The 46,640-nt window shown below is 28.0% G+C and carries 45 protein-coding genes; 3 read left to right on the forward strand and 42 right to left on the reverse strand.

Translation table 11 applies throughout. The features are described 5' to 3' along the window. Positions 1-41: 41 nt before the first annotated feature. The 13 genes from CSGHG_RS11000 to cdaA all read right to left on the reverse strand — a co-directional run bounded on the left by CSGHG_RS11000 (position 42) and on the right by cdaA (position 13,310). Positions 42-833 carry a polymer-forming cytoskeletal protein gene (locus tag CSGHG_RS11000; RefSeq protein WP_010295042.1) on the reverse strand — a complete coding sequence of 264 codons (792 nt, stop codon included), beginning with the start codon at positions 831-833 and terminating at the stop codon, positions 42-44. Between the two features lie 101 nt (positions 834-934). Further along, complete coding sequence (locus CSGHG_RS20600; protein ID WP_010295044.1) at positions 935-1,783, reverse strand: polymer-forming cytoskeletal protein; 849 nt, start codon at positions 1,781-1,783, stop codon at positions 935-937. 668 nt (positions 1,784-2,451) lie between these two features. Further along, entirely contained in the window at positions 2,452-2,982 is a 531-nt protein-coding gene (locus tag CSGHG_RS11010; protein ID WP_010295046.1) for a 2-oxoacid:acceptor oxidoreductase family protein, read from the reverse strand. Position 2,983: 1 nt separating this feature from the next. Further along, a complete protein-coding gene (locus CSGHG_RS11015; protein WP_010295049.1) occupies positions 2,984-3,733 on the reverse strand; it encodes a thiamine pyrophosphate-dependent enzyme in 750 nt (249 codons plus the stop codon). After that, positions 3,733-4,803, reverse strand: coding sequence for a 3-methyl-2-oxobutanoate dehydrogenase subunit VorB (locus tag CSGHG_RS11020; protein WP_010295050.1), 1,071 nt, complete (start codon positions 4,801-4,803; stop codon positions 3,733-3,735). Before CSGHG_RS11020 ends, CSGHG_RS11015 begins: the two co-directional genes overlap by 1 nt. Positions 4,804-4,816: 13 nt before the next feature. Beyond that, on the reverse strand, positions 4,817-5,026 hold the full coding sequence (locus CSGHG_RS11025) for a 4Fe-4S binding protein (protein ID WP_010295052.1): 210 nt from the start codon (positions 5,024-5,026) through the stop codon (positions 4,817-4,819). A gap of 398 nt (positions 5,027-5,424) precedes the next feature. Next, positions 5,425-6,093, reverse strand: a complete 669-nt coding sequence (locus CSGHG_RS11030; protein ID WP_010295056.1) for a nucleotide-binding protein — start codon at positions 6,091-6,093, stop codon at positions 5,425-5,427. Positions 6,094-6,141: 48 nt separating this feature from the next. Next, positions 6,142-7,212, reverse strand: a complete 1,071-nt coding sequence (gene buk / locus CSGHG_RS11035) for a butyrate kinase (RefSeq protein ID WP_010295059.1) — start codon at positions 7,210-7,212, stop codon at positions 6,142-6,144. A 38-nt stretch (positions 7,213-7,250) separates the two neighbouring features. Then, the gene (gene ptb / locus CSGHG_RS11040) at positions 7,251-8,156 is read right to left on the reverse strand and encodes a phosphate butyryltransferase (RefSeq protein ID WP_010295062.1); all 906 of its coding nucleotides are present in this window, start codon (positions 8,154-8,156) and stop codon (positions 7,251-7,253) included. A gap of 105 nt (positions 8,157-8,261) precedes the next feature. Continuing rightward, complete coding sequence (gene buk, locus CSGHG_RS11045; RefSeq protein WP_010295065.1) at positions 8,262-9,356, reverse strand: butyrate kinase; 1,095 nt, start codon at positions 9,354-9,356, stop codon at positions 8,262-8,264. A gap of 303 nt (positions 9,357-9,659) precedes the next feature. Next, a complete protein-coding gene (locus CSGHG_RS11050) occupies positions 9,660-11,264 on the reverse strand; it encodes an NAD(P)/FAD-dependent oxidoreductase (RefSeq protein ID WP_010295067.1) in 1,605 nt (534 codons plus the stop codon). Further along, on the reverse strand, positions 11,245-12,492 hold the full coding sequence (locus tag CSGHG_RS11055; RefSeq protein WP_010295069.1) for a CdaR family protein: 1,248 nt from the start codon (positions 12,490-12,492) through the stop codon (positions 11,245-11,247). Before CSGHG_RS11055 ends, CSGHG_RS11050 begins: the two co-directional genes overlap by 20 nt. Next, complete coding sequence (gene cdaA / locus CSGHG_RS11060; protein WP_010295070.1) at positions 12,462-13,310, reverse strand: diadenylate cyclase CdaA; 849 nt, start codon at positions 13,308-13,310, stop codon at positions 12,462-12,464. Before cdaA ends, CSGHG_RS11055 begins: the two co-directional genes overlap by 31 nt. Positions 13,311-13,793: 483 nt before the next feature. On the opposite strand from cdaA, the gene CSGHG_RS11065 reads away from it, so the two are divergent. Then, a complete protein-coding gene (locus CSGHG_RS11065; protein WP_026022323.1) occupies positions 13,794-14,780 on the forward strand; it encodes a hypothetical protein in 987 nt (328 codons plus the stop codon). A gap of 84 nt (positions 14,781-14,864) precedes the next feature. Beyond that, positions 14,865-15,029 (forward strand): hypothetical protein, encoded by a 165-nt coding sequence (locus tag CSGHG_RS23245; RefSeq protein WP_155844759.1) that lies wholly within the window; start codon positions 14,865-14,867, stop codon positions 15,027-15,029. A 128-nt stretch (positions 15,030-15,157) separates the two neighbouring features. Here the strand turns inward: CSGHG_RS23245 and trxA are convergent, their stop codons facing one another. From trxA to CSGHG_RS11200, 25 genes are all read right to left on the reverse strand, one after another. Then, on the reverse strand, positions 15,158-15,469 hold the full coding sequence (gene trxA / locus CSGHG_RS11075; protein ID WP_010295073.1) for a thioredoxin: 312 nt from the start codon (positions 15,467-15,469) through the stop codon (positions 15,158-15,160). Positions 15,470-15,584: 115 nt separating this feature from the next. Next, a complete protein-coding gene (locus tag CSGHG_RS11080; protein ID WP_010295077.1) occupies positions 15,585-16,874 on the reverse strand; it encodes a tol-pal system YbgF family protein in 1,290 nt (429 codons plus the stop codon). Positions 16,875-16,907: 33 nt separating this feature from the next. Continuing rightward, a complete protein-coding gene (locus CSGHG_RS11085) occupies positions 16,908-17,489 on the reverse strand; it encodes a hypothetical protein (protein ID WP_010295079.1) in 582 nt (193 codons plus the stop codon). 11 nt (positions 17,490-17,500) lie between these two features. Continuing rightward, the gene (locus tag CSGHG_RS21985) at positions 17,501-18,316 is read right to left on the reverse strand and encodes a sigma-70 family RNA polymerase sigma factor (protein ID WP_010295081.1); all 816 of its coding nucleotides are present in this window, start codon (positions 18,314-18,316) and stop codon (positions 17,501-17,503) included. Positions 18,317-18,440: 124 nt separating this feature from the next. Further along, positions 18,441-19,322, reverse strand: a complete 882-nt coding sequence (gene citG, locus CSGHG_RS11095; RefSeq protein ID WP_010295082.1) for a triphosphoribosyl-dephospho-CoA synthase CitG — start codon at positions 19,320-19,322, stop codon at positions 18,441-18,443. 1 nt (position 19,323) lies between these two features. Continuing rightward, positions 19,324-19,839 (reverse strand): citrate lyase holo-[acyl-carrier protein] synthase, encoded by a 516-nt coding sequence (gene citX / locus CSGHG_RS11100; RefSeq protein WP_010295084.1) that lies wholly within the window; start codon positions 19,837-19,839, stop codon positions 19,324-19,326. A 245-nt stretch (positions 19,840-20,084) separates the two neighbouring features. Continuing rightward, positions 20,085-20,534 (reverse strand): MOSC domain-containing protein, encoded by a 450-nt coding sequence (locus CSGHG_RS11105; protein WP_010295087.1) that lies wholly within the window; start codon positions 20,532-20,534, stop codon positions 20,085-20,087. 33 nt (positions 20,535-20,567) lie between these two features. After that, positions 20,568-21,041, reverse strand: a complete 474-nt coding sequence (gene moaC / locus CSGHG_RS11110; RefSeq protein ID WP_275934978.1) for a cyclic pyranopterin monophosphate synthase MoaC — start codon at positions 21,039-21,041, stop codon at positions 20,568-20,570. Then, complete coding sequence (moaA, locus tag CSGHG_RS11115; protein WP_010295093.1) at positions 21,038-21,994, reverse strand: GTP 3',8-cyclase MoaA; 957 nt, start codon at positions 21,992-21,994, stop codon at positions 21,038-21,040. The genes moaC and moaA overlap by 4 nt, the downstream gene beginning before the upstream one ends. Next, a complete protein-coding gene (locus tag CSGHG_RS11120) occupies positions 21,987-22,649 on the reverse strand; it encodes a molybdenum cofactor guanylyltransferase (RefSeq protein WP_010295095.1) in 663 nt (220 codons plus the stop codon). The genes moaA and CSGHG_RS11120 overlap by 8 nt, the downstream gene beginning before the upstream one ends. A gap of 19 nt (positions 22,650-22,668) precedes the next feature. Further along, complete coding sequence (locus CSGHG_RS11125; protein ID WP_010295097.1) at positions 22,669-23,157, reverse strand: MogA/MoaB family molybdenum cofactor biosynthesis protein; 489 nt, start codon at positions 23,155-23,157, stop codon at positions 22,669-22,671. A gap of 142 nt (positions 23,158-23,299) precedes the next feature. Then, on the reverse strand, positions 23,300-23,872 hold the full coding sequence (locus tag CSGHG_RS11130) for a 4Fe-4S dicluster domain-containing protein (protein ID WP_010295098.1): 573 nt from the start codon (positions 23,870-23,872) through the stop codon (positions 23,300-23,302). Next, on the reverse strand, positions 23,872-25,254 hold the full coding sequence (locus CSGHG_RS11135; protein WP_010295100.1) for a [FeFe] hydrogenase, group A: 1,383 nt from the start codon (positions 25,252-25,254) through the stop codon (positions 23,872-23,874). Before CSGHG_RS11135 ends, CSGHG_RS11130 begins: the two co-directional genes overlap by 1 nt. A gap of 65 nt (positions 25,255-25,319) precedes the next feature. Then, positions 25,320-25,907, reverse strand: coding sequence for a 4Fe-4S dicluster domain-containing protein (locus CSGHG_RS11140; protein ID WP_010295102.1), 588 nt, complete (start codon positions 25,905-25,907; stop codon positions 25,320-25,322). 31 nt (positions 25,908-25,938) lie between these two features. Beyond that, positions 25,939-26,745 (reverse strand): formate dehydrogenase accessory sulfurtransferase FdhD, encoded by an 807-nt coding sequence (gene fdhD, locus CSGHG_RS11145; RefSeq protein WP_010295105.1) that lies wholly within the window; start codon positions 26,743-26,745, stop codon positions 25,939-25,941. A 21-nt stretch (positions 26,746-26,766) separates the two neighbouring features. Further along, positions 26,767-27,306 (reverse strand): molybdopterin-guanine dinucleotide biosynthesis protein B, encoded by a 540-nt coding sequence (gene mobB / locus CSGHG_RS11150; protein WP_010295109.1) that lies wholly within the window; start codon positions 27,304-27,306, stop codon positions 26,767-26,769. After that, on the reverse strand, positions 27,284-28,495 hold the full coding sequence (locus CSGHG_RS11155; protein ID WP_010295113.1) for a molybdopterin molybdotransferase MoeA: 1,212 nt from the start codon (positions 28,493-28,495) through the stop codon (positions 27,284-27,286). Before CSGHG_RS11155 ends, mobB begins: the two co-directional genes overlap by 23 nt. A 437-nt stretch (positions 28,496-28,932) precedes the next feature. Continuing rightward, the gene (fdhF, locus tag CSGHG_RS11160) at positions 28,933-31,074 is read right to left on the reverse strand and encodes a formate dehydrogenase subunit alpha (RefSeq protein WP_081496306.1); all 2,142 of its coding nucleotides are present in this window, start codon (positions 31,072-31,074) and stop codon (positions 28,933-28,935) included. A gap of 235 nt (positions 31,075-31,309) precedes the next feature. Next, positions 31,310-31,948, reverse strand: a complete 639-nt coding sequence (locus tag CSGHG_RS11170) for an ATP-binding cassette domain-containing protein (protein ID WP_010295114.1) — start codon at positions 31,946-31,948, stop codon at positions 31,310-31,312. 29 nt (positions 31,949-31,977) lie between these two features. Then, a complete protein-coding gene (gene modB / locus CSGHG_RS11175) occupies positions 31,978-32,637 on the reverse strand; it encodes a molybdate ABC transporter permease subunit (RefSeq protein ID WP_010295116.1) in 660 nt (219 codons plus the stop codon). 8 nt (positions 32,638-32,645) lie between these two features. Next, on the reverse strand, positions 32,646-33,407 hold the full coding sequence (gene modA / locus CSGHG_RS11180) for a molybdate ABC transporter substrate-binding protein (protein ID WP_042316384.1): 762 nt from the start codon (positions 33,405-33,407) through the stop codon (positions 32,646-32,648). Between the two features lie 266 nt (positions 33,408-33,673). After that, positions 33,674-34,717, reverse strand: coding sequence for a [citrate (pro-3S)-lyase] ligase (gene citC / locus CSGHG_RS11185; protein ID WP_010295120.1), 1,044 nt, complete (start codon positions 34,715-34,717; stop codon positions 33,674-33,676). 242 nt (positions 34,718-34,959) lie between these two features. Next, entirely contained in the window at positions 34,960-36,246 is a 1,287-nt protein-coding gene (locus CSGHG_RS11190) for an APC family permease (protein WP_010295122.1), read from the reverse strand. A gap of 35 nt (positions 36,247-36,281) precedes the next feature. After that, positions 36,282-37,007, reverse strand: coding sequence for a gamma-glutamyl-gamma-aminobutyrate hydrolase family protein (locus tag CSGHG_RS11195; RefSeq protein ID WP_010295124.1), 726 nt, complete (start codon positions 37,005-37,007; stop codon positions 36,282-36,284). A gap of 210 nt (positions 37,008-37,217) precedes the next feature. After that, positions 37,218-39,251 carry a sigma-54 interaction domain-containing protein gene (locus CSGHG_RS11200; protein ID WP_010295127.1) on the reverse strand — a complete coding sequence of 678 codons (2,034 nt, stop codon included), beginning with the start codon at positions 39,249-39,251 and terminating at the stop codon, positions 37,218-37,220. A 530-nt stretch (positions 39,252-39,781) separates the two neighbouring features. On the opposite strand from CSGHG_RS11200, the gene CSGHG_RS11205 reads away from it, so the two are divergent. Then, positions 39,782-40,366, forward strand: a complete 585-nt coding sequence (locus CSGHG_RS11205; RefSeq protein ID WP_010295130.1) for a hypothetical protein — start codon at positions 39,782-39,784, stop codon at positions 40,364-40,366. 76 nt (positions 40,367-40,442) lie between these two features. Here CSGHG_RS11205 and CSGHG_RS11210 read toward each other — a convergent pair whose 3' ends face one another. From CSGHG_RS11210 to CSGHG_RS24895, 4 genes are all read right to left on the reverse strand, one after another. Further along, positions 40,443-41,141: a DUF5714 domain-containing protein gene (locus tag CSGHG_RS11210; RefSeq protein WP_010295132.1), complete on the reverse strand. Its 699-nt coding sequence runs from the start codon at positions 41,139-41,141 to the stop codon at positions 40,443-40,445. A 114-nt stretch (positions 41,142-41,255) separates the two neighbouring features. Beyond that, the gene (locus CSGHG_RS11215; protein ID WP_010295135.1) at positions 41,256-41,948 is read right to left on the reverse strand and encodes an anthrax toxin lethal factor-related metalloendopeptidase; all 693 of its coding nucleotides are present in this window, start codon (positions 41,946-41,948) and stop codon (positions 41,256-41,258) included. 746 nt (positions 41,949-42,694) lie between these two features. Next, the gene (locus tag CSGHG_RS24255; RefSeq protein ID WP_010295138.1) at positions 42,695-43,357 is read right to left on the reverse strand and encodes an immunoglobulin-like domain-containing protein; all 663 of its coding nucleotides are present in this window, start codon (positions 43,355-43,357) and stop codon (positions 42,695-42,697) included. Continuing rightward, on the reverse strand, positions 43,354-46,389 hold the full coding sequence (locus CSGHG_RS24895) for a glycosyl hydrolase family 18 protein (protein ID WP_010295140.1): 3,036 nt from the start codon (positions 46,387-46,389) through the stop codon (positions 43,354-43,356). Before CSGHG_RS24895 ends, CSGHG_RS24255 begins: the two co-directional genes overlap by 4 nt. Positions 46,390-46,640 lie beyond the last annotated feature (251 nt).

The raw sequence follows: 46,640 nt of genomic DNA on the forward strand, positions 1-46,640 counted from the left end.
ATAAAACTGATGCAAAACGCATCAGTTTTATTTAAAATTAATCATATTTTTATGTTATTTACTACTTTTCCATTTTGAATAACTTTAAATTCTTCCTCATACTCAACCTTTTTAATATTGCACCCTTCACCTATAACCACAACTTTTCCTCTAACTAAATCAGCTTTAGTATTTTCCAAATATATTTTCTTACCTTCAATTTTCTTACATTCAATAGAAACTTCATTTTTTACTAACTTCTTAAGTAATCGTGAAAATAGTTTAGAAGTATTTTCTGGCTTTTTTATATTTATTTTTTCACACTTTATATTATTTATCTTAGATTTACTTCCTAGTGTTATACTCACATCTTGAGCATTTAACATGCCTTCGTGAACTATTCCTCCACTTAAAACAAATATATCTGTATTTATATCTTTTTTCACATGACTAGCACCTGAAATATAAACACACTCAGAATTTATGTTGCCTTCTATACTACCTACTCCAGGAAGATTAAAATTTTTACAGATTAAATCCTTTTCTATAGAAACCTTTCCTCCTATAATTAAATCCTCTACGTCTACATTCCCCTTAGTAGCTATAATACCTTGCAATTTTGCAGTTTTACCTTTTATATTACCATCTATAGAAGCTTTTCCATTTATAACAATGTTTTTTCCTTCTATATTGCCCTTAGAATTACAACTACCTTTAGATAAAAAATTTTTACATGAAATATCCCCTTCAAAATATGCATTTCCAGTTATTATAACTTTATTAAAATCTCCACCTTTAATATTAGTTGTGCTTTGTACTTTTAAATTTTCTAATTTTTTAAAATCTAATGCCATAACATACCTACCCCTTAATCTTTTGATTTTATATAAAACCCCTTGACTTTTTATTGATAAATCCTTATAAAATCATACACAAATTTCCTATTAAGTTGTCTTTAGCAATTAACTTTTTCTACTTTGTTAACAACACTTTGTTCGTCGCATTTGTACTCATTCTTATATTCTATTAAATCTATTTCACAATTTCTACCTATTATTACATTTTCGCCTCTAACAACTTTGGCTTTTGTATTTTCTAGATAAATATAATCAGCTTCTATAGTTTCAACTTCTAGTTCCATATCTAAACTCTTTGAAAAAATGCTAATAAACTCTCTTATTATAGATTTACCAAAACCTTTATTAACTTCTATTTTACTACAACCTATTTCCTTAACTCTACAAAAACCACCAAGTTTAATAAAAACCTCATCTGCATTTAACATTTGTCCTATTTCAAATGATCCTGAAGCTTTAAAAATTTCACTTTCTACATTATTAGAAACTTTAATTCCTCCATTTACTACTATTTCTTTACTAGTAACATTTTCATGAAAATTGCATCCACCTGAAACTCTCAATTTTTCAATTGATGCATCTTTTAAAACAGTACATCCCCCGCTTATTTCGAAAACATTTGCCTTTATTTCACCTTCAATATTACAACTTCCACCAACAGTTCCTTCATTGCAACTTACATTACCAATAAATTTAGAACTTCCACTAGTCTTTAAAGTATCACACTTAGCATTACCTTTTATTTTTCCACTCCCGTTCATTTTTAATTGTCCATTACTTTCAACAGAGCCATTAACAACAGTAGAACCACTTATTTTAAATTCATTACAATATATATCTCCATTTATCTTTCCTGAACCATTTGAAATAACTTTATTATAACTTCCTCCACTAGCAGTACAACTTCCAGATATAATTAAATCACTTATTGTATTTTTATTATCCACAATCTATTCCCACCTTTTCAACAAAGTTATCAACACCCACTGTTGATAACTTTTTATTTTGTTTATCGTTACCTTTATTATACACTAAATAGCGTAACATTGTTACGCTATTCTTTATTTTTTATTGTTATTTATTTAACAAATGGTAAAAAGTAAAGATTTTTGCTGGTTTTATTATAAAAAACTTAATTTTGGTTAAAAATTATAATAAATTCTACTATTTTCAGTTATAGCCATTTTCCTCTTTTAATAAAATATATAAAGGCTATACACAAAAACATATGTAATGATTTCTAAATATATATATAAGGAGTTTTTATATGACTTTATTTATTAAATATATCCTACCAATATTTTTCTCTTTAACCTGTTTTTTATTTATTGGTATAACTATAAAAATAATATTTAAGAAGTTTTTCTTTATTTGTCCTAATTGTGGTCACATCATTTCATACAATTTTAAATCTTTTACTCTATCAACAAAGCGTTTTAAATATAAAATAATTTCTTGTCCTAAATGTAACTTTAAAGACTATGTTAAAGAAACCAACAAAAAAGCTTCCTCTTTTTAATTACTTAAAACAAAAGACTATCTAAATATAGAATTAAAATTCTATATTTAGATAGTCCCTTTTATATATACTTATTAACTTTAGCTATTTTTAAAATTACTTAACGTAATTTGCACCTAGTTCTAAAGCTTTTTTATTAACCTCAAAGAACTTCTCTTTTCCGTGAGATTTTAATGCAGCTAATAGTTCATCCATTGTAACTATTTTAGTTTTTGCAACTAATGCACCTAAAAGTATCATGTTTGCTATTTTACTACTTCCTAATTTAGTTGCTTCTGTTTGTGCTGGTATTTTTAATATTTCAATATCGCTTCTTTCTGGCTCTCTATCCACTAAATCGCTATCTATTATTAATAATCCACCTTTTACTAAATCATTCTCAAATTTATCTAAAGAAGGTCTATTCATTACTACTACTGTAGACGGATTAGTAACTACTGGTGATCCTACTTCATCATCAGTAACTATTACCGAACAGTTTGCAGTTCCCCCTCTCATTTCTGGTCCATATGATGGCAACCATGAAACATTTTTATCTGCATCCATACCTGCATAAGCTAAAAACTTACCCATTGAAAGTATTCCTTGTCCACCAAAACCTGCAAAAATTATATCTTGTGATGCCATATTATTTCACCTCCTCTGTATTATCTTTTTTTACTCCTAAAGTATAGTGTGGCATCATATTGTTTCTTAACCACTCCATAGATTCATTAGGAGATAGACCCCAGTTAGTTGGGCAAATTGATAATACTTCTACTAGTGAAAATCCCTTTCCTGCTATAGCATTTTCAAATGCTTTCTTTATAGCTTTTTTAGCTTTATTAACATTTGGAACACTGTCAACAGAAACTCTTTCTACATAACAAGCTCCATCTAAAGTTGCTATCATCTCGGATACTCTTATAGGATGTCCTTGAATATTTACATCTCTTCCATAAGGAGATGTTTCTGTAACTTGTCCTGGTAATGTAGTTGGTGCCATTTGTCCACCAGTCATACCATATATACAGTTATTTACAAATATAGTTACTATATTTTCGCCTCTTGTTGCAGCATGAACTATCTCAGCTGTACCTATAGCTGCTAAATCTCCATCTCCTTGATATGTGAATACTACAGCATCTGGATTAGATCTCTTTATTCCTGTTGCTACAGCAGGTGCTCTACCGTGAGCTGCCTCAAACATATCACATGCAAAATAATCATAAGCTAAAACAGAACATCCAACAGGAGCAACTCCTATTGTTTTATCTATAACATTTAATTCATCTAAAACTTCTCCTACTAATCTATGAATAACTCCATGAGTACATCCTGGACAATAGTGAGTAGGAACATCTAATAATGCTTTTGTTGGTTCAAATACTATAGCCATTATTTAGCACCTCCTACTAGTTCTTTAACTTTTAAAAGTATTTCTTCTGGTGTTGGAACCATTCCACCACTTCTACCAAAGAAATTTACCGGTTTCTTGCCTTCAACTGCTAATCTAACATCTTCAACCATTTGTCCACAACTTAACTCAACTGATAAATATCCGTGTTTTGTTGAATTTACAGTTTTATCAAAGGCTTCTGTTGGGAATGGCCATAATGTTATAGGTCTAATTAAACCTAGTTTTATACCTTCTTTTTCAGCCATTTTAACAACATTTTTACAAATTCTTGATGTTGTTCCATAAGCAACTAACACTAAATCATTTTCTCTATCACAGTTAAATAATTCATATTTAACTTCATTTTCTTTTATAGTTTTATATTTTTCTTGTAAATGCTTATTATGTTCTTCTAATACTTCTGCTTTTAAGTACAGAGAATTTATTACATTGTGTTTTTTTCTTCCATGCATTCCATTGGCAGCCCAAGTTTTTTCAGGTAATTGTTTTTCTTCTCTTTCTTTAAATTGGACTGGCTCCATCATTTGACCAATCATTCCATCTCCCATTATCATTACAGGAGTTCTATACATTTCTGCAACATCAAATGCTTCTTGTACCATATCAACCATTTCTTGTATAGAAGCTGGTGCAAATACTGGCATGTTAAAATCTCCATGTCCGCCACCTTTAGTAGCTTGGAAATAATCTGATTGTGCTGGTTGTATACTACCAAGTCCAGGGCCTCCTCTTACTATGTTTATAATTACACATGGTAATTCAGCTCCTGCTATATATGAAATTCCTTCTGCTTTTAAGCTTATTCCTGGAGAACTTGAAGATGTCATACATCTAACTCCGGTTCCTGCTGCTCCATAAACCATGTTAACAGCTGCAATTTCACTTTCAGCTTGAAGGAATACTCTTCCTATTTTTGGCATCTTTCTTGAAAGATATGCTGATATTTCAGTTTGTGGTGTTATTGGGTATCCAAAGAAGCATTTACAACCTGCTTTTATAGCAGCTTCACCAATAGCTTCATTACCCTTCATTAAAATTTTATCCGCCATGAAATAACCCTCCTTATTTTTCAACTGTAATTACAAGATCTGGACACATTTTTGCACATGATGCACACCCTATGCATTCAGCTTGTTTTTCTTCTATTACTGTTGCTGGATGATATCCTTTTACATTTAACCCTTGAGAAAAACTTATTATATTTTTAGGACATACAACGATGCAATTTCCACAACCTTTGCATCTTTCTTCTCTGAAGCTAACCTTTGCCATAACTTTCCCTCCTTATAATGTTGCAACTTCAATATAAAATATATATAAAGATAATTTTATATATCTAAGCTACCCATATTTTTAACTCTTCAAATAACACTTAATCCCAAATCATGCTTGTACTTTTATTGTAACTCTATTTTGAATACGTTGTCAATTCAGTTTATTAATAATATTCTAACAATTCGTTAAATTCTATTTTATAATTTTTTTGTATTTAGAACTTTCATTATATTTTTACTCTAAGCACCCTAGAAATACTAATAATATTTTAGTTGACTAGGTCTATATTAACCTTATGCATGGAAACTTTATATAATTACTTATATAAAAAATTAATCATATTTCCTATAATAAATTAAATATTATAGGAAATATGATTTTACTTTACTTTTCTTTTATTTTCTCCAAGGTGGTAGCATGTATATCTTTATAGGAAATAATTCAGCACTAACGCTATTTTTCACTTCATCAGCCATATCAGCTGTGCAAACTGTATATTGATGTGGTATGTTAATTTCCTTTGATAAATTTGCAACATACTTATCACCCTTTAAAATATGCTCTTTAGTTGTTTCATAAGATAAGTTTGTATTAGACACTAAATGTGTAATATTTAATCTTGATGCTTTTTGTATAGAATCTATATATTCTTTAACACCTTTATCATCACATGTAAGTGGTCTGTTATTATTTATGACAAAGTACATATCATAAGGTTCTTCTTTGAAAAATTTATTATATTGGCCAAGCCCTACAGCTCCTGCATCATCTCCACCAACATCAAAAACAACCTCATAACTCTTATCATTAAAAACAGCCATGACTTCAGCTGGAACAACCATTAACTCAGCATTTACATACTCAGGATTAGATGATATTACTCTTATGTTATAATTTTCTTCTAAATCCTTTTTTAAGTCTCTTACACAGAAATAAGGATTTACAATATCTAAATCAACTATAGCAACTTTTTTACCCTTTTTAGCTAAATCAATTGCATAATTTATTGCTATCTCAGTTTTTCCACTACCAAAATGACCTGTAAAAACCCTAATTCTACTCATATTATCACCTTTTCTCTTTAGATACTAACTATCTAAAAATTATTTAGCTTATTTATATTCCTTAGCTGTTTCTTCGCCATTTAATACTCTTAGTCCACCTTCTGCTAATGCTAATAATTCATCTTCTCCTGGGTAAACAACTACTTGAGAAATAAATTCTACTCTCTCTTTAATATAACTTACCATAGCTTTTGAATAAGCTATACCACCTGTAAGTATAATAGCATCAACTTTTCCTTTTAATACTGCAGCACATACGCCTATTTCTTTAGCTGTTTGATATCCCATAGCATTAAATATTAATTTAGATTTTTCATCTCCAGCAGCAGCATCATCATCTACTTTTTTAGCATCATTAGTATTTAAATATGCTACTATTCCACCTTTACCTGTTATTTTCTTATTTATTTCATCTTTAGTGTATTTACCACTAAAACACATGTTTACTAAATCTCCTATTGGTACTCCACCACTTCTTTCTGGTGAAAATGGTCCATCGCCATGTAATGCATTATTTACATCGATAACTCTTCCATGGTTGTGTGCTCCAACAGAAACTCCACCACCCATATGTGCTATTATTAAATTTAGATCTTCATAGTTTTTGCCAGTTTCTTTAGCAAATCTTCTTGCTACTGCCTTTTGATTTAGTGCATGAAATATACTTTTTCTTTCTATTTCTGGGATTCCTGATATTCTTGCAACATCAGATAATTCATCAACAACAACTGGATCAATTATGAATGATCTTATGTTTAAGTCATTTGCAATTTCACGCGCAATAATTCCACCTAAGTTAGATGCGTGTTGTCCTTGAACTCCAACTTTTAAATCTTCTATCATGGAATCATTTATTTCATAAGTTCCACCTTCTATTGGTTTTAAAAGTCCACCTCTACCAACTACTGCGTTTAATTCTTTAATATCAAATTTCTTTTCTTTTAATACATTAAGAATAACTTCTTTTCTAAAATTAAACTGATCATATATATTTTTATATTTTCCTATTTCCTCTGAAGTGTGTCTTAATGTCTCTACTAATACAGGTTTTGTATCTTCATAAACCCCTATTTTTGTTGAAGTTGAACCTGGATTAATTATAAGTAACTTAAATGCCATAACTTTTTTCCCTCCTAAAATTGTAACGTGATTAAACCCTATTTATTATGAGCAACTAACGCTGCTAGTGCTATTGAATTCATTTTTGTCTCTGGTGAATCTGCTCTTGAAGTAACTATAACCGGTGCAGCTGCCCCTGCTAATAATCCTCCATTTTTAGATTCAGTTGTGTATGTTAAACATTTGTACATTGCATTACCTGCTTCTATATTTGCCATTAAAAGTATATCCGCATGACCTGCAACTGGTCCTGAAACACCTTTATGTTTTGCTGCTTCTTCTGATAAAGCATTATCTAACGCTAATGGTCCATCAACTATACAACCTTTAATTTGTCCCCTATTGTTCATAGCTGTTAAAGCTGCTGCATCTAAAGTTGCTGGCATTGCCTCATTTACAACTTCTACTGCACATATTGGTGCTACTTTTGGTGTTTCTATACCAATTGCTTTTGCAACCTTAACTGCATTATTTATAATGTCTACTTTTTCTTTTAGTTCAGGATACATATTAAATGCTGCATCTGTTAAGAATATCATCCTGTCATATCCAGGTATTTCAAAAACAGCTATATGAGACATTTGTTTTCCTGCTCTTAATCCCACTTCCTTGTTTAATACAGCTCTTAAAAATGATGCTGTATCAATTAATCCTTTCATCATCATGTCAGCTTTTCCACTTGAAACTAGCTCAACTGCTTTTAATGCTGCTTTTTTTGCATTTTTTTCATCTACTATTTCAAATTCATTCATGTCCATTCCAATTTTTTCACCAATTGAAATTATTTTTTCTTTGTCTCCCACCAAAACTGCGTCTGCTATTTTATTATTTTTAGCATCCCTTATAGCCTCTAAAACTGGCTCATCTTGAGCCACAGCTACTGCTACCTTTTTCATCGGTTGTGCTTTAACTTTTTCAATAATTTGTTTAAATGAATTTGCCATTTATTTATCCTCCCCATGATTTTATATATATAAAGATAAATAAAACTATAAAAATTTTAAATTTGTGATTTATACCATTTTATTTATCAATATTACAAATTTATATTATTTTAAAGTCAAAATCTCTTGTTCATATATTTTGCTCTTTTCTTCACCATTTAAAATTCTTAATGCTCCTTGTGCAAGTGCAAGCATTTCATCTTCCCCTGGTACTAAAACTATGTCTGCTATAAATTCAACTTGCTCTTTAATCCAATCCATAAGTCTTTTATTATGAGCTAGTCCACCTGTAATTATTATATTATCCACTTTTCCTTTAATCACAGTTGACATTGCACCTATTTCCTTTGCTATTTGATATGCCATAGCTTTTAAAATAAGTTCCGCTTTTTTATCCCCTTTGTCTATCATTGAATCTACAATTCTTCCATCATTAGTTCCAAGATACGCAACAAGCCCACCTTGTCCACTTATTAGTTTTGCTAATTCTTTATGAGTGTATTTACCACTAAAGGCCATTTCTACAGTGTCACGCACTGGTAATGATCCACTTCTTTCTGGTGAAAATGGACCTTCATGATTAGCATTATTACAATCAAGTAATTTTCCATCTTTAAATGGTGAAATAGATATTCCTCCACCTAAATGAGCAATAACAAAGTTTGACTTATAAAAATCTAAACCTTTATCAGCACAAACTCTTCTCGCAACTGCTTTCATGTTTAAAGCATGTACTAAAGAGCGTCTTGGTATTTCTGGCATACCTGATATTCTAGCCTCATCACATATTTCATCTACTGCAACTGGATCTACTATATAAGCTTTTATATTTACTTTTTTTGCTATTTCATTTGATATTATTCCACCTAAATTAGATGCATGTTGTCCTTGTATTCCTATTTTTAAATCTTCAATCATTTTTGCCGAAACTTCATATGTTCCACCTGGCATTGATCTTAGAAGGCCACCCCTTCCAACAACAGCTGCTAATTCGTTTAACTTTACCCCTTTTTCATCTAACCATTGAAGTATAACCTTTACTCTCATGTCCTTTTGGGCATATATTGTTTCAAATTTGTTAATTTCCTTAATATCATGACTTAAACTCGTTGATACTATGCAATCATTTTCTTTAAATATAGCTAATTTTGTTGATGTAGAACCTGGATTGATAACTAAAACATAAGATTTTTTTGCCATAATTAATACCCCCAATTTATTTGAAATTTTTACATTAATTTAATTTAGTATGTTAATATTAAAACAAACTAATCTAAATATTAAAATTAATTTAATTATATAAAAATTTCTGAATCTTAATTGCATTTTTTTATCATATATTAAACTTTTATATTTATATATTTAAATTTTAATGCAATTTTATATATCTAAATCCAACTAGAATACGTATCTAGTTGGATTATAATACACTTTTTTGCCTTGTTTAATTTTCCCCTAATAATATTTTAACAAATTAGTTACATAAATATCAATAAAAATAATCTAATAATTAGGTATATTATATTTTTTAATTACATTTTCTGCAACTTTCAGCCCATCTATTGCTGCAGATATAATTCCACCTGCATATCCTGCACCTTCTCCTGCAGGGTATAAACCTTTTGTTGATATACTAACATCTTCTTCATTTCTACTTATTCTAACTGGTGATGAAGTTCTAGTTTCTACTCCAGTGAATATAGCTCCACCTTCTGCAAATCCACGTATTCTTCTATTAAATACTGGCATAGATTCTTTTATTGAATCTACAACATATTTAGGTATACAGTTTTTAAGTTCGCTAAATTCTACTCCTGGAGCATACGTTGGAGTTACTCCTTTTAATTTAGTGGATTTTCTATCATTTAAAAAGTCTTCAACTAGCTGTACAGGGGCATTATAGTTTTTACCACCTACTTCATAGGCTAATCTTTCATATTTTCTTTGAAATTCTATTCCAGCAATAGGAGAATCACTTCCAAAATCATCTGGTCCAACAGAAACAACTATAGCTGAATTGGCATTCACATTATCTCTTTTATAGTTGCTCATACCATTTACTACAACTGTATTTTCTTCTGATGCTGCTGCAACTACATGACCACCTGGACACATACAAAAACTATATACTCCCCTGCCTGTTGATTTAGATGTATTTGTTAATTTATACTCTGCAGCTTTTAATCTTGGATGATTTTTATATTTTCCATATTGATTTTCATTTATTAAATCTTGAGGATGCTCAACTCTAAATCCTATCGCAAAAGGCTTAGACATCATAAAAATTCCTCTTTTAAATAACATTTCATATGTATCTCTTGCACTATGTCCTATTGCTAAAATTAATACTTCACAAGGTATCTTTTCACCATTTACAATTATTTCTTTAACATTATTATCTTTAATAATAATATCCTCAAGTTTAGATTTAAATCTAACTTCTCCACCTAACTTTATTATCTCTTTACGTATTGTTTTTACTACATTTTTTAAAATATCTGTTCCTATATGAGGTTTAGCCATATATAAGATTTCCTCTGGAGCTCCAGCTTTAACAAGTTCCTCTAAAACATATGCACCCCTATAATCTTTTGTTCTAGTAGTTAGTTTTCCATCAGAGAAAGTGCCTGCTCCCCCTTCTCCAAATTGAACATTAGACTGAACATTAATCTTTCCGTTTTTCCAAAAATTATTAACAGCTAATGTTCTAGCATCAACGTCTTCTCCACGTTCTATTATAATTGGCTTGTATCCTTTTTGAGCCATAATAAGACCAGCAAAAAGTCCTGCTGGCCCCATACCTACAATAATTGGTCTAGTATTTAATTTTTCTGACCCAAATTCTATTTCAGCATTATATTTAACATTTTCTATTGTTACATCCTTATCATTAGCCTTTTTTGCTACTTTTTCTAAATTATCACAAGTAATCTCTACTGCATAATTAAATTTTATATTGTCTTTTTTTCTAGCATCAATAGATTCTTTACATATTCTAAAATCCCTTATATCTTTTTCACTTAATTTTAGTTTTTTAGCTGCTTTTGTTTTTAACGTATTTATATCTTCTTCTATACTTAAAGATAAATTATTCACCTTTATCCACATTTTCTTTGTCTTCCTCCGAATTTTTCTTTATAGTTACTTTTACACTCTCTAAACTTTGAGATACCTTTCTTAAATTATCAGGTATACCTAATATATTTATAGGCAAAGTGTGTTCTCCTTCTGCAAGTCCAGACAAATCTATATTTGCACTTATTTTACTTGCATCTAAACTATTTATATCTGCTTCACTTCCAGATAAAACTAATTGCACTGTATCTTGTCCTAATGTTATTGTAGATTTTTCTGGTGGATTTGTATAATTTATAGGTACATTAACATTCTTTTGTAATGTTTTATTTACTACAACATTGATTTTAACATTTACTGTATCTGTTGATAGTTTTAAATTATCAGGAATCTGTAATTTTACTTGTAATGTTGTACTTTCAGATATTTGACTTAAATCTATTGGAGATGTATAAATCACCCCTACATCTGCAAGTTGATTACCATCTCCAGATATTTCAACATTTTTAGGTTCTACTTCTACACTTTGCAATGACCCATTATTTACAGCACCAGTAACCTTTGCTTCTACTGGTACTATCTTACCTTTACTTATGGGTATTTTTACATTTGCATTAGTTTCTGAAAGTGTAACTTCTTTTACCACATTTCCATTTGCATCCACAGCATATAATTCTGCTGACTTATTTACATCACTTTCTATAGATGCTGCATCTACATTAGCAACAACACCTGTAACTTTATCAACAAATTGTTTTGCACCATAAACATTAACAGTTTTAGGTTCTACTGTAGCTTCTCCAGCATGTATACCTGCTGGCAAATCACCTAATATATTAGGTGTTATCGGTAATTCTTTTTCTTCTAAATTATCTATTTGAATCTTAATCCAAAGATTTTCACTGTTTACAATACTTATATTGTTTGGAGCTTCTTTTATTTCAACTGGAATTGTATTTTCTCCAGCTTTCAAAGCATACTTACTCAAATCTGCAACTATTTTAAAATCTTTTGTTTTATTTATTTGATATACAGATGTAGCCGCACCCTTCACAGTTAGACTGATATTAAATTCTTGATTTGGCAAAAGTACTAATTTGTTTTCCTCAAGCACTTCTATATTAGTCATTTCTACTGGTACATATCTTATTACATGATTAGTTAATGGATTTTGTATATTTCTTATATATAACCATAGTACAAAGGAGGCAATTACACAACAAACTCTAATTAAAACGTCTTGTCTTTTCGCTTTATCCATCTTTTAACCCTCTCTTTAAATGTTTCCTTATTCTTATTCCTACTTTTCATAATTTTAACGAGAATAGTTTTTAACTTTTCTCCATCATAATGTCTAAGTAGCCTTCCATTAACCGCTAAAGAAATAACACCTGTTTCCTCTGATACTATTATAGTTAAACAATCTGTTAGTTCTGTAACACCTATACCAGCTCTATGTCTAGTTCCTAATTGCTTATTAAGCTTATCATTACTAGTAAGTGGCAAAAAACATCCTGCTGCTTCTATTCTGTCATTTTTTATTACTGTTGCACCATCATGTAATGGTGTATTTACCACAAATATATTTTGTAGTAATGCAGAGGATACAACAGCATCTATTTTTGTTCCTGTTTTTATTATGTCTCCAAGACCTGTTTTTTGTTCAATTAAAATAAGTGCTCCGGTTTTATCCTTTGCAAGGGCTTCAACAGCATCAACTATTTCATTTACAACATTATTCATAACTTCTTCGTCTTCATATATTATTTTATCCACAAAAGACGTTCTTCCTAAATGTTCTAATGCCTTTCTTACTTCTGGTTGGAATATAATAACAATAGTAATAACTCCTATTGTTATAGTGTTACTCAATATCCAACTTAACATAGTTAAATTGAAAAATTCACTAATAGGGATTAATAAAAATATTAGTAACACACCTTTTAAAAGTTGTTCTGCTCTAGTTTCTTTTATAAGAATATACCCTTTATAAAAAATTATGGATACAACTAGAACATCAATAGCCGAAGATATACTAAATCCTTTTAGGCTATTCATAAATAAATTAAAACCCTCCATTTGCTGCCTCACCTCTCTATTTTACCTTTTTCTTTTATTAAAATTATATGAAATAATCTTGTATTACATAATCAAAAACTAAATATTTATTTGACAAAAAAATATTTATATATACATATAATTATACACTAATACCTTTATTTATAATACATTATCCAATTTATTTTTTATAAATTCTTATTATATCCCCCTATAATTTTTTTAAAATTTATTAACAATTTAGTAATAAGATTTTCCCTTTAAATTTCTATAATTTAATATTGTTTATAATGATTTTATTAATTAATTGTAAATTTTATTACTACTGAAATTTTATTATTATCTAATGAATATTTTACGTTACAAATTAATATATGTTTATTAGCAATAAAATAAATTTTAAGTGCTTTATATTTAAAATGCACCTAATTCTCAATTTTTAATACAATTTTCTTAAATAAATTTTAAATTTAATTTTATTTATAGTAACAGGAGGATTTTTAAATGAACATAATTATATCAGACAAGAAAAATAAACTTCTTATTTATTTATTAGTCATAGTTGGTTCAATATCTTTATTTTGTTTAAGCTTTAATATATTTAAAGAAAAGTCACTACCAACTTCTTCTTCTTCTTCACATTCCATATCTGATATTCTTGAAGATGTACAAGCTATAAACAATAAGTGTACTTCCTTTTGCAAAAATGGTGAGTTAGACTGTGATATAGCTCTAAAAAATATATCAAATATAAAAACTAACTTATCTAAATTAAAAAATAATTTATCATCTTCTAACGAAAAACAAAAATCTTTAATGAATGCACTAGATAATAATATACTTATTTATGATCAAATGTATTCAATGTTAAAAAATTCTAAAGCTAATGATATTGAAGTATCTTCAAAAAATCTAAGAACATATCATAATACTGCTAATAATATATATTCCGAATTAGGTAATAATAATGTATTGAAAGATACTTTTTATGCAATAGAAAGTACTATAAATTACTGTTTTGAAAATACTGTTAAGGATAAAGAAAAGGATATAAAAAATGATCAAGCCGCTCTATTCGTTTCATCTTTAGATACAATAATATCTTCTTTCGAAAAATCTATGGAAGATTTAAATTCTCTTACTAAGGATGCTAGGAATAATAAAATAACCTATGAACTAGCTATATCTAAAGTTGACGATAAAATTAAATCTCTAGAAAGTTTTAATTCAGAGTTAAAAAAACTATCTATACCTAACAAAGGAACTATTTCTTATGAGAAATTAATTTCATCTTTTAATGAATATGATAATTATCTAGCAAGTTTTAAATATGCATTATCTATGGAAAAAATGTACTCAGATAACAAAGAATATTCTAAGGAATTTTTTGATTCTCTTTATTCAACTTCAAAAGATTATTTAAATAGCTTTCAAAGTTATTATGACAAATTTAAAAATTCCTATTTCCAGTATAAATCTGATGTTTTATAGATGAAAATAATAATATTTAAAGTTTTATGTATTATTTTTTATATTAAGGTAAAACTACTCTTATATTAAAGAGGTGATTATATAATGAAAAATTTAGTTTTAAAATTTTTAATTTTATCCTTTTTAACTAGTTTTGGATCTATTTCATTCGTTAATTCTGATTTATATGAAGAAACCCTTATAAAATTTAATGGTAAATCAACAGAAGTTTTTACGACCACTAATGAATTTGACTATAATGAAATGTAATTAGTATATTGCTATTAAAATATAAAAAACCCAATTTTAAGTTGGGTTCTTTGCTTTAGTCATATGAAAATAAATAATAGACCAAAAATTCAAAAGAATATTTGGTCTATTATTTATTTAATTATGCTTTATATATGCTTTTCTATTATTGCTTTTAAATCTTCTTTATCTTTATATCCTATAGATGTATCTACTACTTCACCATTTTTTATTATTTTTATAGTTGGTATACTCATAACTTTAAATTGTCTTGCCAATGAAGAATTATCCTCTACATTTACCTTTGCAAATACAGCATCTGGCATCTCATGTGAAAGTTGTTTTATAACTGGAGCTAATCTTTGACATGGGCCACACCAAGTTGCCCAAAAATCAACTACTATTGGTTTTTCACTATTCATTATTTCTGAACTAAAATTTTCTTCCTTTAATTCTATCATAAAAATACCTCCAACATTATATTGTAAAACTTAAGCATAAAACAAATAAAATATATCCATATAATAATTTGTAAACAACTTAATATTTTAACTTAACTTAAAATATATTTTTTTGTTATTTGTTGATTATTTCTTTTATTTTAGAATTATTATATTGTGATTCCGAATAATTATCAGACATATCACTAGCATATTGCTTAGCCTTATTTAAATCTATATCTTTATTTAAAATAGCTAGTTTATAAATTACTCCTTCTATATAACTTCCATCTTTATATTTGTTATTATATTCTTCATACCACTTTAATGCATTGGCTATGTCACTTTGACTTTCATAACTTACAGCCATCATATAAATTATATGTTCATTTAAATATATTCCATCACTATATTTATACACTTTATTTAATGTATTGATACTACTTTTATAATCTTTTTTGCTCATATATTCTAATGCTTTTTTATAATAAATTTCAACTGCTTCTGAATTAATCAGTTCCATTCCTTTTATGTATAATGTCTTATCATTAACATTAAGTTCATCTACCTTAAATTCATTTAAATCTTTTATAATTGTTTCATAATCTTTATTAGATAATGCTGTATTAAACTCATTAAATGGAAATACTTTCTTTTCTTCCACTTTTTCTTTACTGTTGTCTTCTACTATTTTCTCATCTATTTTTTCATCTTTCTTATTTTCTATATCATTTTTTTCACTTTTAACATCTTCTTCACTTTTTTTCTTTTGATTTTTACTATTCACTTCATTTATTAATGCCACATTGCTATTACTCCTAAATGCAAAGTAATATGTTCCACTTGTAATAAGTAAAAACATTCCTACTATAGCCAATATAGTTATTATCTTTTTCTGCCTTAATCTATCTTTGTGTTTTATAGCTCCTATATCTTGTAATGATTTAATTATTTCATAAGAAAACTTATTGCTATTATCAAAATTTAATACCTGTTTAACATGATAATAAGCAGTATCATATTCACCTAACCTTACATAGCAAAGAGCTATATTATTGTATAAATTAATAAAATTAAAATGTGAATTTTTTAGACTTTCAAATATGCTTAATGCCTCTTTCACCTTAATTTCCTTCAAAAGTCGTTGTCCTTCTCTAAATTTTTCAAGTCTATCTCTATCATTCCTGCTATCATTTAAATATTTCCTTGATATTTCATCACTATTTACTTTAAAATTTATTTTCCATTGATTTCTTCCACTTTCCAAGTCGCCCTTTAAATAATATATAAGTCCTTTTAAGTTCAATGAAGCAGAATTTCCTCTATCTTCCTTTAAACTTTTGTTACAGTAATCAATGGCCTTTGACAGATTCCCCATATCATAATTTTTTATAGCTTTGGTATAATATCTTTTGCTTTTTTCCATATAAATCACCGCCCTAATTTCTCAATCCCCAATTTAAAATTTTATAGTTTCAACTTTCTCTAAATAATTTTTCATTTTTTCATCTAAATACTCTTTTATAGTAATCTCTATGTGATTTTCTTTAACTTTTACCTCTTCTATCTCTTTAAGTGCATTATCTGCTTCATAAATAACTTCTTCATTAAAATTATCGGTGTTTAATTTAATAACCTTTTTACCTAAAATCATATTATTTTTATCTATACCAGTTGTTACTAATAAATCCTCATTATTATACCACTGAGCATTAATCATAACTTTACTATCCTCATTTTTTAATAAATCCAATTTATTTATATCACTTGAATTATAGTCCCTAATTAATAAAACGTATCTTTCTTGAAATTCTTCAATCAATGCAAACTCTTTAGTTTTTTCTTTATTATAAAACCATCTTATATCATCGTCATATGTTTTTACCTTTATATTCTTAAAAAATTTATTTTTATTTTCAATTGAATAATTGCTTGGCTCAACTGATTTTGTTTTTAAATCTTTATCTTGAAAACTATTAATACTAATATTTTTAAATGCAATAAATACAATTAATAAACAAGCTGCTGATAAAGCCAACATCTTATTTTTATTTAAAAATGCTTTCTTTTTTTAGTATATTTATTTTTATCTATAGATCCCATTACATTGTTTTTAATTCTTTCTAAATTTATTTCATCTAAAGAACATATATTTTCAAATTCTTCCTCTAGTAATAGTTCTTCCTTATATATTTTTTTGCATTTTTCACAAGTTGAGATATGGTTTTTTACTATTATTTCTTCTTTTTCATCTAATAAACCACTTATATACAATGAAATTTTTTCTTTATCTAAATTACAATTCATATCTCTCAACTCCTTCTCCACTTTTATATTTTTTAAAATTTTCTCTTGCTTTATAAAATCTTTTTTTACTGTAGATTCTGGCATATCTATTTCTTTTCCAATTTCACTAAAAGTCTTTTTATATTTGTATTTTAAGTAAATAATTTGTCTATCCATATCTTTTAAATTATTTATATAATCTAGTAATATTTCTCTTGTTTCTTTATATTCTATAAATTCTTCTGGTGATATATTTACAGACTCTAACTCCTTTACAGAATCTATACTTTGTTCCTTTATTAATTTGTTTTTTCTAATATAGTCTATAGTTTTATTTTTAGCGATTTTAAGTATCCATGTAGAAAACTTGTATTTACTATCATATAAGTATAATTTATTATAAACTGTTATAAACACCTCTTGAGTTATATCCTCAGAAAGATGCTGCTCCTTTAACATACTATATATAAATTGAAAAACAATATTTCCATACTTCTCAACAATAACCTCAAAATCTTTTGCATTTCCATCAAGCACACTATTGACTAAGTTAATATCACTTAAAACATCAACTGTGGTCATAAACTTACCTCTTTCTATATAAATTTAAGCTGGAGATTGTATCCTATATAAATTAGTTATAGACTAAAAATATAATTATTAAAAATTCTACATTTTTAGTCTATAACCTAAATAAATTAATATATTATTTTAAAATTGAATTATTTTTGTACATGTTTTTTTCAACTAAATAAAAGAATAAAGTTACAGCTAAAAGATCTGCACATCCTCCAGGACTAACTCTATTTTTTAAAAATTCTTCCTCTAATTCTTTTATTTTTTCTTTTCCTTCTTTTGTTTTCATTCCACCTAACTTTATAATTTCTTCTGCCTTTTTATGTGAAATCCCTAACATTTCTATAGAATGTCTATGTATTATATTACAGTCATCTAAATATATCATTATAGCAATAAGTACATGTACTAGTCTATCATTTAAAGTTAAATCTTTTTCTTTTTTTAAAATATCTAATGCATAATCAAAAACTAATGGTAGACCTTTTTCCACTTGCCCTCTTATACCTTCTATTCCATAATCCACATACAATTGTTCTCCATATGTAAGTTTTTTATTTTTATCTATATTCTTAAGTTCTCTTTCTACTATGCCTTCTGTCATATCTTTAATTATATTTTTTATATCAACAAAGGAAATATTATCATGTAATGCCTTTGCTGTAGCACTTATAGATACACCTAATAAAAATATCATACCTTTATGAGTATTGATTCCATCAGTACTTTCAAACATTGCTCTTTCAGCATCTATTCCTACTTTTCTTATTGCTTTAAAAATTTCTTTTGGACTTTTTTCGCTAAATCCTTCATTAGCAAATAAAATCATATATTTATGTAATGCAGAACAACTTTGTATAAATGTGTAATAATCCATATCATTGTGAGAACCTGTTGAAATTGGTGAAACTAATCCTGGTGATGGATAACAACTAGCTTCACTTAACATAGCTTCATTTGCTAACGCGCCTAACTTAAAGGATATTTCTTTTATCTCATAATTCTTATTCATTTTACTTCTCCATATATCTTTTCACTGCTTTTATTATAAATTCTTCTACTTCTTCTACTGTATGATTCTTACTTCTAATACATTCATGTGCATAGTTTCCACATAAATAACATGTTCTTTTATCAAAACCTAAACTTTGTCTACTAATAGATGAAATATTACCTTCATATACATCTAAATCTAAAAATCTACCTAATAAATGGGTATTTTCTATTTCAATGGTTCTTCTTTTCGCTGTATTTCCATCTAATTTTAATGTTAATACTATGTAAGGACCTTCAGCTGAACTTTTTTCTATAATATGTTCTATTCTGTCATTAAAAACCTTTATAAGTTCCTCTCGCCCTTTTTCTATAATATAATCACTTATGTAATTTTCTTTATTATTCCCTGGATAATTAACTCTTGCTACTACAATAGTATTTTTATAATTTTCTATAAGAGTTTCAATAAGATTAACCCTTTCTTCTCTTGCATCTAAAATCGCATTAGCTTTTAAAATTTCTTCTTTATTCATATTATTTGGAGAATTTAACTTTAAATTTCTTCTCCATTTCTCAACTCCTCCCTAACTTTTGAAAAATATAATGCCTTATTCAAATCATATATTTAATTTTAAACATCAATATATCATGTTTCTTTACAATTATACAATAATAATTCCTATGATAAACTAATAATAATTTAAAATATAATAAAACAAGAAAGAAATTTATTAAACCTCTCTCTTGCTAAACCTATATATGATTCAAATCTAAAGTTTTATTCTATTACTTCTATAGTGTCTCCAGCTTTTACTTTTCCACCTTTTATCACTTTAGTGAAAATACCTTCTTTAGGCATTATACATTTTCCCACTGCTTGTTTAATAGCACATCCACTATGACACTCTTTTCCTATTTGAGTAACTTCTTGAATAGTTTCTCCAATTTTAAGCAAAGTTCCTACTGGAAGTGTATAAAGTACAATTCCCTCTGTTGTTATGTTTTCTGCGAACTTTCCTGGAACTAATCCTTCCACTCCTAAATTAGTCATTTTATCTATACTTTCTTGGGCTAATAAACTTACTTGTCTATGCCACTTTCCACCATGAGCATCCTCTTTTAGCCCGAAATCTTCTTCAAAAACTCCAATCTCTATAGGCTGCTTTATTATACCTTTTTTATCACTTATATTTATTGATATTACCTTTCCAGTAACATTATTTTTCATAATATTCCTCCTAAATATCTCTATATGTATATATTATTTTCTTTCGTAATTTCCACTCTTACCACCAGTTTTTTTTATAAGTTTTATCTCACCTATAATCATGTCTTTATCTACTGCTTTACACATATCGTATATAGTAAGTGCTGTAACAGATACTGCTGTTAGTGCTTCCATTTCAACTCCTGTTTTCCCATAAGTAGATACTGTAGCTTCTATTTCTATCTCTGTATCTAATACATTAAATTTTATATCTGCACCAGTTAAAAATATATTATGACACATAGGAATTAAATCTGATGTTTTTTTAGCGCCCATTATTCCACCTATTTGAGCAACAGATAAAACATCACCTTTTTTTATTAATCCATTTTTTATTATGTTTATTGTTTCTTTATTCATTTTTATAGAGCCCACAGCTGTAGCTATTCTTTTTGTGTCATCTTTTCCACCTACATTTACCATATGAGCTCTTCCATTTTCATTAAAATGCGTAAATTCCATTTTTATCCTCCTATAGCTACCATATTTCTATTTATGTACTCACCATCTTCTAAGTTATGTCTTTGTGGTTTTTTATTTATAGCATTAATAATTATTTGTTTTACATCTTCACCATTTCTTAAAGGGTTTTTTAAATCAATTTCCTCATCAGAATGAAGACAAAGTTTTAATTTACCATCACAGGTAAGTCTAATTCTATTACAATCTTTACAAAAATTACATGATATAGAACTTATAAGACCTACTTTACCTTTAGCATTAGGTAATTTGTAGTATTTCGCTGGTGATGATATATCTTCACTTTTATCTTCCTCTAACCCCTTAACTTTGCTTAATATTGTTTCATTAGATATAAATTTACCTAAAGACCAATTTTTGCACTGACCTATTGGCATAAGTTCAATAAATCTAACATGTACATCTTCATCAATAGTTAAATTTACAAAATCTTTAATTTCATCATCATTAAAGCCTTTCACTAAGACCACATTGAATTTTATAGGAGAAATCCCCATTTGTTTTGCTTTCTCTATACCATTTAAAACTTTTTGTAGCTCTCCACCTCTTGTTATATACTTATATTTATCCTCATTAAAAGTATCTAAACTTATATTTAATCTATTTACCCCGAAAGCTTTTAACTCTTCTATGAAATCTTCTAATAATGTTCCATTTGTCGTTATAGAAAAATCTTTTATCTTTTCAATACTTCCTATGTTTTTTATCAACTTTAGAACATTTTTTCTTACTAGAGGTTCCCCTCCAGTTATTCTTACTTTTGTTACTCCTAATTCAACAAATATCTTTGTTATTTCTTCTATTTCTTCTAGTGTTAAAATTTCTTTATTATCTATTTTATTTATTCCTTGCTCCGGTATACAATACTTACATCTTAAATTACATAAATCCGTTACAGATATTCTTAAATAATTTATATTACGACCAAATGAATCAATCATCAAACTCTCCCTTCCTGAGTTTTTTTAAATTCTCAGTATAAGTTTCTAATTCTTTTTGTGTATTTAAGTTTATAAACATATTTAAACTATCATTATAATATTTTGCATCTTTTTCATCTATATAAACTGCATTAACATTATCAATAAGATAAGATATTGCTAACTTTTTTTCTAAAACTTGTTTTTCTATAACATCTATAACTTTTTTAGAATAAAATCCATTAAAAGGCTCGATTTTTCCATTCTTACTTTTAGTTATACATGCATCTAATTCTAACTTTTCTATTTTACTTTTCATAAATTTTATATAATCTAAATTTATGTTAGGCATATCACAGGCAATAAAATATGTATATTTGCTATTACTATTTTTAAGCCCTACATGTATACCACCTAAAGGCCCACAATCTTTTATTTCATCACTAATAATTTTATAATCCTTTTCAACATATTGTTCTGTCTTATTAGTAACAACTATAATTTCTTCAAATTCATTTTTTAACTTTTTAACTAATGAATCTATTAATCTATTATTATTTATTTCCAAAAACTGTTTGTCAAACCCCATTCTAGAGCTTTTTCCACCAGCAAGTATTATAGCTGTATTTGCTATATTTATGTAATTATTATCTTTATTTTTTAATTTTGAATTCATATCTTTCACCGCTTAACAATTATCTAGCACATTCACTTGCCTTACCAGTGAGAATTTCTAATCCATGATGTAATGATTTTATTATGTACTCTAATGATTCTCTAACTGCTTTAGGGCTTCCTGGAAGATTTATAATTAAAGTTTTATGTCTTATTCCACTAACTGCTCTAGATAACATTGCTCTTTTAGTAATAGTCATGCTATATGCTCTAATAGCCTCTGATATTCCAGGAGCAAGTCTATCTACAACCTCTAATGTTGCTTCTGGTGTAACATCTCTCTCACTAAATCCTGTACCACCGGTTGTAAGTATTAAATCCACATTAAGGTTATCACTACATTCTATAAGTTCATTCGAAATCATATTTTTATCATCTGGAAGTACTATGTATTTTTCTACAGTGTATCCTACACTTTCCACTATCTCTTTTATAACTTTTCCACTATCATCAATTCTTTTATTTTCATATCCTTTATCACTACAGGTTATAATGGCAACTTTAAACATATTTCTCCTCCTTGTAAATTAGACTTAAATACGAGCTTGTTTCCATATAAATTATTCTTAGGAAAATTTAACACTAAAATTTATGACACTGCTAATTTTAATAATTAAAAATAGCAGTGTACATCTTTTTCAATATGTTTTCTTATTTAACTACATTCATAAGTTCAAGAGCAACTTGACTTCTTTTAGCTTCAACAGATTTTTCTATTTCTTTTGCTTCTATAATTCTTAATGCTTTTGTTGGGCATACTTCAACACAAGCAGGACCGCCTTCTCTTCCTATGCAAAGATCACACTTGTTAGCTATCATTTTTTCTTTAAATTCTACATTTTTATCGTCACTAACTTTTAATCCATTTTGTAAAACTTTTTCCCCTTTTTTATATTCTTCAACTATATCTATAGCTCCGAATGGACATGCTATAACGCAAGTCTTACAACCTATACAAGTACTTTTATCTATAAATATAACACCATCTTTATTTGTTATTGATCCATTAGGACATACATTTGCACATGGTGCATCTTCACAGTGTCTGCATTGAATTGGTGCACTTACATTTGCAGTTTTTATAACAGTTAAACGAGGGTTAAAATCTACATCATTGCTTTCTTGAGTAAATATGTTCTCTTGTGAATGTGCAACTACGCAAGCAACCTCACAAGTTCTACATCCTATACATTTATTAGGATCTGCTACTACAAAAGTATTCATTATTTCTTCTCCCTTCTCATACCATATTTAGTGTGTAAAAGTTCATGTGATTTATGGCCTAACGGCTTTTCTAAAAATTCATCATATATCTTTTTAATATCAGGATTCTCATGAGATTTTCTTATTTTCAATGCTGAATCATGATTATATAGTGATTCTTTTCTCTTTTTATATGCAACTTGTCTATATTCTTCTAAAAGTAGTTTAGGTTGTCCACCACCACTTACGCATCCATCTGGACAAGTCATTACTTCTACGAAATGATAATCACATTTTCCTAGCTTAACATCTTCCATAACTTTAGAAACATGTTTAAGACCTGAAACTACAGCTACTTTTAATTCTAATCCATCAACATCAACTGTAGCTGTTCTTATTCCTTCTGATCCTCTTATAAAATTAAGCTCTAGCTTTGGAATGCTTTTTTTGCTTATAAGTTCATAGCCAGTTCTTATAGCAGCTTCCATAACTCCACCAGTAGCTCCAAATATGTTTCCAGCTCCACTATAAGTTCCTAATGGAGTATCAAATGTATCTTCTTCTAAATTAGCAAAATCAATACCACTCTCTTTTATTAAATGAGCTAATTCTCTAGTAGTTATAACGCAATCTACATCTCTATATCCACTACTGTTCATTTCTTCTCTATCGCATTCGAACTGCTTACATGTACAAGGCATTACAGCTACACTATATATTTTACTTGGTTCTACTTTATCAATTTTTGCACCATACGTTTTAAATAAAACTCCTGCCATTTGTTGTGGAGATTTACAACTTGATAAATGATTTAAAAGTTCTGGATATGTATCTTCTGCAAATTTTACCCATGCTGGACAACAAGATGTGAACATCGGAAGATTCTTTCCTGTTGTAACTCTTTCTATTAGCTCACTACCTTCTTCCATTATAGTTAAATCTGCAGCAAAATTAGTGTCATATACTCTATCAAAATTTAATACTTTAAGTGCCTTAGCTAATTTACCTGGAGTTAATGCTCCAAACTCCATTCCAAATTCTTCTGCTAATGCTACTCTAACTGCTGGAGCACATTGAACAATTTTATAAAGATTTTTATCTTTTAATTTTTCTTTTACCTCAATAACTTGTCCTAAGCTATATGCTGCAAAAATAGGTTCAGTAACTGTATCAAGCATTTTTCTTTCTTTTAGCTTTTCTTCTTTACTTGCTATTTCTTCTTGAAACTCAGACGCATATACACTACAAGTCTGTATACATTGTCCACATAAAACACATTTATCTGTATTTATGCTTTGTGGTTCTCCAGAAATTCCTTCTATAGCATTTACAGGACATATTTCAGCGCAACGTCTACATCCTGTACAAAGCTCTTTATCTATGTTAATTAAGCTTATATTCATCAATCGATCCTCCACTCTTATAAATAAGAATAATTATATGAATTGGTTTTACATATAAATAAATTTTATTTTTGATTATTTATAATTTTTGATAGGCTTTCCACTGCCTTTAAATTACGAGCTTTTTTTGTTTCTTTTGGAGTTATAAGTGTTAGCGCATCTTTAGGACAAGCTTTCACACAGGCTGCCTCTCCATTTTCTTTACATAAATCACACTTATAAGCTATAATTTTACTTTTGCTTTCTAATTCATTTTCTATATATTGTTTTAAGTTACTTTGTAAAACTTCTTCACCATTTTTATATTCTGGCATTAATTCTATAGCACCAAATGGACATGCTAAAACACAGCTTTTACAACCTATGCAAGCTTTTTCATCTATAATTATTATTCCATCTTCTTGCTTTATCGCTGATGTTGGACAACTATTTGCACATGGTGCATCTTCACAATGTCTACATTGAATTGGCATTGTTACCTTTCCTACTTTTATATTATGCAGTCTTGGTGTAACTGGAGTTTTAATTGTTCCAACAACACCACTAACATTATTTTTTTTGCTATGTGCTACAAAACATGCTACTTCACAAACCTTGCATCCTATGCATTTATTTGGATTAGCTACAACAAAAGAATTAAGTGCAGTTTTCATAAATTTTATCACCTTTCAAGTATATTTATTTCTATTTAACTATTAAATTACTTTCTATTACCCTTTGACCATTAGAATATATATTCATTTTATTTTTTCTAACAAAACCAACTAAAGTTATATTAAGTTTATTTGCAAGACTTACTGATAATGTAGTTGGTGCTGATTTTGATATGATAATTGGAATTTCCATCCTAGCTGCTTTTAATATCATTTCCAATGAAACCCTACCACTAAGTATCATTATCTTATCCTTTAATGATATTTCATTTTTTAGTGCATAACCTATAGTCTTATCCATAGCATTATGTCTAGCTACATCCTCACATATAACTAATATTTTTTCTCTGTCACTTAGAGCTATACTATGTACTCCACCAGTATTTTTAAATGTTTCAGAATAATTTAGGTTTTCCTTCATAAACTCAAAAATTTTATCTATTTCTATAGCAAGTTCACTTTCTACTGGATTACAGCAAAGTGAATCTAAAAATTTTTCTATATTTTCTTCAACTAAAACATTATTATTTTGAAACTTTATTTTTTTGCTTTGAAAATTTTTAGTATTTATTTCTTTTAAATTTGTTTCTATATATGCAGTTCCTTTATTCATATCTAATTTTAAAGATGTAATATCTTTTATACTATCTATAAGGTTTTCTGTTCTTAAAAAGCCTATAGCTAACTCTTCTAGATTTTCTGGACTACATAAAAGTGTTGCTATTTTTTTATTGTTTAAAAAAATAGTCATTGGATATTCACAAACTAATAGTTCTTCACAAGAAGTTTTTTCTCCATTATCTATTTTTGAAACAGTATAATCTAAAGTTTTATTCATAATTACCCCGCTATATAAAATTTATTTTTCATTTATTATTTTATCTTCAATAAACTTAACTACTTCCATTGGGTTATTAATATCTAAAACTGGTATATCCACCTCTAACTCTTCATCGCTAGCCAATGCTATAAATGTATCTTTTTTAAAGTTTAAATCATTATATAAAAAGTTGTTATCTACAACATTTCTGTGCACTTCAATTTTAGGATATTTATTATTTTTAAATCCTTCTACTATAACTAAATCAACATCTTTAAAAAGAGGTAATATATCCTCAATAGTTCTCTCTTCTTTTAAAGTCTGTATCATTGCTAATTTAGTAGAAGATGAAATTATAACATTGTCTGCTCCAGCCTGTGCAAATCTATAAGTATCCTTACCTTCTTTATCCATTTCGAACTTATGTGCATCATGTTTTAAAACTCCAACCTTCCAATTTTTCTCTTTTAAAATTGGGATTAATTTTTCAATTAAAGTTGTTTTACCAGTTCCTGATTTTGTTGCAACTATAGAAATAATTTTAGGATATACTTTCTTATTTAAAGATAAATTTTCCATAAACCTTATCTCCTATATTTATTTCTCTTACATCTTCATTCATAATTATTATTCCATTAGCTTTACTCATAGTCATAAGATGATTTGAACATTGATTTCCTAAATCATTAGCATAATATATTCCATCTTTTTCAGTTATGTTTACATATATATATTTTCTTCTATTGTTTTTTGCTTTAAATTTACTTGCTGCTAATACAGAAATCATATCATCTTCAATTTTATTAAATCCACTTATATTTTTAATAGCTGGTTTTACAAACTCTTCAAAAGTTGTTATAAGAGATAATGGGTTTCCTGGTAAGCCAAAAAAGAATTTATTTTTAATTGTCGCAAAAGTTACTGGTTTTCCTGGCTTTATTGCTACTGATGTAAAATTAATTTTTGCGCCTATTTCTTCTAAGACATCTTCAACAAAATCAAAATCTCCAGCTGAAACACCACCAGATGTAATTACTATATCTGCATTTTCTAAGCCTTCCGTGATTTTTCCTTTTAAAATCTCTTTTTTATCAGATGCTATACCTAAAGATATAAACTCTAAATTTAAATTTTTACATAAAGCCATAAGTGAATATTCATTAGAATTTCTTATCTTCCCTTTTTCAAGAGCTTCATCTATGTTTAGTAATTCATCACCAGTTGATATTATTGCTATTTTAGGAATTTTATAAGTTAAAACTTTACTATAGCCTAGAGATGCTAAAAAACCTATTTCAGTAGGTCTTATAACTTTCCCTTTTGGTATTGCTAAATCCCCAACATTTATTTCTTCACCCATTTTTATAATATTAGTATCTTTTTTAACAACATCAGATATTATTAATTTGTTTTCTTTACATTCTACTTTTTCAATTTGTATTACTGCATTAGCACCCTTAGGTACTGGTGCTCCTGTCATAATTTTTATAGCTTGACCTTGTTTTAATTCATCTTCGTAATACTCTCCAGCTCTTATTAATCCTACTATATCAAGCTCTGCATTGATTCCACTTTCACATACTGTAGTATCTTCAAACTTTATAGCATAGCCGTCCATAGCAGACTTATCAAAAGGTGGTAGAATATCCTTTGAGTAAATATCTTCTGCTAAAACCCTATTAAGTGATGATATAATATCTACTCTTTCTAATCCTATAATCTTTGTTTCTTCTTTAATTATTTTCAATGCTTCTTCTATAGTAATCATATTTTTATCCTTTCAAAATGAAATATTATAACATTTTAATCTTAAGTCTTTTCCTAAGCTGATTTTTATTAGTTTTATATTTTCATATAAAACTAAATTACAAAGTTAATTAATTAACAATTTTACCTATATATTCATAGGAGAAAAGCTCCTATTTAAACAAATATTTTTATCACTTGATGAAAATAAGTACAAATTAAGTTAGTTAATAGTTAAAAGGTAAGAGTTGAAGAAATTTATAATTATGAATAAAACTTTACTCCCTGTTTTTTTGAATCAAACATTACTATGAACAAGATAAGAAGTAATAACCACAACCCTTAACTCTTAACTAAAATATTAACTTGAATTTTCTCACTTGATAAATAAATAACTTTCAAACTTAGTTTAGAACCTTATATTTACAACTTATATAAGCTTTTAACTAATAATGTAGTTTATGAACTTTTAGAAACACCCATTTGTTTTTTTATGTTATCATATGTTTCTTTTACGTGGTTTTCAGCCCACTGTTGATCTTCTATTTTTTCTACTTTAATTGCACAATATTTAAATTCCGGTGTTTTTGTTATTGGATCAACAAAGTCACTTGTTAATTCATTACAAGAACCTACCCACCATTGGTAAGTCATATATGTAGCACCCTTTTTTACTCTTTCTGTAACTAAAGCTCTAGTTAGTATGCTACCTCTTCTTGATGTTACTCTAACTAACTCTTCTGACTCTATATTAAGCTCTTTAGCATCTTCTGCACTTATTTGAATATATCCTGGTTCATCTGCTAACTCTTTTAAAGCTCTACAGTTACCTGTCATAGTTCTTACAGAGTAATGTCCAACTTCTCTTACTGTTGATAAGCTTAGTGGATATTCTTCATCTGGCATTTCACCTGGAGCTCTCCATTCAGCTGCGAATAAATTTCCTTTTTCATTTTCAGTTGAAAATTTATTTCCTTCATATAGATAAGGTGTTCCTGGATGGTCTTCAGTTGGGCATGGCCATTGAATTCCACCTAATTCTTCAAGACGTTTATAACTTGCTCCTGCAAAGCTTGGACAAAGACTTCTCATTTCATCCCAAATCTCTTCTGTGTTTTTATAGCTCATTGGGTATCCCATAGCTGTAGCTATTTCACAGATAATTTGCCAATCTGGTTTTGCTTCACCTTTAGGTTCAACAGCTTTTCTAAATCTTTGGAATCCTCTATCAGCGCTAGAGTAAACCCCTTCATGTTCTCCCCAAGCAGTTGCTGGAAGAACAACATCTGCATGAAGCGCTGTTTTATTCATAAATATGTCTTGTACTATTACTAAATCTATGTTGTCTAAAGTTTCCCTTACCTCTGCTGCATTTGGGTCACTTTGAACTGGATCTTCTCCAAATATGTAATAAGCTTTTATTTTATCTTCATGAAGAACTAAGTGAGGTATTTCTGTTAACTTATGTCCTGGCTTATTTGAAAGCTTTACATTCCAAGCCTTTTCAAATTTTTCTCTTGCAGCATCATCTGTAACCTTTTGGTATCCTGGGAATACGTCTGGAAGAGTTCCCATATCACATGTACCTTGTACATTGTTTTGTCCACGAACTGGACCTATTCCAACACCAGGTCTTCCATAATTTCCTGTTAAAAGTGCAAGAGATGCTAATCCTTTAACTACATCTACAGCTTGTGAGAATTGACAAACACCCATTCCATAAAGAATCATAGCATTTTTAGCTTTTGCATATTCTCTCATAGCTTTTCTTATATCATCAGCTTTTACTCCTGTTATTTTTTCAGCATATTCTGGAGTATACTTTTCTACTTGTTTTTTATATTCTTCAAATCCATTAGTATATTTTTCTACATAATCTCTATCATAAAGATTTTCATTTATTAAGACATTACCAAATGCATTAACAAGTGCCATATTTGTGCCACCTTTTAACGCTAACCATAAATCTGATATTCTTCCTGTTTCTGTAAGTCTAGGGTCCACTGATATTATTTTTGCCCCTTTTTCCTTTGCCTTAACAATTCTTCTCGCAACAATTGGATGTGAATCTGCTGCATTATAACCAAATACAAATAATAAATCCGTATCTTCTATTTCTGGTATTCCGTTAGACATTGCACCATTTCCTAATGAGTAAGCCAGACCGGCTACTGAAGGAGCATGTCACACTCTAGCACAGTGATCTACATTGTTTGTTCCAACTACTGCTCTCATAAATTTTTGCATTACATAGTTTGCTTCATTTCCTGGTCCTCTAGCTGAACCTGTTCCCATAATAGCATCTGGACCATATTTAGCTTTTATAGCTAATAATCTTTCTGCTACAAATCTTACAGCTTCATCCCATGAAACTTCTTCTAATTCACCGTTTTTTCTTATCATAGGTTTTTTTAGTCTTGGAGTTAAAAGTTGAGGATCATTTAAAAAATCCCATCCATAATATCCTTTAAGACATAAATTTTCTTCATTTGTTCTACCGTTGGCTGCTTCTGCTCTTACTATTTGTCCATCTTTAACTACCAAATTTAGCTGGCAGCCTCCGCCACAATATGGACATACAGTTAGTATTTTCTTTTCCATAAAATTCTCCTTTTGTTGTGTTTTTTATATTCTTACTATAAAAAAGTAAAAAATATCTCATTATAATATCATTCTAGAGTATCATATTTGCACAGTCAAACTATAATATTAATGATAATTTGCCATTTTTAACTCACATTTTATATAAAACTCATAATTCAACATAATAATAGTTTTTTCGATAAATATATACACATTTTTACTATTCATAAATGATGTTTTATACTGAAAATTTTCACATTAATGCTCCATCTTTTATGTTGATTATTCTATCACCTAAAAGCTTAGCTTCATATGTATCATGGGTAACTAGTATTATGCTCACATCACATACTTTTTTAAATTCCAAAAACTCTTTATACACTAGCTCCTTAGTTTTACTATCTAATGCTGAAAATGGTTCATCCATAATCATAATATTAGGTTTTATTGCTAAAGCTCTTGCCAAAGCTACCCTTTGTTTTTCTCCTCCAGATATTTCTTTTGGATACCTATTTTTCAAATGATCTATTTTTAAAATTTCCATTACATATTCACCATGACTTTCATCAACTTGGCAGTTTTTATTGTTTTTCACGCCAAACATAATGTTGTCTTTTACCGTCATATGAGGAAATAGACCATAATTTTGAAATACATATCCAACGCCTCTATCCTTTATTGGCAAATTTATATTTTTTTCACTAGAATATACTATTTTATCGTTCAAAATTATTTCACCTTTATCCGGATTTGTTATTCCACTTATACAATCAAATATACTAGTCTTTCCTGAACCAGATGGACCTTGTATAACTAATATTTCTTTATCTAATTTTATTTTTATATTTAAATCAAAGTAGTTTAACTTCTTAAATATTTCAATATAATTCATTTTAATGCTCCTAAATTAAATTTTTCATATTAATATTTTTTAGATTTGCTCCATCTATTCAATCCGTAAACAATTATAAAGCTAAATACAATTACTATAGTCATTAAAATATTTGCAGTCTTATTATCTCCACCCTCTGCTGCAAAATATATAGCTAGAGGTATTGTTTGAGTTTTTCCTGGTATATTTCCAGCTACCATAAGAGTAGCCCCAAACTCACCTATGGACCTTGCAAATGCTAACACTATACCACTTATTATTCCTTGAAATGCTAAAGGAAAGGATATTTTCCAAAATATAGTCCTCTCGTCTGCTCCAAGAGTTCTTGCTACATTTTCATAAAGTATATCTATATTTAAAAATGCACTTTTGACACTTTGATACATTAATGGCAATGCTACAATAGTTGAAGCAATACACGCTGCTGTTATATTAAATATAAGTTTTTTATTAAAAAGTTCTAAAAATATTTTTCCAATTATTCCATTACTACCAATAATCATTAATAAACCATAACCAATAACAGAAGGTGGCAATACCATAGGTAGCATTATAATTGTTTCTAAAATATCTTTTCCTTTAAAATTGTATTTTGTAAATATTCTAGCTAAAAATATACCTAACATTAATGTAATCAAAGTAGATATGCTTGATACTTTAAGCGATATTATTATTGGCTCCAATATCATGTCTACACCTACTTATTAATATTAAATCCATGCTTTTCAAATATATTCATACTTTCTTTTTCCTTTAAGTATTCCATAAATTTTTCAGCACTTTCTTTTTTTTCACTATTTGAAATAAGGGCACATGGATAAACAATAGGACTATGTGTGCTTTCATCAAAAGTTTCAGCTATGTAAGAGTTTTTTAATTCCATCGCATCTGATTTATATACTATACCTGATGTTACTTCGTTATTATCAACATAATATGCTACTTGTTTTACATCCTTAGAATATATCAGTTTATTTTCAATTTGATTCCATAGATTTAATTTTGTAAGTGCTTCTTTTGCATATTGACCTGCTGGCACAGATTCAACAGTTCCTATTGACATATCTTTATTTTTTGAAATAACATCATTAACATTTTTTATTTCTTCTTTATTTGCATTAGAAACAATTAAAACTAATTCATTTTTTAATAAATCCAATCTACTATCATTAACTATTAAATTTTTATTTTCTAATTGATCCATTTGTTTTTTTCCTGCTGAAATAAATAAATCTACTGGAGCACCTTCTTCTATTTGTTTTTGAAGGGTTCCTGATCCGCCAAAGTTAAAAGTAACTTTTATTCCACTTTCCTTCTCAAAAATTGGCTCTATTTCTTCTAAACTTTCTTTTAAACTTGCGGCAGCAGATACAGTTATTTCTTCCTCAGTATTTTTTGCATCTTGCTTACCGCATCCTACTAATGTACCTACCACTGTAGATATTAGAATCACACTCATAATTTTTTTTAATTTTGTCACTTTAAATTCCTCATTCCCTAAAATATTTTTATATAAGATACTATAGAGTTCTAAACTCAATCCTAAATGGAGCTTGTTTCCCTATATCTTTGGACACGTAAAAAAATAATAGACTAAAATAAAAAGTAATCTTGTATCGCAAATAGGTTCTGCCATTAGTAATTTTTAGCAGAACCTATGGACCAAAAAAGAAACTCGTCTATTATTTAAAGCTACTATAATATTAAACAAACATGAATTTTTCTTTAGTGTGGCGTATTATTATTTTTTATTTTTTCTATAATTTCAATAGCATCATCACTATTTAAAAATTCAAAAGTTGTTTTTGGTACTATTTTTTCTATTTCATCCATTTTTCCTTCTCTTATAAGTTCTCTAACTCTAGATGCACTTATAGGAATTTCATCTTCTGCTTTTCTTTTTACTTCTATAACATCTGTTAAAAAAGTTGGTAATATTTCTTTTAATGTATCATTGTATGATTTAGTTACCACACAATATGGTTCCTCACCTACATATCGTTTATTTATATTAAATTCTTTGCAGAAATATTTTCCAAATATCTTTGCATCTAAATTAGTATATGCTTTTAAAACCTCATCTTTTTTCCTTATAAAGTATGATGGGAACGTAGCAGATGATATTATATATTCTCCACCAGGAATTACCTTTACATTTTTTAAATGAGCGCATCCTTTTTTCACTAAATCATATCTAACTTTAAATGGGAATAGAGATTTATCTTCCTCTACAACAAATACAATAACTTCCTCATTTTCACTTGCAGCTTTCTCAACTAAATATAAGTGACCTAAAGTAAATGGATTACAGTTCATAACTAGTGCTGCTTTTTTTATATTATTTTTTAAATCGTATTTATCACCAATTTTATTTAAACAAGAATTTATATTATAAACCCCATTTTCTAATAGCGCTACTTTTTCAACCTCTTCTATTAATTTATATCCAAGACCTGAAAAAATTGCTACATTATTTGGTTTAGTAAATATGAAACTATGATACTTACCTTCCTCAAACAATTTATCATTTACTGCATTTAATAAAGTTGCCGATACCCCTTCACCTCTTAAATCATCATCTACAGCAAAACATTTAAATATACTTCCACCCTTAGAACAAGTAGCTTTTATCTCGCCATCTACTCTAATAACAACAGTGTAATCTACATCTTTATCTAGTTCTAAATCAAACTTATTTAAAAATGTTTCAACTTCTTCTCTATATATTTCTTTTTTTATGTTAACTTTTTCTAAGTTTAAATTATACACTTAACATCACCACCATAATTCTTTTGTTTTTAAATTGAATACAAAACAATTATACAATATTTGTTGATAATATTATAATTTTTTAATAAATTCTTATAAAAATTAATCAAGAAACTTCTAGTAATTTATTATTATGACAAAAGCTGTCCTGAAATTTAAGTTTATTTCAAGACAGCTATATATTTTTAAAATCCTATTTTAAATAATAATTTGCTGATTTTTAAGCTACTTTTTCTAAGTTATTATTTTTCTTTTTTATTCATATTAACCATTAATAAATATATAGGCACTCCTATAATTAATCCACCTAGCCCCCATAATATTTTTTCCATTGATGATTGAACTAACAACCATCCACTTACTACTACTGCTAAAATTGGAATTACTGGTCCTAATGGAATTCTAAATGAACTTTTTAAATCTGGTCTTTTCTTTCTTAAAACTAGCACTGATAAACAAGTTGGAACATATTGTGCAAATCTTGATACAACACTTATCGCCGCTAATTTAGTAAAGCTTCCTGATAATGCAACTGGGATAGTTAATGCAACTGTAACTATTATTGCTATGTACGGTGTTCCCTTTTTATTATATTTGTTTAAGCACTTAGGTAATAATCCATCTTCTGCTAAAGCTACTGCTGTTCTTGGTGTAATAAATGATGCTGCTATATTAATTCCACCTATTGAAATTAATGTACCTGCTGTTACTAATATTCCACCCCATGAACCTAAAAATACTGCTGAAGCATCTGCCACTGGAGTTTTAGTTAGTGCTAATTGTTCACCTAATATACCTATAGAAACTGCTTGAATTAATAGATATACTACTGATACGATAATCATTACTGTTATTATTGCTTTTGGTATATTTTTCTCTGGATTTTCCATATCTTCAGCTGCAACTGCTATAGATTCAAATCCAGTAAATGCATAAAATATTAAAAGTGCTGCTGCTCCAAATGAACCGCCTTGATATACTCCACTTGGAAATACTGGATTAAAGTTAGATCCTTTTATAAAGAATATTCCTACTGCTATAAAAATAAATAAAGGTACTAATTTTCCTACAGTTATTATATTATTTAAAATTTTTGAAATACTAACACCTAATATATTTATTATTCCAAGTCCGCCTAAAATTACTATAATTATTATATTTTTCATCATACCTTCACCAGCTGCTGGCCATACTGCTGATAATGCTGTAACAAATCCAACTGCCATTGTTGCCCAAGCTATAATTCCTATAGCCCATTTCATGAATCCTACTTCAAATCCTACAAAACTTCCAAAGGCTTCTTTAGCATAAACATAAGGTCCCCCATTTTTACTAAACATTCCACCAACTTCTGCAAAACATAATGCTATACTAACTACTAATAGCATATCAAATAATATTACGCCTAAACTAGCTGGTCCTATAAGTTCCATTGCTTGATTAGGAAGCAAAAATATTCCTGATCCTATAATTGAGTTAATTCCAAGCAATACAATACTCCAAAAGCCTATCTTTTTTTTGTTGCTCATAGAAAAACTTCACCTCATCCTTTAATTATTTTTCCTTATTTACATTCTTTTATAAAATATTTGAATATGTTTAACATATTTTCATCTACACCAGCTAACATTTCTGGATGCCACTGAATTCCCATAACTAAAGGTTTTTCTATCCTTTCTATAGCCTCAATTACCCCATCTTTTGATCTAGCTACTACCTTAAAACCTGGTGCAACCTTATTTACAGCTAAATGATGAAATGAATTACAACATGTAACATCACCTAAAATTTGATTTAATACTGAATTTTTTTCAATGGATATTGTATGAGTTTTTACATCTGATAATTCACCTTGATTATGTTTTATATAACATCCATCAATTAAGCTTAAATCTTGATATAAACTTCCACCATTAGCTACATTTATAACTTGATGTCCTCTGCATATTCCAAGTATAGGCATTTTTTTACCCATTGCCTTTTTTATTATTGAAAAATCAAACTTATCTCTATCTGGATAAATTCCACCTAATTTTTGATGTGGTTCTTCATTAAATAATAATGGATCAATATCATGTCCTCCTGATAAAATTAATCCATCTACCATGCTTATTTGAGCTTCTATAATTTCATCATCCATATTCATTGGTATGATAAGTGGTATTCCGCCTCCATTTATAACAGCTTTTACATAGTCATTATTTACATAAGATCTTTTATATCCTGGAAACATGCCTCCTTGGTCTATAATCATACTTCCTGAGATGCCTATAATTGGTCTTTTGTTCATTAAATTGTCCTCCTAAACTAAATTTTAAAAAATTCCCCTACAATAATTTATATGAGCAAAAATCATGCCAACTTTTAAATCTAGTTAAATAAATGCATTTATATATACATTTTTCATGTAATAATTAGAAAAGATTTATAATTTAAAATAATCCATAATAAAAATAGGTAAATAAATAGGTGAGTTTTTATTCTCAACTCACCTATTTACTTACCTATTTTTAATTGTTTTCAAAAATTCTTTACCTTTTTCTGTTATACTGCTACCTTTTCTGCCCTTTCCACTAACGACAAGATTAAATTTACTTAAATCCACTAAAATTTTCCTAATTTCATTCTCTGTCACTTCATATTTCTTTTTACTTAAAATTTTGACTAAATTATTTCTTCCAACATTTTCTTTTATACTATTAAAAAATTCTATTTCTTTTAATATTTCATATACAATCTTAAAACTATACTTATTTTCTAAAAAACTTTCTATTTCATCAAATTCATCTCTTTTTTGCTCCACATTAAAGTAATAAGGTAGATCATTTATTGTTATTCTATCATTGCACATAAGAGACAAATATGAAGCTAGATTTTGTAGTTCTCTTACATTTCCTGGCCATGTATGATTTAATAATTCCTTTTTTACTAGTGGATCTACATACTTTATATCCCTATTCATGAAATATATAAGTAAATCCAATATATCTTCTTTTCTTTCATTTAATGGTGGAATATTTAAAGGAAGAACGTTTAATCTATAATATAGGTCCCCTCTAAACTTACCTTCATTTACTAATTTAAATAAATCTTGATTAGTTGCAGCAATAACCCTTATGTTTATATCTATAACTTTATTTGATCCAACCCTTACTAGCTGTCTCTCTTGTAACACCCTTAAAAGTTTAGTTTGCAGATATAACGGCATATCACCTATTTCATCTAAAAAAATAGTTCCATTATTAGCTTGCTCAAACAAACCTTTTTTTCCTTCCTTTAATGCTCCTGTAAAAGCTCCAGCCTCATACCCAAACAATTCACTTTCTAATAGATTTTCTGGCATAGCAGCACAATTTACTGCAATAAAAGGTTGTTTGTTTCTTAGAGAATTATTGTGTATTGATTGAGCAAAAAGTTCCTTTCCAGTCCCACTTTCCCCTAATATTAATACAGTTAAATCTGATAATGAAATTCTTAGAGCAAGTTCTATACATTCTTGCATTGGTTTAGAATTAGTTATTATATTATTAAAATTATATCTTGCTATATGTCCTTTTTCTCTTATTTTTTTACTTAAATTTTGTTCTAATTGACGTATATATGTAATTTCTTGAATATGATAATATATTCCTGTTTCTAATCCAAAGCTTGTTATTTTACACTTATTAACACTTAAAAACTTATTATTAAATTCTATTACCTCATCTTCTAAGCAATCTTCATTTAATAAACTAAGTAATTTTTTATCTAGAATATCATTTATATTTTTTCCTATTATATCTTTATAGATTCCTAACATTTTTTTTGCTTTTTCATTACAAATATTTATTTTTCCTTCTAGTGATGTAAATATTATTCCGTTATTAGATAAATTTATAATAGTATCTAATTCTTCATTTTTCAAAAATAATTCTTTATATTTATCTCTTACTCCTATATCAACATTTACTAATCTCTCTGAATATTTGATAAGGTTGCTATGTATTAATTTGTTATTCTCCTCTTCTACATCTAAAAAACTTATTATTTTTATAAAAGTGGACACATCGATTTTTCTATCGCCTACATCAATTATTTCTCTTACAGATGTAGGAACTGATTTACTTTCACCTGGTGTAATTGCAACTTTAAAGTTACTATAATCTCTACCATCATAATATGGAACTAAATTTATATGATTTATTCCTAATTCATAAAAAAAGCTTACAATCTCATATGTTGTTTCTTTATTATCATTAACTACTAATACATCAGTACCTTTAGGTATGCTAAATATTTTCATCATAGCTTCTTCTTCTATTGTTCTTTTAATAACTATAACTTTAGCATCACCTTTTATATGTTTTTTTATTTCAAAGGCTCTTTCTTTTATCATTACTAGAACTATTTCATCATCTATTTTTAAATTATTATTTATTGTATTAAGAAAGTAATTATTTATTGATATTTTATTACCTAACACTTCTTCTAAGTTTTCTCGAAGAAAATTTGCTAGTCTAGCATTTGTGTCTGTTATAACTGCAATAGATTTCACATTATCACTCCTTATCAACTAAATTATAAAACCACATTTTTACATGCTTTTTATCATATAAATATATTTCCTAATTGAATTTAATTATACTTTTTTAACAAGCTCCAACTTAAATTTACACATCAAATTTTTGTTATAAGTTAAGAAAAATAAGTACAAATATAGTTATTAACTAAAATAATCTGTTAGTTATTGATAAAACATTAATTTGGAACCCTATATCTTATTTAAATAAATTTATAATATTTTATTTGCATTTATTAACTGTAAAATTAAGATATCACATTATAACAGCTTTTTTTATATACTATATTGTAATCTAATTTTAAATATCAAAATAATAGCATTAAACTATTTTAATCCAAATTCCCATCTTAATTCATTAATTGCAAATGTTGGACAAGCTTTTTAATGAATACAGATTTAAAATTTGTTTAATGCAAAATAAATATTTAAATTCTTAAATTCCTCAAGTAGAACTTTTTAATATATAAAAAGTTTAATATTTATTAATTTGAGTGGTGAATCTTATGAACTTCCCAACACAATCTCCTTCTTGGAACACACTTAGAGATAAAATCTATTATACTATAGGTAAAGATCCTTATGTTGAAGTAAGTAATCTTATACCTTTGGAAGATGGCAATTACACCTTAAAAATAAAAGTATATCGTAGCATAAACAAAGCTAAAGCCTTGAGGGCGATACTTTCAAAAGAATATAAAGTAGAAGATGTAACTGTTAATGTAATCATATTAGATTCAGACAATAATGAAATTACCGTTGGTCCTTTGTCCAATTATACAATTGATGATATTGCATCAATATTTTGCATAGCTCTTCATTCTAATAGATTATTTAATGGTGTTATTATAACAGATGGGTTATTGCTTGCAGAACAAGAGGATATGATTGGTCAAATTGTAGTAATAATAAATAAAAATGTAGTTCAATTTTATAATAGTAATTTATCAGACCTTTATGGAAATTATACTGAATTAGCTACAAATATTTTTGAAGAACTTTTAATTAAAGAGTATCCTTTAAATATTAAAGTATCCTTTTCAACTAGCGATGATTCTTGTGAACTACAAAATAATTTATATTGTTATTAACAATATAGGAACTAACGTTTAAATTATTTACTAGCATAATAAATTTACAAATAATTTATTATGCTAGTTTTTCTTATTATTTATGAAATTTACATCTATCTTTTAAACATTGATCATTTATTTTGCTATAATTACATTTTAAATTTTCTTTCTTTTCAAGTTGAACATTTAATTTTTCTTTAGTAAAATCGACAGCAGTTTCTAAAGCTAAAAAAGTATCTCTCTTACAACATCTAGGGCCACCAAAAGATGCTATTTTTTCTAATGTTTTAGCTGTTATTAAGTTTGATAATCCCCATTTTTCCTCTGACAATGGACTTGCGCCTAATATTAAACTTATGTAAATTCCAGTACCTACAGCAGCACCGCAAGCACCATAAAATCCACAAAATCCTCCTAAAACATTTTTAGCTCTTTTCCCACCTTCATTAAGTAGCCTTTCTAAATTAGTCCTATCACCTATGGAATTTAAATAAGCTGTAACTAATACTGCTGGAACTAAATAATGATGCTCTGGTCCATGCATTTTAACTGATGGATGTTTCATTAAATCTAATGCCATTTCCATTGGATTAATACTATTACTTTTTAAGCAATATTCTTTTATTATTTCGAAAGCACCTAAACTATGGCAACTATCACAAACATAATGCCCTGATTTACAACTTGCATTAGAGCTAAATTTTTTCTTGCAAAAGTAGCACTCCATTTCTTTACTTTCATCAAAGTATTCTAACTCTTCACCACATATTAAACAATTAAATTTATTTTCCATAACTTCACCTCATAATAGTAAAATATATCTATAGTATAACGCCATTTTTTTATAATTGTATATAGTTAAAGCATCTTTTAATTTTTTCTTATTAAAAGATGCTTTAGTTCTATTTTATCCGGCAATTTTATCCGTATTATTTTTCATTCTTAATTTTATACTTTCTAATATTAATTTCATATATCCATGAGTTCTAGGTGCTAATTTTCTTAATTTTTCTTCATCTATATTATACAATGCAAAACATTGAGCCCAATATTCTTTTTCTGTTTGAGCATAAACTAACCCTTGCTTATTAAATAACTTAGCACGTTCATCTTTATATATTTTTTTAAATATATCACTTAAGGAAGGCTCAAGTCCCATGCCATAAAATTTCTCTATAGCATCTATAGCATGCCCAAGCTCATGAAGCAAAACATAATGATGTCCATAATATCTAGTTGAAACATACCCTTTTAAATATTGCGGTAAATTAATAAAAGCGCCTCCTATATCCATACTTCCTAAATCGTAACCTATTTCATTTTTAACTATATTTCTTATAGATTTTTTTGTAATATACATTTTAACTTCATAATAATTATAATATTGTAAAAGATATAGTGGAACTTTACTGAGTTCTTTTTCATATTGCTTTAACACGCAATATGGAACATCATATTCCTTATATAATATATTTTTTATATAAAACGATTTTAAATCTGCCTTTATCTTAAGTTTATTATTTTTTCCCACTGTTATATCTACATCACTACAAAATGGTAATAACATAAGAAATAACTCCAGTGTCCCATCCTTTTTCATGAATATCACTCCTAGAATAAGGCATCCTTAATATTTTAAAAGAAGTAACTTTTATTCTCATAATACTTATAAATTTATTTTACTTCTATTTTAAATATAAATTTATAATTACAAAGTTGAAAAAATTTAATTTCAACTTACATATCTTAACTTGTTAAATCTAAAGTACTTTTATGCATTTACTTGCTAGTTTAAGTCTCTAATGTTTGCAATGTACTAGTATAATTTAAAAATCTATAAAACATTTATTTTTAATAAATGTCTTATCATATTCAAGTGATAATTATATTTATTTTTAATATGAATTAGTAAATTTGACGATGTAATAGTTATTTTAAGATGCCTATTTATAAAATCGTCAAATTATATCTACTTTTTATAATATTACAAAACTCCAATAAATGTACTTATATAACGCAATATTTTGTAAGTATCCTTATAAAATATTAAAAATTTATTTTTAAATCTAAAATTTATATATGATTCCTTAATATTTTGTAAAGTTTTAGTTTTATTGCGCTGAAAGTATAATAATATAAATTCTGTCTTTATTTAATTTTTTATTATATTACATATTTTTTCTTTATAATTTAAAAACTTTTTTTATTATTTATCTATAAAGAAAATTATTATTAATTTTAAAATAAATAGTTTGTATATAAACTTAATTTTCACTCAAGAAAAAGGAGCTGTTGCCCCTCTAACTTTTATCAGCTAGCTTTTCAACAAACTCCTTATTAATTTTATTAACCCACTAATTGCCACGTTTCATCGCTACCTGGTACTGAATTAGTCCACCATTTAGCTCTATATTTACTACCTTGGTATACAACTATATCCCCTTCTACATAAATGCCTCCAGGTACATAATCTACACTACCATCCGGATTCTTTTCAACTATTTTTTCCCATGCCATATTATTTTCTGGCACACCACCTTGAGTCCACCATTTAGCCTTATATTTTTCACCCTTATATATTACTGTATCGCCTTCTACATATATTTTTTTAGGGTCAAAAGTATCCTCTGGTATCTCAGGTTTTTCTGCAACAGTTATTATACATTCTTTTTTGGCATTTAGTCCTTCACTATCTTCCACTGTATATACTAATTTATACGTTCCTATTGTATTAGTATCAACAGTGCCTGTAACTTTAACTTTGCTAGTTAAATCTCCATCTTCTTTATCATTAGCTTTAACACCATTCATTGGATCAAATGTTTCTCCAACAAATATTTTTTTGTTTTCTACACCAGTTATAGTTGGTGCAGTATTTGTTGGTGGATCTACCTCACCATCATCTTCGCTTCCAAATTTTTTAAATATATTAGTAAATTCATATTGACTTTTTACTCCAGAATTAGATTCTAACATAGCATCTCTATTCATAGACCAAAATGATGTCATTGCAATTTTGTTTTTATTGCATGATCAACTATTAACTTAGACCACTCTGTAGTAAATATAGGATGAGCACTTCCCTCAAATCCAATAGATGGAGTTGCACCAATTTTTCCATATGCTTGCTCATCTGTTAATTCTACTTTTGCAAATCTTTTATAATAATTTTTTAATTGATTTTTAGTGCTATCTATAGCTCTTACAGAACCTGTTCCATAGTTTTCACCTGGTAATAAAGTTCCACTACCATAGCACATAGTCATAATATTTACAACTTTAATATCTACTCCTTCAGTAAGATATGCTTCAACTACATCTAATTGTGTTTGAGTTAAACCGCTTGGTAATACTGGAAGAGTTAAAACAATATCAGTTCCTAACTCATCTTGAACCTTTTTAATTGCTTTAGCATTAGCAATATTTTTAGCTTTATCTTGAGCGCCACCTTCAATGTCTAAGTCTAGCCTTGTTAGCCCATATCCTTGTATTACTTCTTTATAAGTGTTAACTAAAACATCTACATCCTGTGTCACTTCCCAAAATGTTATACCATTTAATCCACCTAATGAGATTGTAACATCTCCACCTAAATCACGTAATTCTTTTATTGATTTTTTAATTCCTTGGTATTGGGTATTATCCTTATGCTCTTCGTTTAAAACAGAGTATCCACCCCAACCCCATTGAACTTTTCCATCTTTTATAGTGTTATTTGTAGATTGTATAAAACCTAAGTTAAAGTATTTAACACCACTATCATTAGAAATTTTAACTAAATTTGCAGCTCCATTATTGGTATAGCCTGGTTTTGTAACCCATGCAACCATATCTATAAATGGACAATTCACTTGTTTAGGCCACTCTATACCTTGACCAACACTAAAATCATATTTTGGTACGGTTGTATTATCTTCTTTTACAATTATCTTTCTTTCCGCTGTTGTAGTTTCATTTTTACTGTCAGCTACACTGTATATTAGTTTATATTCTCCGGCTTTTGTTGTGTCTACATTTCCTGTAACCTTAACATTCTTAGTTAAATCGCCATCTTCTTTATCCTTAGCAGTTACACCTTCCATTGGATTAAAGCTATCACCAACTTTGATTTCTTTATCTACAACTCCATTTAATACTGGTTTAGAATTTGTTTCTGGTGGTGTAACACTTTCTCCGTATATAGTTTGTCTTCCAAGTTCAGCACCCTTTGATGTCATTCTTTGAGACAATCCTATATTTTTTATTCCTTTAGCATCTGTTGGTGCTACATTAGATTTTAATTTAAACGTATAACTCCTACCCTGATCTATTGTTTTACCATCATATACAGCTTCAAGATCAACAACAGTGTATCCGTTTTCTTGTGTTACTGTACCAGCCAAGTAATCACCTGCTGTTAATTTCTCATCACTTTTTATATATAATTTAGGGAATTTAATTGTTTCTGCTGCTTTTTCAACAGATCTCATAACATCTCCGGACTCATTTGTTGTTTCGTTATTTTTTATTGTTATTTCATAACCGCCACTAGATCCCCATGACTCTTTATACGGTTTTATAGTTGCTGTTACATTCAAATCTGCATACTTTATTTGATGATCTGGCAATGCTTCGCTTCCAAATAAACCATTTTTAATAGTCTTTGTTAGTTCATCACGTTTAGTTCCATTATTGGTTGGTGCATCTTCAGATGCCATCCATGATATAACTCCACCTAAATTGTTATTGTTTACATAAGATGTCTTTTCTCCAATTGATTTTTTATTTTCATAAGTGAAGAATACCCCTGTAGTTTCATCATAAAGATATGGTGCTTTAGCTACATCATCCCAATATTCTTTTATATTTGGGTATTTAGTCTTTATCTCATTTAAATTACGATATGACCATACGCCTCCACGTCTTCCACCTTCACCTGATTTTAATGGCGCTTCATTTACTGCTCCACGACTTGGGCTTTGATCTGCATCTTTTGATATCTGTTCAGCTTTTCCAAATAATCCTGGTGTTTTACCATCAGGACCTTTTGATACTTTTTCCCATCCACGGCTATAAAATGCAGCTCCTACAACTATCTTATCTTCCTTAGCGCCCTGGCTTATTAGATATTTAACGCTATCATTAACACTTAATCCTTGACTTGCCAATGGGTCCTTTGGATTTGAATACAATCCTGTTTGGTGACCACTGGTATCATCCCATGCACCTCTCATATCATAGGTCATTATATTAGCAAAATCTACTACTTCAAATAATCTTTTTATATCAATTCCCTTATCAAGAGTTGATTTTGGAGCAGGAATTGCTACTGATAATTCATATTCTTTTCCTAGTTCTTTTTCTTTTTTATCTAATGCATTTCTTAAGTCTTGTAATAGCAATATATAATTTTCTTTATCTTTAGGTGTAGCATTAGGTGTACCCTCATCATTTTTATTGTCTACTAAATCTGGTTGACGTACTGAACCTGGATATTCCCAATCTACATCTACAAAATCCATATTAGTATATTCTATAAATTTGATAATATTTTCTACAAGCTTAGCTCTTTTTTGTGAATTATCACAAACCCTTGAAAAATCCCCTGATTTTGACCATCCACCTAAAGAAACTCCAATTTTCAGATTAGGATTTTGTGCTCTCAAATCTTGAAATGCTGATAAAACTCCTGCATTTGCAGCTCCCCATTGAACTCCTGGTTGACCAACTGGTGCTCCTACTGCAGCATCTTTATCTGTAAAAACTAAATTTCCTTCTCCATCAAAATCTAAAAAAGCAAAATTTAAATGTGTTAATTGATCAGCTGGTATATCTTTAGGATAGAAATTTCCTTGTCCGCCCCAAATAGACCAATCTCCATAATACATGACATTTCTTTTTCCTTCTTGGGCATTTTCACTTACGACACTTTTATTCATTTCTACTGCTTTTGCTTCTATTGTACCTATTCCCGGAAGAAGCATTCCAATCGAAAGTGATACTATGGCTGTTGCCGATATAATTCTTTTAGCTACTATTTTTCTTGTTTTTTTACTAACCATACAATAAATCTCTCCCATTAAATTAATAGTCTTATTAATAACTTATAAAAATAATTTATAAAAATAATAGTAGGACTTATACTTGCAAGTATTTTTAGTCTACATATTTATAATAGTAAGCTTATCTAATAATAGTGTCGTATTTTTTAAAAAATGTTTAGGATAAATAATATAATTAATAAAATTCTTACTTTTTCTATTAATTTCTACCTTATAATAAGCAAATTTACTTTATTTTGATACTAAAAAAG

This window comes from Clostridium senegalense JC122 (assembly GCF_000285575.1).
In the GTDB taxonomy this organism is placed as follows: Bacteria; Bacillota; Clostridia; order Clostridiales; family Clostridiaceae; genus Clostridium_J; species Clostridium_J senegalense.

Coding starts and splice junctions, on each gene's coding strand:
- CSGHG_RS24895 (WP_010295140.1), bottom strand. CDS start 46,389: ATGGTTAGTAAAAAAACAAGAAAAATAGTAGCTAAAAGAATTATATCG.
- trxA (WP_010295073.1), bottom strand. CDS start 15,469: ATGATAGAATTAAAGGAAGAAAATTTTAGTTCAGAAATAATGAATAGT.
- CSGHG_RS11055 (WP_010295069.1), bottom strand. CDS start 12,492: ATGGATAAAGCGAAAAGACAAGACGTTTTAATTAGAGTTTGTTGTGTA.
- CSGHG_RS11080 (WP_010295077.1), bottom strand. CDS start 16,874: ATGGAAAAAAGCAAAAGATATTATACCAAAGCTATAAAAAATTATGAT.
- modA (WP_042316384.1), bottom strand. CDS start 33,407: ATGAGTGTGATTCTAATATCTACAGTGGTAGGTACATTAGTAGGATGC.
- CSGHG_RS11105 (WP_010295087.1), bottom strand. CDS start 20,534: ATGAAAAATAATGTTACTGGAAAGGTAATATCAATAAATATAAGTGAT.
- citX (WP_010295084.1), bottom strand. CDS start 19,839: ATGAATAAAGAAGAAATTTTAAAAGCTAATGCGATTTTAGATGCAAGA.
- CSGHG_RS23245 (WP_155844759.1), top strand. CDS start 14,865: ATGAAAAATTTAGTTTTAAAATTTTTAATTTTATCCTTTTTAACTAGT.
- buk (WP_010295059.1), bottom strand. CDS start 7,212: ATGGCATTTAAGTTACTTATAATTAATCCAGGTTCAACTTCAACAAAA.
- CSGHG_RS11215 (WP_010295135.1), bottom strand. CDS start 41,948: ATGAAAAAGGATGGGACACTGGAGTTATTTCTTATGTTATTACCATTT.
- CSGHG_RS11015 (WP_010295049.1), bottom strand. CDS start 3,733: ATGGCTATAGTATTTGAACCAACAAAAGCATTATTAGATGTTCCTACT.
- CSGHG_RS11025 (WP_010295052.1), bottom strand. CDS start 5,026: ATGGCAAAGGTTAGCTTCAGAGAAGAAAGATGCAAAGGTTGTGGAAAT.
- CSGHG_RS11125 (WP_010295097.1), bottom strand. CDS start 23,157: ATGTTTAAAGTTGCCATTATAACCTGTAGTGATAAAGGATATGAAAAT.
- CSGHG_RS11000 (WP_010295042.1), bottom strand. CDS start 833: ATGGCATTAGATTTTAAAAAATTAGAAAATTTAAAAGTACAAAGCACA.
- CSGHG_RS11140 (WP_010295102.1), bottom strand. CDS start 25,907: ATGAAAACTGCACTTAATTCTTTTGTTGTAGCTAATCCAAATAAATGC.
- CSGHG_RS11190 (WP_010295122.1), bottom strand. CDS start 36,246: ATGAGCAACAAAAAAAAGATAGGCTTTTGGAGTATTGTATTGCTTGGA.
- CSGHG_RS11030 (WP_010295056.1), bottom strand. CDS start 6,093: ATGAGTAGAATTAGGGTTTTTACAGGTCATTTTGGTAGTGGAAAAACT.
- mobB (WP_010295109.1), bottom strand. CDS start 27,306: ATGGAAAATTTATCTTTAAATAAGAAAGTATATCCTAAAATTATTTCT.
- CSGHG_RS11120 (WP_010295095.1), bottom strand. CDS start 22,649: ATGAATTCAAAATTAAAAAATAAAGATAATAATTACATAAATATAGCA.
- CSGHG_RS11170 (WP_010295114.1), bottom strand. CDS start 31,948: ATGAATTATATTGAAATATTTAAGAAGTTAAACTACTTTGATTTAAAT.
- CSGHG_RS11010 (WP_010295046.1), bottom strand. CDS start 2,982: ATGGCATCACAAGATATAATTTTTGCAGGTTTTGGTGGACAAGGAATA.
- CSGHG_RS11085 (WP_010295079.1), bottom strand. CDS start 17,489: ATGTTGGCTTTATCAGCAGCTTGTTTATTAATTGTATTTATTGCATTT.
- buk (WP_010295065.1), bottom strand. CDS start 9,356: ATGGCAAAAAAATCTTATGTTTTAGTTATCAATCCAGGTTCTACATCA.
- CSGHG_RS11205 (WP_010295130.1), top strand. CDS start 39,782: ATGAACTTCCCAACACAATCTCCTTCTTGGAACACACTTAGAGATAAA.
- CSGHG_RS11135 (WP_010295100.1), bottom strand. CDS start 25,254: ATGAATATAAGCTTAATTAACATAGATAAAGAGCTTTGTACAGGATGT.
- CSGHG_RS11020 (WP_010295050.1), bottom strand. CDS start 4,803: ATGGCGGATAAAATTTTAATGAAGGGTAATGAAGCTATTGGTGAAGCT.
- CSGHG_RS11155 (WP_010295113.1), bottom strand. CDS start 28,495: ATGATTACTATAGAAGAAGCATTGAAAATAATTAAAGAAGAAACAAAG.
- CSGHG_RS11210 (WP_010295132.1), bottom strand. CDS start 41,141: ATGGAAAATAAATTTAATTGTTTAATATGTGGTGAAGAGTTAGAATAC.
- moaA (WP_010295093.1), bottom strand. CDS start 21,994: ATGATTGATTCATTTGGTCGTAATATAAATTATTTAAGAATATCTGTA.
- CSGHG_RS11130 (WP_010295098.1), bottom strand. CDS start 23,872: ATGAATACTTTTGTAGTAGCAGATCCTAATAAATGTATAGGATGTAGA.
- fdhD (WP_010295105.1), bottom strand. CDS start 26,745: ATGAATAAAACTTTAGATTATACTGTTTCAAAAATAGATAATGGAGAA.
- modB (WP_010295116.1), bottom strand. CDS start 32,637: ATGATATTGGAGCCAATAATAATATCGCTTAAAGTATCAAGCATATCT.
- CSGHG_RS21985 (WP_010295081.1), bottom strand. CDS start 18,316: ATGACCACAGTTGATGTTTTAAGTGATATTAACTTAGTCAATAGTGTG.
- CSGHG_RS11050 (WP_010295067.1), bottom strand. CDS start 11,264: ATGTGGATAAAGGTGAATAATTTATCTTTAAGTATAGAAGAAGATATA.
- citG (WP_010295082.1), bottom strand. CDS start 19,322: ATGAATAAGAATTATGAGATAAAAGAAATATCCTTTAAGTTAGGCGCG.
- CSGHG_RS24255 (WP_010295138.1), bottom strand. CDS start 43,357: ATGACATCATTTTGGTCTATGAATAGAGATGCTATGTTAGAATCTAAT.
- CSGHG_RS11195 (WP_010295124.1), bottom strand. CDS start 37,007: ATGAACAAAAGACCAATTATAGGCATCTCAGGAAGTATGATTATAGAC.
- ptb (WP_010295062.1), bottom strand. CDS start 8,156: ATGGCAAATTCATTTAAACAAATTATTGAAAAAGTTAAAGCACAACCG.
- cdaA (WP_010295070.1), bottom strand. CDS start 13,310: ATGGAGGGTTTTAATTTATTTATGAATAGCCTAAAAGGATTTAGTATA.
- CSGHG_RS11065 (WP_026022323.1), top strand. CDS start 13,794: ATGAACATAATTATATCAGACAAGAAAAATAAACTTCTTATTTATTTA.